The sequence below is a fragment of the Aeromicrobium erythreum genome (genome assembly GCF_001509405.1).
In the GTDB taxonomy this organism is placed as follows: domain Bacteria; phylum Actinomycetota; class Actinomycetes; order Propionibacteriales; family Nocardioidaceae; genus Aeromicrobium; species Aeromicrobium erythreum.
Genome location: NZ_CP011502.1, coordinates 224,791 through 280,473, shown reverse-complemented (window position 1 = coordinate 280,473; position 55,683 = coordinate 224,791). Strand labels below are relative to the sequence as shown.

The 55,683-nt window shown below is 72.6% G+C and carries 56 protein-coding genes (1 of these 56 only partly in view); 21 read left to right on the top strand and 35 right to left on the bottom strand.

Annotated features, from left to right (window positions below):
* Window positions 1-20: 20 nt before the first annotated feature.
* The 9 genes from Aeryth_RS01340 to Aeryth_RS17780 form a co-directional block, all read right to left on the bottom strand.
* Complete coding sequence (locus Aeryth_RS01340) at window positions 21-776, bottom strand: 2-phosphosulfolactate phosphatase (protein WP_067853645.1); 756 nt, start codon at window positions 774-776, stop codon at window positions 21-23.
* Between the two features lie 34 nt (window positions 777-810).
* Window positions 811-1,455, bottom strand: a complete 645-nt coding sequence (locus Aeryth_RS01335) for a hypothetical protein (protein WP_067853642.1) — start codon at window positions 1,453-1,455, stop codon at window positions 811-813.
* A 29-nt stretch (window positions 1,456-1,484) separates the two neighbouring features.
* Window positions 1,485-2,291 (bottom strand): ECF transporter S component, encoded by an 807-nt coding sequence (locus Aeryth_RS01330; protein ID WP_067853639.1) that lies wholly within the window; start codon window positions 2,289-2,291, stop codon window positions 1,485-1,487.
* A complete protein-coding gene (locus tag Aeryth_RS01325) occupies window positions 2,288-3,883 on the bottom strand; it encodes an ABC transporter ATP-binding protein (RefSeq protein WP_067853636.1) in 1,596 nt (531 codons plus the stop codon). The genes Aeryth_RS01330 and Aeryth_RS01325 overlap by 4 nt, the downstream gene beginning before the upstream one ends.
* Window positions 3,867-5,024 carry a CbiQ family ECF transporter T component gene (locus Aeryth_RS01320; protein ID WP_083516169.1) on the bottom strand — a complete coding sequence of 386 codons (1,158 nt, stop codon included), beginning with the start codon at window positions 5,022-5,024 and terminating at the stop codon, window positions 3,867-3,869. Before Aeryth_RS01320 ends, Aeryth_RS01325 begins: the two co-directional genes overlap by 17 nt.
* On the bottom strand, window positions 5,021-5,917 hold the full coding sequence (locus tag Aeryth_RS01315) for a hypothetical protein (protein ID WP_067853633.1): 897 nt from the start codon (window positions 5,915-5,917) through the stop codon (window positions 5,021-5,023). Before Aeryth_RS01315 ends, Aeryth_RS01320 begins: the two co-directional genes overlap by 4 nt.
* Window positions 5,914-7,503, bottom strand: coding sequence for a prenyltransferase/squalene oxidase repeat-containing protein (locus Aeryth_RS01310; RefSeq protein WP_067853630.1), 1,590 nt, complete (start codon window positions 7,501-7,503; stop codon window positions 5,914-5,916). Before Aeryth_RS01310 ends, Aeryth_RS01315 begins: the two co-directional genes overlap by 4 nt.
* 296 nt (window positions 7,504-7,799) lie before the next feature.
* Window positions 7,800-8,294: a ribonuclease E activity regulator RraA gene (gene rraA / locus Aeryth_RS01305; protein ID WP_067861169.1), complete on the bottom strand. Its 495-nt coding sequence runs from the start codon at window positions 8,292-8,294 to the stop codon at window positions 7,800-7,802.
* Window positions 8,295-8,348: 54 nt separating this feature from the next.
* Window positions 8,349-8,501, bottom strand: a complete 153-nt coding sequence (locus Aeryth_RS17780) for a hypothetical protein (RefSeq protein WP_158509159.1) — start codon at window positions 8,499-8,501, stop codon at window positions 8,349-8,351.
* Between the two features lie 108 nt (window positions 8,502-8,609).
* Between Aeryth_RS17780 and Aeryth_RS01300 the strand changes: the two genes are divergently transcribed.
* The 3 genes from Aeryth_RS01300 to Aeryth_RS01290 are packed head-to-tail and all read left to right on the top strand — an operon-like array spanning window position 8,610 to window position 11,675.
* Window positions 8,610-9,278: a metal-dependent transcriptional regulator gene (locus Aeryth_RS01300; protein ID WP_067853627.1), complete on the top strand. Its 669-nt coding sequence runs from the start codon at window positions 8,610-8,612 to the stop codon at window positions 9,276-9,278.
* A 58-nt stretch (window positions 9,279-9,336) separates the two neighbouring features.
* A complete protein-coding gene (locus Aeryth_RS01295; protein WP_067853624.1) occupies window positions 9,337-11,238 on the top strand; it encodes an acyl-CoA dehydrogenase family protein in 1,902 nt (633 codons plus the stop codon).
* The gene (locus Aeryth_RS01290) at window positions 11,235-11,675 is read left to right on the top strand and encodes a hypothetical protein (protein WP_067853621.1); all 441 of its coding nucleotides are present in this window, start codon (window positions 11,235-11,237) and stop codon (window positions 11,673-11,675) included. The genes Aeryth_RS01295 and Aeryth_RS01290 overlap by 4 nt, the downstream gene beginning before the upstream one ends.
* A gap of 2 nt (window positions 11,676-11,677) precedes the next feature.
* On the opposite strand, the gene Aeryth_RS01285 is transcribed toward Aeryth_RS01290, so the two are convergent.
* Window positions 11,678-13,048, bottom strand: a complete 1,371-nt coding sequence (locus tag Aeryth_RS01285; protein ID WP_067853618.1) for a GntP family permease — start codon at window positions 13,046-13,048, stop codon at window positions 11,678-11,680.
* Between the two features lie 1,004 nt (window positions 13,049-14,052).
* Between Aeryth_RS01285 and Aeryth_RS01280 the strand changes: the two genes are divergently transcribed.
* Window positions 14,053-15,360, top strand: coding sequence for an HNH endonuclease signature motif containing protein (locus Aeryth_RS01280; protein ID WP_067853615.1), 1,308 nt, complete (start codon window positions 14,053-14,055; stop codon window positions 15,358-15,360).
* Window positions 15,361-15,375: 15 nt separating this feature from the next.
* Here Aeryth_RS01280 and Aeryth_RS17775 read toward each other — a convergent pair whose 3' ends face one another.
* On the bottom strand, window positions 15,376-15,534 hold the full coding sequence (locus tag Aeryth_RS17775; RefSeq protein WP_158509158.1) for a hypothetical protein: 159 nt from the start codon (window positions 15,532-15,534) through the stop codon (window positions 15,376-15,378).
* A 221-nt stretch (window positions 15,535-15,755) separates the two neighbouring features.
* Window positions 15,756-16,256 (bottom strand): MarR family winged helix-turn-helix transcriptional regulator, encoded by a 501-nt coding sequence (locus Aeryth_RS01270; protein ID WP_067853609.1) that lies wholly within the window; start codon window positions 16,254-16,256, stop codon window positions 15,756-15,758.
* A gap of 111 nt (window positions 16,257-16,367) precedes the next feature.
* Here Aeryth_RS01270 and icmF point away from each other — a divergent pair, with 111 nt between their 5' ends.
* The 6 genes from icmF (at window position 16,368) to Aeryth_RS01245 (ending at window position 22,463) form a co-directional block, all read left to right on the top strand.
* Complete coding sequence (gene icmF / locus Aeryth_RS01265; protein WP_067853606.1) at window positions 16,368-19,610, top strand: fused isobutyryl-CoA mutase/GTPase IcmF; 3,243 nt, start codon at window positions 16,368-16,370, stop codon at window positions 19,608-19,610.
* Between the two features lie 119 nt (window positions 19,611-19,729).
* Window positions 19,730-20,395 carry a hypothetical protein gene (locus tag Aeryth_RS01260; RefSeq protein WP_067853603.1) on the top strand — a complete coding sequence of 222 codons (666 nt, stop codon included), beginning with the start codon at window positions 19,730-19,732 and terminating at the stop codon, window positions 20,393-20,395.
* A gap of 165 nt (window positions 20,396-20,560) precedes the next feature.
* Window positions 20,561-20,971: a hypothetical protein gene (locus Aeryth_RS01255; RefSeq protein WP_067853600.1), complete on the top strand. Its 411-nt coding sequence runs from the start codon at window positions 20,561-20,563 to the stop codon at window positions 20,969-20,971.
* A gap of 9 nt (window positions 20,972-20,980) precedes the next feature.
* On the top strand, window positions 20,981-21,481 hold the full coding sequence (locus Aeryth_RS01250) for an acyl-CoA thioesterase (protein ID WP_067853597.1): 501 nt from the start codon (window positions 20,981-20,983) through the stop codon (window positions 21,479-21,481).
* Window positions 21,482-21,543: 62 nt separating this feature from the next.
* Window positions 21,544-21,711: a hypothetical protein gene (locus Aeryth_RS17770; RefSeq protein WP_158509157.1), complete on the top strand. Its 168-nt coding sequence runs from the start codon at window positions 21,544-21,546 to the stop codon at window positions 21,709-21,711.
* Window positions 21,708-22,463 (top strand): helical backbone metal receptor, encoded by a 756-nt coding sequence (locus Aeryth_RS01245; RefSeq protein WP_067853593.1) that lies wholly within the window; start codon window positions 21,708-21,710, stop codon window positions 22,461-22,463. Before Aeryth_RS17770 ends, Aeryth_RS01245 begins: the two co-directional genes overlap by 4 nt.
* 15 nt (window positions 22,464-22,478) lie before the next feature.
* Here Aeryth_RS01245 and Aeryth_RS01240 read toward each other — a convergent pair whose 3' ends face one another.
* Together Aeryth_RS01240 and Aeryth_RS01235 are read right to left on the bottom strand one after the other, a co-directional pair.
* Entirely contained in the window at window positions 22,479-23,858 is a 1,380-nt protein-coding gene (locus Aeryth_RS01240) for an NAD(P)/FAD-dependent oxidoreductase (RefSeq protein WP_067853587.1), read from the bottom strand.
* A 63-nt stretch (window positions 23,859-23,921) separates the two neighbouring features.
* Window positions 23,922-24,959, bottom strand: a complete 1,038-nt coding sequence (locus Aeryth_RS01235) for a hypothetical protein (RefSeq protein WP_067853584.1) — start codon at window positions 24,957-24,959, stop codon at window positions 23,922-23,924.
* A gap of 86 nt (window positions 24,960-25,045) precedes the next feature.
* Between Aeryth_RS01235 and Aeryth_RS01230 the strand changes: the two genes are divergently transcribed.
* A complete protein-coding gene (locus Aeryth_RS01230; RefSeq protein WP_202967695.1) occupies window positions 25,046-25,591 on the top strand; it encodes a VanZ family protein in 546 nt (181 codons plus the stop codon).
* A gap of 91 nt (window positions 25,592-25,682) precedes the next feature.
* On the opposite strand, the gene clpB is transcribed toward Aeryth_RS01230, so the two are convergent.
* The 8 genes from clpB to Aeryth_RS01190 form a co-directional block, all read right to left on the bottom strand.
* A complete protein-coding gene (gene clpB, locus Aeryth_RS01225; RefSeq protein ID WP_067853579.1) occupies window positions 25,683-28,298 on the bottom strand; it encodes an ATP-dependent chaperone ClpB in 2,616 nt (871 codons plus the stop codon).
* 241 nt (window positions 28,299-28,539) lie between these two features.
* A complete protein-coding gene (locus Aeryth_RS01220; protein WP_083516168.1) occupies window positions 28,540-30,144 on the bottom strand; it encodes an FAD-dependent oxidoreductase in 1,605 nt (534 codons plus the stop codon).
* A complete protein-coding gene (locus Aeryth_RS18240; protein ID WP_236749791.1) occupies window positions 30,141-31,043 on the bottom strand; it encodes an FAD:protein FMN transferase in 903 nt (300 codons plus the stop codon). The genes Aeryth_RS01220 and Aeryth_RS18240 overlap by 4 nt, the downstream gene beginning before the upstream one ends.
* A complete protein-coding gene (locus Aeryth_RS18235) occupies window positions 31,040-32,275 on the bottom strand; it encodes a hypothetical protein (RefSeq protein WP_067853573.1) in 1,236 nt (411 codons plus the stop codon). Before Aeryth_RS18235 ends, Aeryth_RS18240 begins: the two co-directional genes overlap by 4 nt.
* Window positions 32,272-32,574: a hypothetical protein gene (locus Aeryth_RS01205; RefSeq protein ID WP_067853570.1), complete on the bottom strand. Its 303-nt coding sequence runs from the start codon at window positions 32,572-32,574 to the stop codon at window positions 32,272-32,274. Before Aeryth_RS01205 ends, Aeryth_RS18235 begins: the two co-directional genes overlap by 4 nt.
* Window positions 32,571-32,876: an SAV_915 family protein gene (locus Aeryth_RS01200; protein WP_067853567.1), complete on the bottom strand. Its 306-nt coding sequence runs from the start codon at window positions 32,874-32,876 to the stop codon at window positions 32,571-32,573. Before Aeryth_RS01200 ends, Aeryth_RS01205 begins: the two co-directional genes overlap by 4 nt.
* A 25-nt stretch (window positions 32,877-32,901) precedes the next feature.
* Window positions 32,902-33,636: a hypothetical protein gene (locus tag Aeryth_RS01195; protein ID WP_144433626.1), complete on the bottom strand. Its 735-nt coding sequence runs from the start codon at window positions 33,634-33,636 to the stop codon at window positions 32,902-32,904.
* Between the two features lie 20 nt (window positions 33,637-33,656).
* Entirely contained in the window at window positions 33,657-34,130 is a 474-nt protein-coding gene (locus Aeryth_RS01190) for an FMN-binding protein (protein WP_067853561.1), read from the bottom strand.
* A gap of 166 nt (window positions 34,131-34,296) precedes the next feature.
* Between Aeryth_RS01190 and Aeryth_RS01185 the strand changes: the two genes are divergently transcribed.
* From Aeryth_RS01185 to Aeryth_RS01175, 3 genes are all read left to right on the top strand, one after another.
* A complete protein-coding gene (locus tag Aeryth_RS01185; protein WP_067853558.1) occupies window positions 34,297-34,920 on the top strand; it encodes a hypothetical protein in 624 nt (207 codons plus the stop codon).
* Window positions 34,917-35,213 carry a transcriptional regulator gene (locus Aeryth_RS01180; RefSeq protein WP_067853555.1) on the top strand — a complete coding sequence of 99 codons (297 nt, stop codon included), beginning with the start codon at window positions 34,917-34,919 and terminating at the stop codon, window positions 35,211-35,213. Before Aeryth_RS01185 ends, Aeryth_RS01180 begins: the two co-directional genes overlap by 4 nt.
* Before the next feature lie 132 nt (window positions 35,214-35,345).
* Window positions 35,346-36,719 carry an FAD-dependent oxidoreductase gene (locus Aeryth_RS01175; RefSeq protein ID WP_067853552.1) on the top strand — a complete coding sequence of 458 codons (1,374 nt, stop codon included), beginning with the start codon at window positions 35,346-35,348 and terminating at the stop codon, window positions 36,717-36,719.
* A gap of 60 nt (window positions 36,720-36,779) precedes the next feature.
* Here Aeryth_RS01175 and Aeryth_RS01170 read toward each other — a convergent pair whose 3' ends face one another.
* A complete protein-coding gene (locus tag Aeryth_RS01170; protein ID WP_067853549.1) occupies window positions 36,780-37,193 on the bottom strand; it encodes a hypothetical protein in 414 nt (137 codons plus the stop codon).
* A 154-nt stretch (window positions 37,194-37,347) separates the two neighbouring features.
* Here Aeryth_RS01170 and Aeryth_RS01165 point away from each other — a divergent pair, with 154 nt between their 5' ends.
* From Aeryth_RS01165 to Aeryth_RS01150, 4 genes are all read left to right on the top strand, one after another.
* Window positions 37,348-38,208 carry a 3-hydroxybutyryl-CoA dehydrogenase gene (locus tag Aeryth_RS01165; protein ID WP_067853546.1) on the top strand — a complete coding sequence of 287 codons (861 nt, stop codon included), beginning with the start codon at window positions 37,348-37,350 and terminating at the stop codon, window positions 38,206-38,208.
* A complete protein-coding gene (locus tag Aeryth_RS01160) occupies window positions 38,209-38,805 on the top strand; it encodes a GNAT family N-acetyltransferase (protein ID WP_067853543.1) in 597 nt (198 codons plus the stop codon).
* Window positions 38,806-38,895: 90 nt separating this feature from the next.
* Window positions 38,896-40,455 (top strand): AMP-binding protein, encoded by a 1,560-nt coding sequence (locus Aeryth_RS01155; protein WP_067853540.1) that lies wholly within the window; start codon window positions 38,896-38,898, stop codon window positions 40,453-40,455.
* A 97-nt stretch (window positions 40,456-40,552) separates the two neighbouring features.
* Window positions 40,553-41,353, top strand: a complete 801-nt coding sequence (locus Aeryth_RS01150) for a hypothetical protein (RefSeq protein WP_067853537.1) — start codon at window positions 40,553-40,555, stop codon at window positions 41,351-41,353.
* A 34-nt stretch (window positions 41,354-41,387) separates the two neighbouring features.
* On the opposite strand, the gene Aeryth_RS01145 is transcribed toward Aeryth_RS01150, so the two are convergent.
* From Aeryth_RS01145 to Aeryth_RS18575, 12 genes are all read right to left on the bottom strand, one after another.
* Window positions 41,388-42,278, bottom strand: coding sequence for an NAD(+)/NADH kinase (locus Aeryth_RS01145; protein WP_067853534.1), 891 nt, complete (start codon window positions 42,276-42,278; stop codon window positions 41,388-41,390).
* Window positions 42,275-43,306, bottom strand: coding sequence for an SPFH domain-containing protein (locus Aeryth_RS01140; RefSeq protein ID WP_067853532.1), 1,032 nt, complete (start codon window positions 43,304-43,306; stop codon window positions 42,275-42,277). The genes Aeryth_RS01145 and Aeryth_RS01140 overlap by 4 nt, the downstream gene beginning before the upstream one ends.
* Window positions 43,307-43,542: 236 nt before the next feature.
* On the bottom strand, window positions 43,543-44,049 hold the full coding sequence (locus Aeryth_RS01135) for a hypothetical protein (RefSeq protein WP_144433625.1): 507 nt from the start codon (window positions 44,047-44,049) through the stop codon (window positions 43,543-43,545).
* Entirely contained in the window at window positions 44,046-44,672 is a 627-nt protein-coding gene (locus Aeryth_RS01130) for a nuclear transport factor 2 family protein (RefSeq protein ID WP_144433624.1), read from the bottom strand. Before Aeryth_RS01130 ends, Aeryth_RS01135 begins: the two co-directional genes overlap by 4 nt.
* Window positions 44,669-45,862, bottom strand: coding sequence for an MlaD family protein (locus Aeryth_RS01125; protein WP_067853526.1), 1,194 nt, complete (start codon window positions 45,860-45,862; stop codon window positions 44,669-44,671). Before Aeryth_RS01125 ends, Aeryth_RS01130 begins: the two co-directional genes overlap by 4 nt.
* Entirely contained in the window at window positions 45,862-47,193 is a 1,332-nt protein-coding gene (locus Aeryth_RS01120) for an MCE family protein (RefSeq protein WP_083516166.1), read from the bottom strand. The genes Aeryth_RS01125 and Aeryth_RS01120 overlap by 1 nt, the downstream gene beginning before the upstream one ends.
* Complete coding sequence (locus tag Aeryth_RS01115; protein WP_158509156.1) at window positions 47,190-48,191, bottom strand: MCE family protein; 1,002 nt, start codon at window positions 48,189-48,191, stop codon at window positions 47,190-47,192. The genes Aeryth_RS01120 and Aeryth_RS01115 overlap by 4 nt, the downstream gene beginning before the upstream one ends.
* Entirely contained in the window at window positions 48,188-49,225 is a 1,038-nt protein-coding gene (locus Aeryth_RS01110; protein ID WP_067853521.1) for an MCE family protein, read from the bottom strand. Before Aeryth_RS01110 ends, Aeryth_RS01115 begins: the two co-directional genes overlap by 4 nt.
* Window positions 49,222-50,235: an MCE family protein gene (locus Aeryth_RS01105; protein ID WP_067853518.1), complete on the bottom strand. Its 1,014-nt coding sequence runs from the start codon at window positions 50,233-50,235 to the stop codon at window positions 49,222-49,224. Before Aeryth_RS01105 ends, Aeryth_RS01110 begins: the two co-directional genes overlap by 4 nt.
* Entirely contained in the window at window positions 50,232-51,533 is a 1,302-nt protein-coding gene (locus Aeryth_RS01100) for an MCE family protein (RefSeq protein ID WP_067853514.1), read from the bottom strand. The genes Aeryth_RS01105 and Aeryth_RS01100 overlap by 4 nt, the downstream gene beginning before the upstream one ends.
* Entirely contained in the window at window positions 51,530-52,432 is a 903-nt protein-coding gene (locus tag Aeryth_RS01095) for an MlaE family ABC transporter permease (protein ID WP_083516164.1), read from the bottom strand. Before Aeryth_RS01095 ends, Aeryth_RS01100 begins: the two co-directional genes overlap by 4 nt.
* A 1-nt stretch (window position 52,433) precedes the next feature.
* The gene (locus Aeryth_RS18575; RefSeq protein ID WP_067853511.1) at window positions 52,434-54,194 is read right to left on the bottom strand and encodes an ABC transporter permease; all 1,761 of its coding nucleotides are present in this window, start codon (window positions 54,192-54,194) and stop codon (window positions 52,434-52,436) included.
* 309 nt (window positions 54,195-54,503) lie between these two features.
* Between Aeryth_RS18575 and Aeryth_RS01085 the strand changes: the two genes are divergently transcribed.
* From Aeryth_RS01085 to Aeryth_RS01075, 3 genes are all read left to right on the top strand, one after another.
* The gene (locus Aeryth_RS01085) at window positions 54,504-54,854 is read left to right on the top strand and encodes a DUF6907 domain-containing protein (protein WP_144433623.1); all 351 of its coding nucleotides are present in this window, start codon (window positions 54,504-54,506) and stop codon (window positions 54,852-54,854) included.
* A 71-nt stretch (window positions 54,855-54,925) separates the two neighbouring features.
* A complete protein-coding gene (locus tag Aeryth_RS01080) occupies window positions 54,926-55,138 on the top strand; it encodes a helix-turn-helix domain-containing protein (protein ID WP_067853505.1) in 213 nt (70 codons plus the stop codon).
* A 172-nt stretch (window positions 55,139-55,310) separates the two neighbouring features.
* Window positions 55,311-55,683, top strand: partial view of a PucR-like N-terminal domain-containing protein gene (locus Aeryth_RS01075; RefSeq protein ID WP_144433622.1) — the start only. It continues 875 nt past the right edge of the window; 373 of the gene's 1,248 nt are visible here — the first part of the coding sequence; its start codon is at window positions 55,311-55,313; its stop codon lies off the right edge, out of view.

Sequence of the window (55,683 nt, the reverse complement as noted above, 5' to 3'; positions counted from 1 at the left end):
GTCCAGAACCTTTTTCGACTTTATGGCGCTGGGACGAATCCGCGGTCGCTGAGCACCGGGACGACACTGCTCGACCCCACCTGGGCGGCGACGGCGACGTCGGCCTCCCAGCCCGCCGCCACGAGCTCGAGACCACTCGCGCACGCGTGCAGGTGGGACGACTCGCGCTCCCGCACGAGCCGGTAGGCGTCGGCGGCCAGGGCGGCCTCGGGCGACAGGCCGGGCCAGTCGAAGTCCTCGAGCGCGGCGAGCACAGCGCCGGCACCCCAGAGGTCCTCGACGGCAGGCCGCAACGTCCCGTCGGGCCACCGCTCGCCGGCGGCGACCACCGCCACGACTGTGTCGTCGGCGTCGTGCTCCCGCGCGATCCAGGAGGCGACGGCCGCGGCGTTGCGCAGGCTCGCCCCGACCACGGTCGTCGCCGCCGACGCCAGGGCGTGCGCGACCGCCGACCCGTTCGGCGACGGCAGCACGAGCCGGGGCGGCAGGTCGACCTCCAGCAGACGCGCGGGCGACAGCGTGGGCTCGTCGGGCGCAGCGCTCGAGCGCCCACCGGCCAGCACGGCGCCGGTCTGGGCGGCCACCGCGGCGGCGTCCGGTCGACCTGCCGGGTACGGCACCACCACGGCGCCGCGCTCGACGGCCACCCCGAGGGCGGTGGTGAAGGACAGGACGTCGACGACGACCGCGACGTCGGCGCCCTCGCCCACGGCGAGCCCGCCGGTGGGTCCCCAGTCGAACCGGACCGTGTGGTCGCCCTGGCGCGTCGCCGTCATGGCACCAGTGTGCCGACCCGACGGTGGCGCCCGGTCACGGACGGCGCCGCCGGGCGACGACGACGATGCCGACCACGACAGCGAGGAGGACGAGGGCCAGCGCGACCGTCACCGCGGTCTCGGCGCCCGAGGGACGCAGCGCGTCGTGCTCCTCGACCTCCGACGCGCGCGGCGTCCGCTCCCGCGTCTCGACGGTCGGCCGGGTCTGCACCGGCACGTCCTCGCCGTCGGCCAGCAGCTGGAAGCGCAGGGCGACGAACTGCCCCGGCTCCACCCGCTGCTCACGCAGCCCGGTCTGCGCGAACGTCCAGTCGCCTCCCTCGTCGGCGAGCAGGAAGGCCCAGTAGCCCGACCCGGACAGCGACGCACCGCACCGCTCCTCGTCGGGCCCGGGCCGGCCGTCGACCCGGCACACGAAGGGCGTCGACCCGCTGGTCTCCACCAGGTCGTGCCCGGCCGCGACCAGCGCGTCCTGCGCGACGGCGTCCGCGGCGAGGCCGGTCGCGCAGCGCACGTCGGGCTCACCGCCGAGCGAGGCCGGCTCGACGACGACCACGACGTCCTCGGCGGTGCAGGCCGCGGTCGAGTCGGAGTCGGCAGCGGAGGCGGGAGCACCGGAGGCGAGGAGGCCGCCCAGCAGCACGGCGAGCACCAGGACGGGGCGGGACGACGGACGCATGCCCCCCATCCTCGCCGACCCACGCACCCTCACCGGCCGGCGACCTCGACGGCCGGCTGTCCGTATCGGGCGCGGCGTGCCGCGCGGCGCAGCGTCGTCAGCACGGGCGGGCCGAGGATCCCCACGAGCAGCGCGTTGGTGATCGCCCGTCCGGTATCCCAGCCCCAGGTCGACGTGAGCAGGTTGTAGAGCAGGAAGCGGTGCAGGTTCTCCCCCACCGGGTCGCCGGGCACGAGCTGCAGCGTCCGGTCGGACCCGGGCACGGCGATGCCCAGCTGGAACGGCCACGACGACAGGTTCATCAGCATGCCGAACGCGTAGGCGACCACCACCGCGTAGGCGACGAGCATCGCGATCTCCGCGCGGCCCGTCACGCGTCGCGGGAGCAGCCCCGCGCCCAGACCGATCCAGGCCGCGCACATCATCTGGAAGGGCAGCCAGGGCCCCACGCCCGACGTCAGCAGCGCCGACGCGAACAGCGACGTGCACCCGAGGACGTACCCGAACCCGGGGCCGAAGACCCGGCCGGCGAGGACGAGCACGAAGAAGACGGTCTCGATGCCGGCGGTGCCGGCTCCGAGCGGGCGCAGTGCCGCGTTGACGGCGGTCAGCACGCCCAGCATCGCCAGCGCCTTGGCGTCCATGCCGCCCTCGGTCAGCTCGGCGACGACGACCAGCACGACGATCGGCAGCAGCGCCATGAAGATGAACGGCTGGTCGACGCGGGTCGCCCCTGCTTCCGGCTGCACGAACAGCGGCCACAGGAACATGACGAGCCCCGCGAGCGACGCGACCCCGAGCACGAACGCCGAGCGGGGCGTGAGCCGCGACGTCACGAGGTCGCTCCCGCCACGTCGGCGACCGTGAGCCAGCCGGGGCCGAGCACCTTGGCCGTCTGCGGTGCGAACGCCGGGGACTCCGCCAGCACCTTGCCGACGTCGCCGGCCGACACGACCTCGCCCTCGGCCATCACCACGACGGCGTCGGCGACGAGCGCCACGAACTCCACGTCGTGGGTCGACACCACCACGCCTCGGCCCTCGGCCGCCTGCGCGTGCAGGATGTCGGCGAGCTGGGTCTTGGCCGAGTAGTCGAGTCCGCGGGTCGGCTCGTCGAGCAGCAGCAGCCGCGGAGCCGCGGTGAGCACGATCGCCAGGACGAGCGACAGCCGCTGGCCCTCGCTCAGGTCGCGCGGGTGCTGGTCGCCGTCGATCCCGGGGGCCAGCCGGTCGAGCAGCGCGCGGCACCGCCCGTCGGCCCCGTCGGTGTGCGCGTCGGCCGCGGCGCACTCCTCGTCGACGCTCTCCAGGTAGAGCAGGTCCGACGCGGTCTGCGGCACGAGACCGACCTGCGCCCGGGCCGCTGCCGGGGCGAGCCCGGCGGGGTCGAGCGCCTCCGCCCCCACCGCGACCCGCCCGGCGGACCGCTTGACCCCGCCCTGCAGCGCCCACAGCAGCGACGACTTGCCCGAGCCGTTGCGTCCCATGAGCGCCACGACCTCGCCGGCCCTCACGGTCAGGTCGACGGCGTCGACCGCGCGGTGGCGGCGGTAGTCGACGCACACGCCGTCGGCCCGCAGCACCGGTGCCCCCACGGGACGTCGTGGGCCCCGCACGGGTGCGGGACCGATCCGCTCGCGCAGCGGGGCGGACCGCCGCCGCGCGTCGCGCACCGTGAGCGGCAGCGGGTCCCAGCCGGCGAGGCGGCCGAGCTCCACCAGGGGCGGGGCGACCGGGCTGTCGCGCAGCACGTCGGCCGGCTCGCCCGAGCGGACGTGGCCGTGCTCGACCACGACGAGCCGGTCCGCGAACGGCACCACGCGCTCCATCCGGTGCTCCGCGACCACCACGCCGAGCCCGACGTCGGCCACGAGTCGAGCCACCGTCGCCAGGACGTCCTCGGCCGCGGTCGGGTCGAGCGCCGACGTCGGCTCGTCGAGCACGAGCATCCGCGGGTGCATCGTGAGGACCGCGCCGATCGCGACCCGCTGCTGCTGGCCGCCCGACAGCGTCCGCAACGACCGGCGGCGCAGGTCGGCGATGCCGAGCAGGTCGAGCGTCTCCTCGACGCGCCGACGCATGGTCTGCGGGTCGAGGCCGAGCTGCTCCATGCCGTACGCCAGCTCGTCCTCGACGACGTTGCTGACGAAGCCCGCCGCCGGGTCCTGCGGCACGTACCCCACGAGGTGGGCGAGCTCGCGGGGCGGCGTGCCGATGATCGAGGCGCCGTCGACGAGCACGTCGCCCTCGAGCAGACCACCGCTGAAGTGCGGGACCAGCCCGTTGAACAGACCGAGCAGCGTCGACTTGCCCGACCCGGTGCGACCGCACACCAGGTGCAGCTCGCCGTCGGGCAGCAGGAGGTCGACGTCCTTGAGCGTCGGCCCTGCGTCGTCGTAGGAGAAGGTCACGTCACGCAGCTCGAGCACGGGGCACCTCCCCCTCGTCGTGGTCGCTCGGGTCGTCGTCGGTCGGGTCGTGGCTGGACGGGCCCGCGACGTCGGTCGCGGGCGGTGGCGTCAGGAAGGCGGGCAGCACGCCCACGAGCACGACGAGCAGCACCGGCAGGCTGACCGTGGGCCATGATTCCAGGTCGGGCACGACGACGTACGGGTCGAGGTCGAAGGCGCGGTCGACGCCCACCGCGACGACGACGCCGCACAGCGCGGTCAGCACCTCCGCCGGACGCCAGCGGTCGGGGCGGTAGCGAGTGCGGCGCACGCGACGACCGGCCGAGCGCAGCGCCGCGGCGGCGAGCAACAGCCCCACGACGAGGACCGGTCCGGCGAGCACACGGGGTGCGGTCCCGTCGAGGTAGGCGTAGGCGCCGACGCAGAGGGCGCCGAGCCCGCCGAGCATGAGCCCGCCCGTGACGAGCCGCTGCGCCCGTGTCGCACCGCCCGTGCGGCCGTAGCCGCGTGCGTCCATGCCGGCGGCGAGCGTCATGGACCGTTCCAGGGCGTCCTCCAGCACGGGCACGACCACGCGCCGCAGCGACCGGACGCCCCGGCTCGCGTCGCCCCGCAGCCGGCGCGCCCGACGCACGCGCTGCACGCTCTCCGCGAGCTGCGGGAACACCGACAGCGAGACCACCACAGCGGTACCGACCTCGTAGAACGCGGGCGGCACCGCGGCGAGCAGCCGTCGGGGGTTGGCCAGGGAGTTGGCGGCACCGACGCACAGGATGATCGCGCCGAGCCGCATGCCGTCGTAGAGGGCGCCGAGCAGCGACACCGCCGTCACGTCGCCGAGCAGCTGGATGCCGCGCGCGACGTCGGGGAGCGGGATCTCGGGCAGGTGGAGCACGACGGCCTCGCCCTCGACGGCGCCACCGCCCAGCACGATCCGGTAGAGCACCCGCAGCACGACGACGAACAGCGCGAAGTAGACGTAGAACCGGTACGACAGCGCCCAGGGCGCGTCACCGCGACGCGCCACGACGACCACCGACACGACCGCGCCGACGACCGCCAGCACGAACGGGTTGAGCGTGAACGAGGCCGCCGCGGCAAGACCGAGCGCCCAGAGCCACCAGGCTCCGGGGTGCAGGTCGCGCGCCGGGGAGGTCAGGAGCGGTCGTCCCTCCGCCGCCGGGCGACGACGCCGGCCGCGCCCAGCAGGGCGAGGACGACGCCGACGGCCACGAGCGTCCCGACGGGTGCACCCGAGCCGGCGTGGGCCGACGTGGCTCGGGTCTCGTCGCCGCTCCCTGCGCTCGCAGCGTCACTCGACGACGGCGTCGCCGAGGGGGCCGTCCGTCGCGCGCGCTCGTCATTGCGCGCACGCTTCTCGTCCTCGTCGTCGCCAGCGTCCTTGGCGCCGTCGCGGGACTTCTGCTCCGCGTCCTTCGACGAGCCCGTCGCACGACCGGACGACGGGGTCCCGGCCGTGGCGCCACCGTCGCCCGACGCGCCGGAGCCGCCCCGGCCCTCGGAGCTGCTCGGACCACGCGACCCGCCGGTGCTGCCGGTCGGTCGCGCCGACGGCTGGACGGCCGCCGCGCCGACCGGGGAGACGCCGGGTTGCGCGCGGCTCGCCTGGCCCTGCCAGCTCCACGCGACCCAGCCGCCCCGCGGGACGTCGAGTCCGTCGACCCCGATCTGCGCGTAGCTCCACGACCCGTTGCCGGTGGACACCCAGAGCGACCAGTACGCGTCGGCGGGCGACGCCTGCACGCAGCCGGCGTCGACGGGCAGCGCGTTGACCCGGCAGACGAAGCCCCGCTCGCGAGCGGCTCGCTGCATCGAGACACCGGCCGCGGTGAAGGCGGCGGACGCCTTGCTGCCCGAGCCTGGGACGCAGGTGGTGCTCACGCCGCCGCCGAGCTGGTGGGGGTCGACCACGACGGTCACCCCGTCGCCCTGCGCGCAGGCCGCAGCCTGCGCCGGCGCCTGCACGACGACCGCGCCGGTCGCCACCCCGAGCAGGGTGGCGACCAGCGCGGCCAGGAGCCGTCGGGTCATCGGCCCACCGTGAGCGTGGCCGTGCCCTGGCGCGTGTCGGTGAGACCACGGACGAACACGGTCTTGCGTCCGGTCGCGGGCCCCACGCCGATGACGGTCGTGAACCGTCCCGTGCTCGACGCCGTGCCGGTCGCCACGTAGCGGCTGCGGTAGTAGACGCGCACCGGCTCGCCGGCCGCGAGGCCGCGGGCGTTCACCCGGACCTTGCCGTTGACCTTCACCGACGTCGCGCCGACGCTCGCCGGGAAGCGGGCCGACGCGGCGAGCACGCGCACCGACGTCGAGCCGACCCGGTTGCTGCGCGAGCCGGTGACCGTCGCGCGCACGGTCCCCGTCCGCGCCGAGGCCTTCACCGAGGCCGTCGCCAGGCCGTCGGCGTTCGCGAAGACGCTGACGGCGCCTCCGCCCGCCAGGACCACCCGAGCCTTCTCGCCGGAGGCGAGGCCCGTGGCCCGCACGGCCACGGTGCTTCCGCCCGCCACGTAGCCCGCGGGGGCGGTCACCGTGAACGTCGCGGGCGGCAGCTGGGCGTCGACACCGACGGCGGCCTGTGCCGTCGCGCGGATCCACTGGTCACGCGCCTCGACCGGGATGCCCTTCTCGAGCCCGGTCTGCAGGGCTGCGTCGTCGTAGGCGATCGCGCCGATCTCGTTGCCCAGCGCGGTGTCCTCGGCCTTGGCGTCGGTGACCTGCTTGCTCACGATCCACGACGCGGCGGCGCCGGCGCGACCGACCTGGCCGACCGCGCGCAGCGTCGCGGCCGCCAGGCCCGTGCTGTTCGTGTTGGCGGTCCCGCCGTCGCTGAAGGAGCCGTCGGCGGCCTGCGTCCGCAGGAGCCAGTCGGTGGCCTCGGCGACGTCGTCGTCGAGACCGCTGATCCCGTGCTCGCGCGCGACCTCCAGGGCCTGGAGGGCGAAGGCGGTGGCGTCGACGGTCGGGCCCTGCTCGGCACCAGGCGTCCCGCACTGCTCGTCGGCCATGCTCACCCGGAACCCACCGTTGGCGCACTGCTGCTTCAGGAGGTACTCGACCGTCGACGCCGCGCGGCTCGACGAGGCCGTCGACAGCGCCCGCACGACCCAGGCCTGGCCGATCGTGTTCGAGAAGTCCCCGTACTCCGACAGGTCGGAGGCGCGGCCCGCCGACGTCCCCTCGGTGACCACGCGCTCCTCGGCGCGCTGGACCAGGTTCACCCCGCCGAAGCTCGTCGCGTCCTGGCCCGCCTCCTGGACCGCGCTGGCGAGCTTGCCCGTGGCGCCGGCGTAGCGATCGTCGGGGGCGAACGAGCCGCCGGTCGTGTACTCGTCGACCTTCGACGCCAGCGCCTCGACGATGCGCTGCTGCGTGGCGGTCCGGGTCTCGAGGTCGTGCAGCGCGAGGAAGACGTCGATGGTCAGGCCGAGGTCGTCGAAGTCGTACTGCTCGTTGTGCACGACGCCGTCGGTCAGCTGGTCGTCCAGCCACCGCGCCGCGGAGTAGGCGTAGGAGTTCGGGGCGGCCTGGGCGGCCGGGGCGGCGCCCAGGAGGCCGGCGCCGAGGGCGACGACGGCGGTCGCGACGATGCCGCGACGGAGGGTGTGCTTCATGGGGGTCCTCACCCGCTGCAAAAGAGCAGGGGCGCCCCTCGGGGGGAGACCCGCTGCGACCACGACAGCGTGATTCGGTCGGGTGCCCGGTGCGGTGTTCCGGCTCCCCCCGACGCCGGGCGGCAGGGGCTACGGTTGCGGGTCAGCGCCGGACTTCGACCGGCTTCCCCGCAGGCAGGCACGTGGAGTGATGGTGTCGACTGACAGGCGGACGGTACCACCCGCTCCCGTCGCGGAGCGAGGGCTGAGACCGGGATCTCAGGCGAAGGTCCCCCCTCGGGCGACCAGCACCGCGCTCACACCGCGTCGAGGCGGCCCTCGGCCACGAGCACGCCGGTGGCGTCGGCGTAGACCCACTGGCCGGGCCGCACCGTGACGCCCCCGAAGGTCACCTCGACGCCGACGTCGCCGAGGCCGCGCCGTTCGGTGCGCACGGGCGTGGGGGCGAGGGCCTGGACACCGAGGTCAAGGTCGCGCAGGACCTCCGCGTCGCGCACGGCGCCGTGGATGACGAGGCCGGCCCAGCCGTTCTCGACGTAGCGGGCGGCGATGAGGTCGCCGAGCAGGGCCCGGCGCAGCGAGCCGCCACCGTCGACGACGAGGACCCGCCCCTCACCGGGCTGCACGACCAGCTCCTTGACGCGCGAGTTGTCCTCGAAGCAGGAGACGGTCTCGACGGGGCCGGCGAAGGCCTCCCGTCCACCGAAGCCGCGCAGCAGCCCGGGCTGCACGACCGACACGCGGTCGGGAAAGTGGTCGTCGCAGAGGTCGGGCGTGGTCCATCCGGTCATGGGGTCCTCCGGGTCGGGGTGCACCACGACCCTATGCGCACCGGCAGGGGCCGATCAGCCGACCTGGCCGCCCACCGCGACGACGGCGACGAAGCCGCCGACGAACAGGACGGTGCGCACCAGGCCGGAGCGCAGGAGCCGCAGCTGCACGGCGTCGAGCCGAGGAGCGGCCGGCCGCGAGGACCCGGGGTGCGCGATGTTCGCCATGCAGGACACGCTACCAGTCAGGACGGAACACACAAGTTCGGCGAACCGAACTCGCGGCAGATGTCGTGAGTCCGGCGACGCGCGTCCGCCCTCCCCTACCCTGGACCGGTGCCCGCCTCCGCCCTGTCGTCCTCGATGCAGGACTACCTGAAGGTCATCTGGACCACCCAGGAGTGGGACGACTCGCCCGTCACGTCGCGGGCGCTCGCCGAGCGCTTCGGCGTCTCCCCGTCCACCGTGTCCGAGGCGCTCAAGAAGCTCGCCGCCGCCGGGCTCGTCGACCACGAGCGCTACGGCACCGCCAGCCTCACCGACGCCGGCCGCGCCGCTGCGCTCGCGATGGTCCGACGCCACCGCCTCGTCGAGACCTTCCTCGTCGACTACCTGGGCTACGCCTGGGACGAGGTGCACGACGAGGCCGAGGTGCTCGAGCACGCCGTGAGCGACGACTTCGTCGAGCGTCTGTCGGCCCGGCTCGGGCACCCCGAGTTCGACCCGCACGGCGACCCCATCCCGACCGCCGACGGCCGCCTGCCCGCCCTCGACGCCCGCCCGCTCGTCGACGTCGAGGCGCCCGCGCGGCTGCGGGTCGTGCGGGTCTCCGACGAGGACCCCGCCCTCCTGCGCCACCTCGTCGACCTCGGCATGACGCTCGGCGTCACGCTGCGGCTCGTCGAGCGCCACGACTTCGCGGGCACCCTGGCCGTCGAGCTCGACGGCACCCAGCGCGACCTGGGGCACGTCGCCGCAGCCGCGATCTTCGTCGCCCCGGCCTGACCGCGGCGCCTCGCTCGCAGCACTGCGGGGACCCCCGAGCGCGAGTAGCGTTCGGCCCATGACGCTGTCCGACGAAGTCCGCATCGCCCTCGACGGCAAGTGGCGGCACGTGCGCGAGCAGTCGCGCACGGAGCTCGCGGCGATGGAGCTGGCCTACGACCTCGACCTCGACATCGACGCCGCGCGCGAGCGCACCCTGCGCCAGCTGCACGGCCTCGTGCCGACCGGCGTGCCCGCGGCCGGCTTCCGCACCGAGCACGGAGGCGGCGGCGACCCCGGCATGGCGGTCACCGGCATCGAGATGCTCGCCCAGTTCGACCTGTCCCTCATGGTCAAGGCCGGCGTGCAGTGGGGACTCTTCGGCGGCGCGGTCGAGAACCTCGGCACCGAGCGGCACCGCGACCTCATCCCGCGACTCATCGAGCTCGACCTCGTCGGCTGCTACGCGATGACCGAGATCGGGCACGGCAGCAACGTCCAGCACCTCGAGACGACCGCCACCTACGACGCCGAGACGCAGGAGTTCGTCGTCGACTCCCCCACGCCGTCGGCGACGAAGGACTACATCGGCAACGCCGCCGCGCACGCCACGGTGGCTGCGGTGTACGCGCAGCTCGTCACCCGCGGCGAGAACCACGGCGTGCACTGCTTCCTCGTGCCGATCCGCGACGACCAGGGCCAGGTGCTCGAGGGCGTCGAGGTCGGCGACGACCGCCACAAGGGCGGCCTGGGCGGTGTCGACAACGGACGCCTGGCGTTCCACCAGGTGCGCATCCCCCGCGTCAACCTGCTCAACAAGTACGGCGACGTCGCCGAGGACGGCACCTACTCCTCGCCCATCGACGACGTGAACCGACGCTTCTTCAGCATGCTCGGCACGCTCGTGCGCGGACGGATCAGCGTCGGCGGGTCGGCGCTCGCCGCGGCGGAGGTCGCGCTCAGCATCGCCGGCCGCTACGCGCTGCAGCGTCGCCAGTTCGGCCAGGAGGGCGAGCCGGAGGTGCTGCTCGCCGACTACCGCCTGCACCAGCGTCGCCTGCTGCCGCTGCTCGCCCGCTCCTACGCGTACCGGTTCGCGCAGAACCAGCAGGTCTCGCGCATGGACCGTCTGCAGCGTGCCACCGAGCCCGACGCGCAGCAGCAGCGTGAGCTGGAGGGCCGCGCCGCCGGGCTGAAGGCGATCATGACCTGGCACGCCTCCCGCGCGATCAACGAGTCGCGCGAGATGTGCGGTGGCGCGGGCTACCTCGCCGAGAACCGGCTCACGGTCCTGCGCGGCGACATCGACGTGTTCACGACCTTCGAGGGCGACAACCACGTCATGCTGCAGCTGCTCAGCAAGGAGCTGCTCACCTCCTACGCCAAGGAGGTCGGCGGGCTCGACCCGTTCGGCATGGTCCGGTTCGTCGCCGAGACGGTCGCCGACACGGTGCGCGAGCGGACGGCCGCCAGCCAGCTCATCCAGCGCCTCATCGACGCGGCACCCGCCGGCGGCGACGCGCACGACCTGCTCGACCGCGGCACGCAGCTGAGCCTGTTCGAGGACCGCGAGCAGCACCTCATCGAGACCGCCGCCCGACGGCTCCAGCGGGCCGCGAAGGCCAAGGGCGAGGAGGCGTTCCGCATCTTCAACGACGCGCAGGACCACCTCATCCGCTGCGGCCGCGCGCACGTCGACCGCGTCGTGCTCGAGGCGTTCACCGCCGGCATCGCCCGCTGCGAGGACGAGGAGGCCGCAGACCTCCTGCGCCAGGTGTGCACCGTGTACGCGCTGAGCGTCATCGAGGACGACCTCGCGTGGTTCATGGCCCACAACCGCATCTCCGACCAGCGCGCCAAGGCCGTCACGCAGCTGCTCAACGAGCAGCTCGCCGAGCTCCGCCCGCACCTCCTCACGCTCGTCGAGGGACTCGGCGTGCCCGAGGAGACCCTCGGCGCCGCGATGCTCCTCAAGCAGTGACGCCCCGACGCCTCGGCACGACCGTGGCCGCGCTCGCCCTGCTGACGGCGGGGTGCGCGCAGTCCGTCGACGTCGACGGTGCCACACGGTGGCGCGACCGCGCGGACGAGGCGGCCAGATCGGCGCTGCTCGCCGTCGGCGACCGGGTGACGCTGGCCCCCGACGACACCCTGGCGGGCCGCGCCGACACCCAGCGCTGCCCGGGTCGGGGCAGCGACGCGGTCGTGCACCGCGTCGACGCCACCCTCGATCTCGCGTCGGCGCCGCCGTCGGGCCTGGCCGACGCGGTGCGCGCCGCGGTGCCGTCGGGGTACGACGTCGAGGTCGACGTGCAGCCCGACCGGGTCGTGCTCGGCGTCGTCAGCCGGTGCCTCGACCTGCCGCGGATCCAGACCATCGAGATGGCGCTCGAGGGTCGCTACCGCGTCGAGCCCTGACGTCAGGCCAGGAACGCGACGACGAGCACCATCGGCAACGACACCAGCGAGGCCATGCTGGTGACCAGCGTCATCGTCTTCAGCGCGCCCTTCGTGGTCAGGCCGAGCAGCGACTTGAACATCCAGAAGAAGTTCGAGTTCACGGTGAGCGCGAACATCGACCCCGACGCGACGGCCAGGCCGATCGCGAGCGGTGCGACGTCGATGGAGCCGAGCACCGGGCTGATGATGCCGGCCGCCGCGATCGCCGCCACGGACACCGAGCCGATCGCGAGGTGCAGCACCGCGGCGATGAACCAGGCCAGCAGGATGCTGGTGACCACGGCAGCACCCTCGCTGGCCGAGAACAGCGACGCGAGGGTCTGGTCGAGGCCCGTCGCCTCGATGACCGCGCCGAGCGAGCCGCCGATGCCGGTGATGAGGAGGATCTCGCCCGTCGTGTGGAAGCCGGTCTTGAGCGCCTTGTCGGTGCGCTCGACGCCGGTGGCCGCGCGCGCGAGCAAGTAGGCGCCGACCAGGCCCACGAACAGGGCGACGTTCGGGTTGCCGAGGAACGCGACGAACCCGTTCGTGACGTCGGCGAGGTCGGCGAACGCGCCCCCGGCGATCATCAGCAGGGGCACGAGGATCGGCAGGAGGGCCACCGGCAGCGGCACGTCGACGTCGCTGCGGCTCGCGCCCTCGCCAGGACCGGTGCCGGCGGTGTTCTGCTCCACGCCGTCGCCGTCGAGCGGCTCGTCCTGCGCCTCGTCGGTCTCGGGCTTCCACCAGCCGAGGCGGAGCAGGCGGCCGAACAGGAAGGTCGTGAGCAGCGCGGTGACGGGCCCGAGGACGATGCCCGCGATCATGTACGTGCCGAGCGGGATCTCGAGGATCCCCGCGATCGTGACGGCGGCCAGGCCGGGCACGACGAACACGTAGCCCGCGAAGATGCCCGTGCCGATCGCGCCGGCCAGGTGCGCGAGCCCGCGGGGCCCGACGTGGCGCGCCGACGACCGGGCGATCGGCGCGGCGAGCACCACCTGCACGTCGACGTAGATGGACGGGAACACCGTCGACATGGCGCCGGTGAGCGCGTAGGGCAGCCGCTTCGCCCCCACCACCGACAGCAGCGCCCGCACGAGCTTGCGGAACGTGCCCAACGAGTGCAGGAGGGCGCCGATGAGCACGCCGAACCCGATGAGGAGCCCGACCTTCGTCATGATCTCGCCGAACCCGCCGGTGATGGCGGTGACCGTGCCCTCGAACCCCACGCCCGCGGCGAGCCCCAGGTAGAGGCAGGCGATCACGAGCGAGATCACCGGGTCGACCTTCGCCCAGATGATCAGCCCGACCACGAGCACGATGGCGATGGCGGTGTGGACGACTTCCACGGTCTTCCCCCTCGATCGACAGTGCGCCTCACCCTAGGCCACCCCACCGTGCGCGGCCCCCACGCGAGGTCCCGCTGGTCGAAGCGAGTCCCGCTCGTCGAGGCGGGTCCCGCTGGTCGAAGCGAGTCCCGCTGGCCGAGGCGGTCCCGCTGGTCGAGTAGGCGCCGCGCGTGAGGAACGAACGCCGAGGCGCCGTATCGAGACCACCCGGCAACGGCTCAGCGTGGGCCGACCCCCAACGGCAGCGTGGAATGGTCTCCATACGCCCGGAGCACGCTCGTCCCTCGCGGCTCCGCGCTACTCGACCAGCGATTGTCTCGCTGGTCGAGTAGCAGGGACGAGCTTGCGAGGTCCCTGCGTATCGAGACCACCCGGCAACGGCCCAGCGCGGGCCGGCCCCCAGCGTCTGCGTGGAGTGGTCTCGATACGTCCGACCGTGCTCCTTCGTCGCCGGTCGGCCTACTCGACCACCGGAGGGTTCCGCTGGTCGAGTAGTCCGAGCGAGCTTGCGAGGCTCGGACGTATCGAGACCACCCGGCAACGGCCCAGCGCGGGCCAACCCCCAGCGCCTGCGTGGAATGGTCTCGATACGCCCGGAGCACGCTCGTGCCTCGCGGCTCCGCGCTACTCGACCAGCGATTGTCTCGCTGGTCGAGTAGCCGTCACGGCGAGCGCCAGCGAGCGCGTGACGGCGTATCGAGACCACCCGGCAACGGCCCAGCGCAGACCAACCCCCCGGCGACGGCTTGGAGTGGTCTCGATAAACCTCCCCTCGCTGGCGCTCGTGGAGGCACTCGACCAGCGACATGTTCCGCTGGTCGAGTAGCGGCGACGGCGAGCGCCAGCGAGCACGTCGCTGCGATGGAGCCGTCGCAATGAGGGCGTAGCCGCGACGGAGCGAGACCACCCGGCAACGGCCCCGCGCGAACCAGACGAAATCCCCGTATCCACAGTGGTCCTCCGGGCTGAAGGGGGGTGTCGGAGGGGGTCTCTAGGTTGGAGACATGAACCCCACCGACACCCTCCTGGCCGACGCGGCAGCCGCGTCGGCGCGGGTGTGGGCTGGTGAGGCGGAGCAGGCTCGGGCGGTGCTGCGGTTCGTGGAGACCCGCCGCACCGACGCCCTCGCCCAAGGGTTGAGCGCTCGTCAGGTCGAGGACGCCCGGCAGGTCGCGATCCTGGAGGTCGCGGTCGAGCTCCACGTGGCGCAGGGGTTCGTGGCCAACCTGGTCTCGGCCACCCGCACCCTCGTGATGGACCTGCCCGTCGTGTGGGCTGCTCATGTGCGGGGTGAGGTCGACCGGGCCAAGGCCCGCGAGATCGCCTCGACCGCCTGGAAGCTCCACCAACCCGAGAACATCACCCGGCTGGACGAGACCGTCCTCGCCTACGCCACCACCCACACCCTCGGCCAGCTGAAGGGGTGGCTGCGCCGGTTCCTCGTCCGGGTCGAGCCGGACCACGCGATCGAGCGCCGCAAGGCCGCCCAGCAGGACCGCACCGTGACCATCACCGCCCTGGATGACGGGATGAGCCTGCTGCAGGCCCTCATCCCCACGGCTGACGCCCTCCTGATCGAGCGTGACCTGAGCCTGGCCGCGAAAGCCTCCCGCCATGCCACCACTGACGGCGACCGGACGTTGGCGCAGGCCCGCGCCGACGCCCTCGTCGACACCCTGCTGCACAAGGGCGAGACCGACACCGCTGACCACGCGCCGGTGAGCACCTCGGGCCGTGGCCGGTTCCACGTCGGCGTCACTGTCTCCCTGGCCACCCTGCTGGGGGTCTCGAGCGAGCCGGGCGTCTCCGCCGACGGGCAGCACGTCCTCGACCCCGCCCTGATCGCCGAGCTCGCCAGTCAAGAGGGAACCCTGTTCTCGCGGTTGTTGACCGACGAGAACGGCGGCATCCTCGACGTCACCGAGCTCGGCCGCTTCCCCACCCAACCCCTCCGCAGGGCACTCAACCTGATCGACGGCACGTGCGACGTCCCGGGTTGCACCCGACCCGCCCTCGCCTGCGACGTCGACCACCAGATCCCCTACGACCTCGACCCGCCACCCGGCCAGCAGCGTGGACCCACCGAAGCCGCGAACCTGCACCACCGCTGCCCACCCCACCACGGACTCAAGACCCGAGGAGCACTCACCGTCAGCCAAGACGAGGACGGCAACGCCCACTGGCACCTGCCCACCCGCACCCTGCCCGCCGAGACCGCATTCACCCGCGCCTGGACCCGCCGAGACCGGACCATCCAGTTCGTCGAGATTCACCACACCCGCCTCGACCACATCCAGTACCGGCCGCGATGAACCAGGCGTCTGCGCTCACGGTGCGGGCGGGCGGGAGGAGGCCCACACGACCAGCAGGACGATCGGCGCGACCACACCCACCACCACCAGTTCCGGCCAGCTCACCGCGAGCTCGGGCGTCGAGAAGCGGACCCACGCGTCGAGCGCCAGCAGAAGGGAGGCCAGGAGGACCACCGTGGCGGCGCGACCGGCCCACCGGACCGCCCGTGATCCTTACAACGAGGCGCGGCGCATGATCGTGAGGACGAGGACCCCACCCACGAGCAGCGACGCCAGGCGCAGCGGGTCGTGCTCCGCGCGCTCGGGAACCACGGCTCGGAGGAAGTTCACCACGACAGACACTGCGAACCAGAGCTCCGGCGCGACTAACCTCGGCTCCCGCGTCCCTCCCTCGCTCACGCGCCGAAGTCAACCTGGCGGAGCCCCCGCAGCAACGCGTACGCGGCCTGCTGGTCGTCGGCGTCGAGCTGGGCGACGCCGAACTGCACGTCCATGAGGGCGGCGGTCGCGTCCTCGACCACCCGCTCCCCGTCAGGCGTCAGCGACGCGAAGGTCCGGCGCCGGTCGGTCGGGTCGGGCTCGCGGACCACCAGGCCCTGCGCCTCCAGCCGGTCGATCGCGTTCGTCACCGACGTCGGGTGCACCATCAGCCGCTCACCGATCTTGCTCAACGGCAACCGACCTGCGCGGCTGAAGGAGATGAGGCGCAGCACCTCGAAGCGCGCGAACGTGATCCCGTGCGGCTTCAGTGCCGCGTCGAGACGACTGATCACGAGCTGGTGCACCCGCATGATCGACGTCGCGAGCCGCATGGCCGTGGCGTCGCCGATGCGCTCCTCCCACAGCTCTCCCGCCCGCTCGAGCGGGTCGAACGCGAGTCGGGGCTCCTGCGGCATGGGCTGATCATAGGCGCAGCGGCGGGCACCCGGCCGACGTCGGCGTCGGGGGTGGTGCGCAGCACGTCCCATTAGTAGGATGTCCGAGCATCTGACTTCCTAGGAGTTCGCATGACCGCGCTGCACGTGCCCACGCACCCCGTCCGACTCGTCACCGCGTCGGCACTCTTCGACGGGCACGACGCGTCGATCAACATCATGCGGAGGATCTTCCAGAGCCAGGGCGCGGAGGTGATCCACCTCGGCCACAACCGCTCGGTCCAGGAGGTCGTCGACGCGGCGATCGAGGAGGACGTGCAGGGCGTGGCCGTCTCGTCCTACCAGGGCGGGCACGTCGAGTACTTCGAGTACCTCGTGGAGTCGCTGCGCGAGCAGGGCGCCGGGCACGTGCAGGTCGTCGGCGGCGGGGGCGGCGTCATCGTCCCCGAGGAGATCGCCCGCCTGCGCGCGTCCGGCGTCACGATCTTCTCGCCCGAGGACGGCCAGCGCATGGGCCTCGCAGGCATGATCAGCTCGGTCGTCGAGGCCTGCGACATCGACCTCACCTCGCTCGGCGCCCTCGACGTCGACGCCGTCCTCGCCGGCGAGCGCGCCGCCGTCGCCCGCGCGATCACGTTCGCCGAGACGGGCCGCCTCACCGGGGCCGACCTCGAGCGGGTGCGCGCGGCGGCCGCCGGTCACTCCTCCCCCGTGCTCGGCATCACCGGCACCGGCGGCTCGGGCAAGTCGTCGCTCACCGACGAGCTGGTGCGCCGGTTCCGCGTCGACCAGCAGGACAAGCTGCGGGTCGCGGTGGTCGCCGTCGACCCGACCCGGCGTCGCGGGGGCGGTGCGCTGCTCGGCGACCGCATCCGCATGAACTCCCTCGGCGGCGCGATGAGCGGAGGGGAGCGCACGTACTTCCGCTCGCTCGCCACCCGCGGCTCCCACGAGCTGCCCGACTGCCTCGACGACGTCGTCGCCGTGCTGAAGGCGGCCGGGTTCGACCTCGTGGTCGTCGAGACCCCCGGCATCGGCCAGGGCGACGCTGCGATCGTCCCGCACGTCGACACCGCCATATACGTCATGACGCCGGAGTTCGGCGCCGCCTCGCAGCTGGAGAAGATCGACATGCTCGACTTCGCCGACGTCGTCGCGATCAACAAGTTCGAGCGACGCGGGGCGAAGGACGCCTACCGCGACGTCGGCCGCCAGCTGGTGCGCAACCGCGAGGCGTTCGGCAAGAAGCCGGAGGACATGCCGATCTTCGGCACGTCGGCCGCCACGTTCAACGACGACGGCGTCACGGCGCTCTACCAGCACCTGCGCGACCACCTCGCCGAGCGCGGCCTGCCGGTCGCCGAGGGCACCCTCGCGCCGGTCGCCGTGCGCTGCTCGTCGGGCATCCAGGCCGTCGTGCCCGCCGACCGTGCCCGCTACCTGTCCGAGATCACCGAGACGGTCCGCGGGTACCACGCCGAGACCGAACGGCTCGCCGACGCCGCCGACCGCGCGCAGCGCCTCCAGACCACCGCCGCCGAGCTCGACGACGCCGGCCTCGACGCCGACGCCGTCACGACCTTGCTCGAGTCCGCCCGACGGCAGGTGCCCCACGACGTCGCCGACCAGATCGCCGGCTGGCCCGCCGTCGTGGAGTCCTACTCCGGCGACGAGCAGGTGGTGCGGGTCCGCGACCGCGAGATCGTCACGCAGCTGACCCGCGAGTCCCTGTCGGGGAACAAGATCCCGCGCGTCTCCCTCCCCCGGTTCACCGGCCACGGCGACCTGGTGCGCTTCTGGCGCCGAGAGAACCTCCCCGGGTTCTTCCCGTACACGGCTGGCGTCTTCCCGTTCAAGCGGGACGGGGAGGACCCCGCCCGCATGTTCGCCGGCGAGGGCGACCCGTTCCGCACCAACCGGCGCTTCAAGCTGCTCAGCGAGGACGGGGAGGCCACCCGCCTCTCCACCGCCTTCGACTCCGTGACGCTCTACGGCCGCGACCCCGACCCGCGCCCCGACGTGTACGGCAAGGTCGGCACCTCGGGGGTCTCGGTCGCGACGCTGGACGACATGAAGGCGCTCTACGACGGCTTCGACCTCGTCTCGCCGAGCACGTCGGTCTCGATGACCATCAACGGTCCGGCCCCCACGGTGCTCGCCTTCTTCCTCAACACCGTCATCGACCAGCAGGTCGACGCCTTCCGCGAGCGCGAGGGACGCGAGCCCGACGAGACCGAGCACGCCGAGCTGCGCTCGTACGCGCTGAAGAACGTGCGCGGCACCGTGCAGGCCGACATCCTCAAGGAGGACCAGGGCCAGAACACGTGCCTGTTCTCCACGGAGTTCAGCCTGCGCATGATGGGCGACATCCAGCAGTACTTCATCGACGAGGGCGTGCGGAACTTCTACTCCGTCTCGATCTCGGGCTACCACATCGCCGAGGCCGGGGCGAACCCCATCAGCCAGCTCGCGTTCACCCTCGCGAACGGCTTCACCTACGTCGAGTCCTACCTCGCGCGCGGCATGGACGTCGACGACTTCGCACCGAACCTGTCGTTCTTCTTCTCCAACGGCATGGACCCCGAGTACTCGGTGCTCGGCCGCGTCGCACGCCGCATCTGGGCGGTGGCGATGAAGGAGAAGTACGGCGCGAACGAGCGCAGCCAGAAGCTGAAGTACCACGTGCAGACCTCGGGTCGCTCCCTCCACGCGCAGGAGATGGACTTCAACGACATCCGCACGACCCTGCAGGCGCTCATCGCGATCTACGACAACGCCAACAGCCTGCACACCAACGCCTACGACGAGGCGGTCACGACGCCGACGACCGAGTCGGTGCGCCGGGCGCTCGCCATCCAGCTGATCATCAACCGTGAGTGGGGCCTCGCGATGAACGAGAACCCGCTGCAGGGCTCGTACGTCATCGACGAGCTCACCGACCTCGTCGAGGCTGCTGTGCTGGCCGAGTTCGACGCGATCAACGAGCGCGGCGGCGTGCTGGGCGCGATGGAGACCGGCTACCAGCGCGGCCGGATCCAGGACGAGTCGATGCTCTACGAGCACCGCAAGCACGACGGCTCGCTGCCGATCATCGGTGTCAACACCTTCCGCCGACCCGACGCCGAGGGCGAGGAGCACGTCGTCGAGCTGGCCCGTGCGACGGAGTCGGAGAAGCAGTCGCAGCTCGACCGGGTGCACGCGTTCCAGCAGGCGCACCGGTCGAGCGCGGAGGAGGCAATCACCCGGCTGAAGGACGCGGCCACGTCGGGCGAGAACGTGTTCGCGGTCCTCATGGAGGCCGCGCGCGTGTGCTCGCTCCAGCAGGTGACCGAGGCGTTCTTCGAGGTCGGGGGGCAGTACCGGCGCAACGTCTGAGCGCGAGCCCGGTGGGGGCGCCGGCACCTCGTTCGAGTCGCCGGTATCACGATCACGTCCTACCGTGAAAGTCAAGACCCGATCGCCGATCGATCGAGCTCAGCGACAGGAGCCCCACCATGACCACCCACGACCCCCGCCCCGAGGCCACCCCGGCCCACCGCGACGCCGCGCCCGCCCACCGCGAGCCGGTGGCCGGCCGCACCGACCCGACGCTCGACCGTCGCGACGTCGTCGACCGCGAGAAGGAGCGGTTCGGTGGCATCAAGATCGTCTGCGCCTTCTTCGGCTGGATCACCGCGACCGGCATGACCGTGCTGCTGACGGCGCTCGTCGCCGCGGCCGGCGCCGGCGTCGGTCTCGTGTCCGACACCTCCGACCTCACGGACGCAGCCCAGAACCAGGGCATCTCCGCCGACGAGATCGGCTGGGCCGGCGTCATCCTGCTCCTCGTCGTCGTGTTCGTGTCCTACTACAGCGGCGGCTACGTCGCCGGTCGCATGGCCCGCTTCGACGGCATCCGCCAGGGCATCGCGGTGTTCGGCTGGGCCGTCGTCGCTGCGATCGTCATCGCGATCCTCGGCGCCGTCGCCGGTTCGCAGTACAACGTGTTCGACAACCTGAACGCGTTCCCGCGCATCCCGGACAGCCTGTCCGGCCTGAGCCTGCAGGGCGTCGTCGCGCTCGTCGGCGTCGTCGCCACGGCCCTCGTGGGCGCTGCGCTCGGCGGCCTCGCCGGCATGCACTTCCACCGCAAGGTCGACAAGGCCGGCCTCGGTCGCTGACCAGCACCGACCGACCCCACCCCGCACCCCACGGCCCCCGCGACCGTGGGGTGCGGTGCGTCCGGACGAGGGTGGACCGCACGAGCGGGCGTCTGCGGGGTACGGAGGAGGACGAGGTCCGCGGCACGAAGCGCCGCCGGCGCACCGCGGCCCGAAGGAGAGCTCATGGACACCTGGGTCTGGATCGTCATCGCCGTCGTCGTCGCGCTGGTCGTGCTCGCCGCCGTCATCGTCGCGGCCCGCAGGTCCGGCGAGGCACGCCGGATCCGCGACCGCGACCGGGCGGTGACCCTGCGCGAGGAGGCTGCCGAGGCACAGGTCGCCGCAGGACGCACCGAGGCCGGGGCGGCCGTCGCCCGCGCCGACGCGGACGAGGCGCGGCTCGAGGCCGACCGGCTCGAGCGGCACGCCGTCGACCTGGAGAACGAGGCCGCCGAGGCGCAGGGTCGCGCCGACGACCGCCTGGCCGAGGCGGACCGGCTCGACCCCGACGTCGCCGACTCCGGGCGGCCTGCGGGCGGCCCGGTCGAGGGTGAGGGCGAGCACAGTGCCGACCCCACCGAGCCGCGGCGGTAGCGTCGGGGCGTGACGACGATCCCCGCGTACGAGCAGGTCGCGAGCCTGCCCACCGTCCACGAGCACGTGGTCGGCCCGGAGCACCTCGACGAGAACCGGCACATGAACATCGCGCACTACTTCACGTTCGGCGGCTCGGCGATCTGGGCACGCCACCAGCGCGACCTGGCCATGGCCGACACCTACATCACCGAGCGGGGGCTGACGACGTTCACCGCCGAGCAGCACCTGCGCTACCTCGGCGAGTCGGTCGAGGGCGACCGCCTCGGCGTGAGCGTCGTGGTCGTCGACCGCGCCGACAAGGTGCTGCACGTGGCCGCCTTGATCACCAACCACACGCGGCGCGAGCTGTCGTGCGTGATGGAGGCGGTCACCGTGCACGTCGACTTCGGCACGCGCCGCCCGGTGCCGTTCCCCGACGACGTCGCCGCCGTGCTGGACGCGGCGATCGCGGGAGACAGGCCCGCGTGGGAGCTGCCGCTCAGCGGGGGGCTGGGCGTCCGCCGCTGACCCGCTCGGGAGGCGCCGGCCGCGCTCGTCGGGTACGAAGGAGGCAGACGAGAGGAGTGCCGGTGCTGGCGTGGGGTTTCATCATGGTGGCCGTCGTGGTCGTGCTGGTCGTGGCCGGCCTCGGGATCGCGGCCGCGTCGGGGCGTGACGGCGCGGAGCGACGCAGTGCGATGGCGGAGGCGCGCCAGCGGGCGCAGGCCCGCCGGGAGGCGCGGTCGGACGGGGCGTGACCCTCGACGACCTCGGCCACGACGTCGCCGTGCCGACCGAGGCGCGACGTGTGGTCAGCCTGGTCCCCTCGATCACCGAGGGACTGGCCGCCGCACGGCCTGCCGCTGTCGTCGGGGCGACCGACTGGTGCACGCACCCGCCCGACCTCGACGTCGTCCGCGTGCGCGGCACCAAGAACCCCGACCGCGCGGCCGTCGAGGCGGCCCGCCCCGACCTCGTGGTCGCGAACCAGGAGGAGAACCGCGAGCTCGACGTGCAGCGCCTGCGCGACGCGGGCGTCCCCGTGTGGGTGACGCGGATCGAGACCGTCGACGACGCCTTCGCCTCCCTCGGACGGCTCTTCACCGACGCGCTCGGCTGGGGCGAGCCCACCTGGCTCGCGGATGCCCGGCAGCTCTGGTCGGCGCCCGCCCCAGCTCCCCGCGGACGGGTGGCCGTGCCGATCTGGCGTGACCCGTGGATGGTCGTCGGACCCCGCACCTTCACCGCCGACCTGCTGCGCCGACTCGGGTGGGAGGTCACCACGGGCCCGGAGGGCGACGCGCACGAGCGCTACCCCCACGTCGACGTCGCGGACCTCGACACGTCCGGCGTCGACCTCGTGCTCCTGCCCGACGAGCCCTACGTCTTCGGCCCCGACGACGGGCCGGAGGCGTTCACGTCGGTACCGACACGGCTCGTGTCGGGCCGGCTGCTCACCTGGTACGGACCGTCGCTCGTCGAGGCCCGCGAGGTGCTGGGCGCGCTGTGAGCCGACCCGTCCTGGTCAGGACTGGTGCTCGCGCTCCTGCTCGTGCGCGGCGGCCTTGCGCTCGAGGACACGGCGCTCGGCCTTCTGCTTCTCCAGCGGCGTGATCTCGAGCTTGTGCTTGGACACGACGTACGGCGTCTCGCCCACGATCGCGTTGTGGCTGCCGGAGAACAGGTACTTGCTCGACAGGTTGATGAGCGTCGCGAACCGGTTGCGGTTGCCGAGCAGCGTCGCGATGTGCAGCGCCACCCAGATGATCCAGGCGAGGAAGCCGGTCAGCTTCGGCGCGTGGGTGATCTCCGCGACCGCCGACGACTTGCCGATCGTGGCCATCGTGCCCTTGTCGGAGTACTTGAACGGCTTGACCCGGTCGGCCTTGCCCTTCGTGGTGGCCTTGATGAACTTGGCCACGTGCTTGCCGCCCTGGATGGCGGGCTGGGCGAGCTGCGGGAGCGGGTCGGGGCCGATGGCGATGTCGCCGATCGCGAACACGTCGGGGCGGTCCTTCACCCGCAGGTGGTCGTCGACCTCGATGCGTCCGCCGCGCCCCTGGGGCACGTCCCAGTCGAGGACGGTCGGGTGGGCGGTGACGCCGGTGGCCCACACGACGATGCCCGCCTTGAGGAACTCGGTGCGGCCCTCGGCCTCGACGAGCACGCCGTCCTCGCGGACCTCCTTGACGGCCGTGTTCAGCCGCAGGTCGACGTCGCGCTTGAGCAGCGACCGCTTGGCGTAGTCGCGCAGCTTCTCGTCGAACGGGCCGAGAACGTGCGGCGCCATCTCCAGCAGCGTCACGTGGATGCGGGCGCGGTCGAGCTCGGGGTAGGTCGTCGGCATGTCGTTGTTGCGGAACTCGGCGAACGCGCCGGCCGTCTCGACACCCGTCGCGCCACCGCCGACGACGATGATGCGCAGGTCCTCGTCCTGGCCGTTGATCGCGAACTCCTCGAGGTTCGCGAACAGCCGGTCGCGCACCTGCAGCGCCTGCGAACGCTTGTAGAGGGGCAGCGAGTACTCCTCCGCGCCCGGGGTGCCGAAGAAGTTCGTCGTCACGCCGTTGGCGAGCACCAGGTAGTCGTAGGAGACGGACACCTCGCCGTGCAGGCTCAGCACCTTCGCCTGGTGGTCGATGCTCGTGACGATGCCCTTGAGGAAGCGGACGTTCTTCTGACCGGCGCGCACCGCGCGCAGGAACCAGGTGATGTCGCCGGGGTTCAGCGAGGCCGTCGCGACCTGGTAGAGCAGGGGCTGGAAGGTGTTGTAGGTGTGCCGGTCGATGAGCGTGATGTCGACGTCGGCACGCTTGAGCTTGCGGACGAGGGAGAGCCCTCCGAAGCCACCTCCGACCACGACGACGTGGGGGCGCTTGGAGCCGGGAACGACGCTGTTGCTCATGGCTCCAACCCTACTCGCGCCGGGCGTCGGGCCGCCTCTCGGCGAGGGGGTCGGTGACCTGGGTCACTCCTCCGAGAGCCAGGCGCGGGACTCCGGGCGACGCAGCTGGACGATCACGACGATCGCCGCGGCGCCGGTCACGACGCCCAGCGGGAGGAAGAAGACCGACAGGCCGATGGTCACCGCCGCGACGACGACCAGGGCCGTCCCACCCGACGGCACGCGGCGGACGACGGCGAGGGCTGCCACGACGCCGGCGACGCAGGCCACCAGCCAGACGATCGCGGAGACCCGCAGCAGCTCGATCATCTCGTCGGCGCTGACGCCCGACGAGCGCACCAGGTCGCGCGCGAGGCCGGGCTCGGTGAGCGCGGTGCGGTAGGCGTCGGCGCCGACCGTCGTCACGAGCAGGAGCAGGAGGCCGAGCAGCGCCACGACGCCGCTCGCGACGAACGTCGTCACGACCGCCACCGTGACGGACCGCGGCCGGGCCACGGGGCCGACCGGCGCGGGCTGGGCCGACGGGTGCGTCGGGGTGGTCGTCGCGACGGGTCCGCCCGCCGCGGGCGGCGGGTCGAGCGGACGACCGACGGGGCCGGCCGAGCGCGACGCGAACGGATCGGCGCCCTTCGTGGCCGACGTCGGGACGTCGGCCACCGCTCGACCGCCGACCTGGTCGAACCAGCGGCGCGCGTCGGGCGTCCACAGCGACCAGCCGCACAGTCCGGCGAAGGCCGCCGGGAGCAGGCCCGGCAGCCCCAGGGTGGCGAGCACCACGAAGGCGATGCCGCACAGGATGGTCAGCATCACCCGCGACGTGCGGTGGCCGCGCGCGGCGTAGACCGCGAACACGGCGCCCGAGGCCGTCAGCACGATCCCGACGTAGACGGCGTAGCGCAGGTAGTCGAGCGCCTGGTCCATGCTCAGGCCCAGCTCCTTGACGGGCTCCTGCGCGAGCGCGTCGCGGACGGCGTCCTGCAGCTCGATCGACCCCCACGACGAGAGTGCCGACACGAGGTTCACGAGCAGCAGCCCGCACCCGACCCCGACGAAGATGCAGGTCAGGGTGAGCGCCGGTGGCCTCGGGGGGCGGTCTGCCATACGCACACCCTAACGAGCACGGCCTGGCTCCCGACCGGCCCGCAGGCCAGCCCGCCCGCACGGCCGGGCAGGATGAGGACCGACTCGTGGGAGGGAGACCCGTGTTCCGTCAGGTTCCCGTGCTGCCGGTCGTCGTGCTCTCGGCCGCCGCGGTCCTCGCCGTCCTGCTGTGGCACCTGCGTCGCCGCGCCCTGCTGACCGCCCCGCGGGCCGCGGTCGCGCTCGCCCTCTGCGTGTACGCGGCCGGCGTGGTCGCCAACACCGTCTTCCCGATCTACCTCGATCCGGTCGCCCGCAGCACGCGCTGGTCGGTGCAGCCCGTGCCGTTCGCCGACTACGAGTGGGCCGACGCGGCGATGAACGTCGCCGTCTTCGTGCCGCTCGGCATCCTGCTGGCGCTCGCTCTCGGCACACCGCCCTGGTGGCGGGTGCTCGTGGCCGTGGCTGCGAGCAGCCTCGCGATCGAGCTGACCCAGCTCGTCACGGGCGCGTTCCTCGGGGGCGGTCACGTGGCCGACGTCGACGACCTCCTCTCCAACGTCACCGGCGGGATGCTCGGGCTCGCGCTCCTGGTCGGGCTGAACCGCGTGCCAGCGGGGGCACGTCTCGTGGAGCGGTCCCGCTGGTCCTGAACCCGTCCGCGCTCAGCACAGCAGCGCCCCGCCGCCCATGGGTGGCGGCGGGGCGCTGCGGCCCGACCAGGTCGCGGACGACGAGGGCAGGTCAGGCGGCGGTCACCGTGAGGGAGTCGGTCGGGACGCCGTCCGGGCCCACCTCCCGGTCGACCCGCACCGTGTCGCCGTCGCGCACCTCACCCGCCAGCAGCGCCTTGGCGAGACGGTCGCCGATCGCCTGCTGCACCAGCCGTCGCAGCGGTCGCGCACCGTAGGCGGGGTCCCAGCCCGTGAGGGCCAGCCACTCCTTCGCCGCATCGGTCACGTCGAGCGTGATCCGACGAGCCGCCAGGCGGCGACCCAGCGACGCGAGCTGCAGGTCGACGATGTGCGTCAGCTCGGCGGTGCCGAGCGGCTCGAACGTCACGATCTCGTCGAGCCGGTTCAGGAACTCCGGCTTGAACGACGCCTTCACGACGTCCATGACCGCGTCCTTCTTCGCCTGCTCGTCCAGCGACGGGTCGGCCAGGAACACCGAGCCCAGGTTGCTGGTGAGGATGAGGATGACGTTGCGGAAGTCGACCGTGCGGCCCTGCCCGTCGGTCAGGCGACCGTCGTCGAGCACCTGCAGGAGGATGTCGAACACCTCGGGGTGCGCCTTCTCGACCTCGTCCAGCAGCACGACCGAGTACGGGCGACGACGCACGGCCTCGGTCAGCTGGCCGCCCTCGTCGTAGCCGACGTAGCCCGGAGGGGCACCGACGAGCCGCGACACCGCGTGCTTCTCGGCGTACTCGCTCATGTCGATGCGCACCATCGCGCGCTCGTCGTCGAACAGGAACTCCGCCAGCGTCTTCGCCAGCTCCGTCTTTCCCACTCCCGTGGGGCCGAGGAACAGGAACGAGCCGGTCGGGCGGTCGGGGTCCGCGATGCCGGCGCGGCTGCGACGCACCGCGTCGGACACGGCGGTCACGGCCTCGCGCTGGCCGACCAGCCGTTTGCCGAGCTCGTCCTCCATCCGCAGGAGCTTGCCCGTCTCCCCCTCGAGCAGACGGCCCGTGGGGATGCCGGTCCACGACGCGACGACCTCCGCGATCTCGTCGGCCGTCACCTCCTCGTTGACCAGCCGGTCGGTGCCGTCGCCGGCCTCGCGCGCCGACTCCGCCGCCTGCGCGGCGGCCAGCTGCGCCTCCATCGTCGGGATCTCGCTGTAGAGCAGACGCGCCGCGGTCTCGAGGTCGCCCTCGCGCTGGGCGCGCTCGGCGGCGATGCGCACCTCGTCGATGCGCTCCTTGATCTCACCGACCGCGTTCAGGCTCTGCTTCTCGCTCTCCCACCGCTGCTCGAGCGCACGCAGCGTCTCCTGGCGGTCGGCGAGCTCGCTGCGGAGCTTCTCGAGCCGCTCGCGGCTCGCGTCGTCGGTCTCGTTCTGCAGGTGCAGCTCCTCCATCCGGAGCCGGTCGACCGCGCGTCGCAGCTCGTCGATCTCGACGGGGCTGGAGTCGATCTCCATCCGCAGCCGCGAGCCCGCCTCGTCGACCAGGTCGATCGCCTTGTCGGGCAGCTGACGTCCGGGGATGTAGCGGTCGGACAGCGTGGCCGCCGCGACGAGCGCGGCGTCGGCGATGGCGACCTTGTGGTGCGCCTCGTAGCGCTCCTTCAGGCCGCGCAGGATCGCGATCGTGTCCTCGACCGACGGCTCGCCGACCAGCACCTGCTGGAACCGGCGCTCCAGCGCGGGGTCCTTCTCGACGTTCTCGCGGTACTCGTCGAGGGTCGTCGCGCCGATCATGCGCAGCTCGCCGCGCGCCAGCATCGGCTTGAGCATGTTGCCGGCGTCCATGGCGGAGTCGCCCGTGGCGCCCGCCCCGACGACCGTGTGCAGCTCGTCGATGAAGGTGATGACCTGACCGTCCGACGCCTTGATCTCCTCGAGCACGGCCTTGAGCCGCTCCTCGAACTCGCCGCGGTACTTCGCGCCGGCGACCATCGCGCCGAGGTCGAGGCTGATCAGCCGGCGACCACGCAGCGACTCGGGCACGTCGCCGTCGACGATGCGCTGCGCCAGCCCCTCGACGACGGCGGTCTTGCCGACGCCCGGCTCGCCGATGAGGACGGGGTTGTTCTTCGTGCGGCGGCTGAGCACCTGCACGACGCGACGGATCTCGGCGTCGCGGCCGATGACCGGGTCGAGCTTGCCCTCGCGGGCGACGGCGGTCAGGTCGACGCCGTACTTCTCGAGCGCCTGGTAGGTGTCCTCCGCGTCGGCGCTGGTGACCCGCGCACCACCGCGCACGGTCTCGAACGCGGCGCGCAGGGCGTCGGGCGTGGCGCCGCGGGACGTCAGCACGTCCTTCGCGGGCGAGTCGACGGTCGCGACGCCGACGACGAGGTGCTCGGTGGAGATGAACTCGTCGCCGAGCTCGCCGGCGAGGTCGGCGGCACGCTGGAGCACCTCGTGGGTGCTGCGCGACAGGCCGGGGTTCTGCACGCTGCTGCCCGCCGCCGACGGGAGCGCGCCGATCACGCCCTGCAGCTCGGTCCTCACCGCGCCGGCGTCGACGCCGGTGGCCTGCAGCAGCGGGACGGCCGTGCCGCCGTCCTGCGCGAGGAGCGCGGTGAGCACGTGGGCGGGCTCGATCGCCGGGTTGCCGGCCGCAGCCGCCTGCTGCATCGCGGCAGCCAGCGCCTGCTGGCTGCGGGTGGTGAGGTTCGAGAGATCCATGGGCTGCTCCTGATGCGTCCTTCCGTCGGCGCGGTTCGCCGTACACCCAGGACAACATCATGAGAGTTGAGTCCATTCCACTCAACTCTGGGTGTCTGCCGACCTTCGCCGGTCGGCCTGTTTGCGTGGGGCCCCACGCAAACGGGCTCGCCCCACCGCAAACATGCGGCCGATGTGCACGTTCACGTGGGGCCCCACGCAAACGCGCTCAGGACGGAGGGGTGGTGGGGTGGGGAGGGGGTCAGTAGCCGGAGAAGTAGTCGGTCCGGACCTTGGCGCAGCGACGGCGCAGGTCGCCGCGGACGGCGGAGACCATGACCGGGGGGCCGGAGACGTAGGCCACGCGCTCGGCGGCGTCGGGCACCGCCTCCGCCACCACGTCGCCCGAGACCACCGGCGCCGCTACGTGCACCCAGTCGGCCGGGAGGTCGGCGGGGGGCTCGGGAGAGACCAGCACCACCCGGACGCCGGTCGCGACGAGCTCGTCGCGGTAGGGCACGACGTCGCCGTCGGGCACGCCGTAGACGAGCACGACGTCACGCGCCTCGCCCGCACGGAGCTGGCTGAGGAAGGGCGTCACGCCGATGCCGCCTGCGACGAGCAGCAGCGGGCGACCGCCGCGAGGCCAGACGAAGTCGCCGTGCACGCCGGTCGCGTGCACGCGCTCGCCCTCGCGCAGCCCGACGAGCGCCTGCTTGAACGACGACGACGGCTCCGGCACGCGCACGGCGACGCTCAGGTCGTCGGCCTGCGGCGGCGAGCTGATGCTGAACACCCGCCGGACACCGCGTCCGTCCACGCCACGGTGCGGCAGGTGCAGCTCGAGGTACTGGCCCGGGACGAACCGCACCGGACGGGTCGGGCGGAACGTGACCTCCCAGGTGTCCCCGGCGAGCCGACGCGAGCCCGTGGTCCTCAGCACCACCCCGGTCCGCCGGGAGAGCGCGAAGGCGACCAGGTTGCCGACGACGATCGCCAGCTCGGGCGTCATGGTCAACGGACCCCACGTCGGCGCCTGCACGCCGAGCACGTCGGCGAACGTCGGGAAGCCGAGCAGCACCGCCATGACCGCGGCGACGAGCCACTGCTGCACCCGCCGGGGCGGCAGGGTGAGCGGCTCGGTGACCATGAAGCCCGCCATGAAGACGATCGGGTAGGAGTACAGCGCGGTCTGCCACGCCTGCGACAGCGGCGTGCCGAAGCCGACCGTCAGGCCCACCAGCACGAGGGTGGCCGCGACGACGACGAACACGAGCCCCACGTCGAGGCGACGGGTCCGCCACAGCACGAGGAGCGCGCCGACCGCGACGAACGGCAGCAGCGCCTGGGTGGCCGCCGTCTGCCAGAGCGCGTTGATCGACGACTCCCGTCCGACCGCCCACTGCGCGACGACGACGAGCAGCGCGCCGGCGGCCGCCGGGTTGAGCACGTGCCGGCCCCGCCACGCGAGCAGGTACTTCGACGCGCTGGCGAGCACGGCTGCCGCCGCGAGCCAGAGCAGGTTGGCGGCCCCGACGCCCGAGCCCGACCCGCTGGCGGCCTCGGGCAACGGCACGAACAGGAAGAACAGCAGCAGCGCGGTGATCACGGCCGACTCGTCGTGGGGGACGCGACGCCACACCAGACCGAGCAACCGGTTCGAGGCGACCGACGCCACCAGCAGCACCGCCAGGGCGGCGAGGTTGCCGAGCGTCGAGAGCCCGTCGATGACGCCTGTGGACGTGAAGAGCAGGTAGACCGCGACGATCGCCGACAGCACGATCGTCGTGAGGCGGTACATGCTCACCCGACCGAGGATCGCGTCGACCGAGGGCCTCGGTCCCGTGCTCGTGCGACTCGTGCTCATGTGAACAGCTCCCCAGGGAGGTCGGGCGACCGCAGCACGCGGCCGTCGGCGTGGATCCGGACGAAGTGGTGCGGGTGCAGGTCGAGCAGCGTCTGCGGGTCGGCGAAGAAGTGCGCGGTGGCCAGGCCGTCGGCGACCATGCAGGAACCGTCGACGAGGGCCCACGTGGCGACGACGTCGCGGGTCGGGCGGCCGGTGCGGCCGTCGACGACGTGGTGGAGCCCTTCGCCCCACACGCGTCGGTTGACGGCTGACGCGCAGAGCGCCCACCCGTCGGCGACCTCGACGACGCCGACGGCGCGCGAGGCGTCGCCCGGGTGCTCGAGGGCGACGCGGATCGGAACGCCACCGACGTGCCGCAGGTCGCCGCTGCCGTCGACCGTCGCCTCGTCGACGCCGTGGTCGGCGAGCACGTCGACCACGAGGTCGACCAGGAAACCCTTCCCCGCGGCGCCGACGTCGAGCAGCAGCGGCCGAGCGGTGGCGAGCGTCTCGTGGTCCACGACGAGCGAGCCGTCGCTGCGGACCTGCGCCCAGCTCTCGGGCGGCACCGCGCGACCGTTCGGCTGCAGCGAGTACCGCGCGTCGTACCCGAGGTCCTCCAGCGACCGCCCCACCAGCGGCGTCACCGCCCCGTCCGTGGCCACGTGCAGGTCGTCGTAGAGCCTCAGCAGGGCGCCGGCGCCCTGGAGCTGCCAGCTGCCGGCCTCGCGGGCCATGGCGGTCACGGTCGAGTCCGCGCGGAAGCGCGACCACGCGTGGTCGAACCGCTCGACGACGTCGCGCACGGCCTGCCGGACGTCGGGGTCGAGCGGCTGCGCGGTCTCGACCTCCCACGACGTCCCGATCGCCTCGAAGCCCCACGCCACCGTCGCGGCGCGCGGGCCGACCCCGGTCAATCGAACCAGCCGCCCACGGCACTGACGGCGCCGCCGATGCCGTCGCCGATCGCCGAGGCGGTGTCGCCGAGTGCCTCGACACCCTCGGACAACGCCTCGCCGACGTCGGGGCCGTTCTCGAAGAAGGAGTCGATCATGCCGTCGGAGAAGATCGCCACGCCCGCGCCGATGATCGTCCCCGCGACGGCGCCGACGGCCGTGCCCGCGACCGGCACGACCGAGCCGATCGCCGCTCCGGCTGCGGCTCCCGTGCCCATGCCGGCGAGGAAGGACACGCCCTGCGACGTCGCGATCTGGGGCGCCGTCTCGCCCTCGGCGTAGTCGTTGTAGACGCCGAGCCCGAGCCCGATCACGCCGAGCGCCTTGCCGACCCGGCCGAGGTTGGCCGGCAGACGCGACTCGCCGGCAGCGTTGGCCCGGGCGAGCAGGTCCTGCGCCTCGTCCAGCTTGCCGGCGATCGCCAGGCGGTCGGCCTCGAGCCGCGCAGTGTCGACCCGCTCGAAGAAGAACCAGCGACGCTGGACGTACCGGTCGGGGTTGGCCTGGAGGTCGGCGATGGCGCGGGACGCCTCGTCGAGCAGACCCTGCGCCTGGGTGCGCAGCGCGTTGGCCCGCTGGCTGGCGACACCAGCGGCGGCACCCTCGCCGACCGCCTCGGCGAGGCTCAGCAGCCAGCTGGCGTGCTGACCGGGGGTGTACTGGTCCTGCAGGGACCGGCAGGCGGTCTCGTAGACACGGTCGACCCGCGAGGCCTCGGTCTGCGCGGCCGCGTAGGCGGTGAGCTTGTCCTGGTGCGCGTTGTACTCGGCGACCCGCTGGTCGCGCGCGGCCACCTCGGCCTCCGTGCCCTCGAAGTGCTCGGGAGGTCGTGCGGGACCGTCGCCGGGGTGCGGCACGACGAACCCGGCGACGGTCAGCCCCGCCTCCCGTGCGGTGCTGCGGACGTCGGCCATGTCGCTCTGGCACGTCGTCAGCGACGTCGCGAACTCGTCGAGGTCGCCCGCCATGTCCCGTGCCGCTCCGGCCAGGTCGTCCCCGCCCGTGCGGAGCCGGCGCGCGACGTCGAGGAACTCGTCCCCGGCCTCCCCGTCCCAGGAGCCGAGCGCGGACGTCCGAGCCGTGCTCGCGGCCTCGGCGGCGTCGTCGAGGGCCGTCGCAAGCGTCTGGCGGAGCCAGGTCGCGACACCCTTGACGCTGCTCGGCGAACCCTCGATCTCGGTGTCGATGCTCACCGTCCGCCCTCCTCCTGCATGGTGGACCGGATGTCCTCCAGGGACACCTCCGCATCGGCGTCCGCACGCTGGTAGTAGTCGCGGCTGAGGCCGACGAGGGCGCCCGTGCCGCTCAGCCCGTCGGCGACGTTCGCGGCGCTGTCGATCACCTGCGCCACCATCGAGGCGATGACCGCGGTCATCGGTCCGGCGTCGACGCCCGACGACCCGGCGGTGTCGATGCCGCTCAGGGTGGTCCCCGCGTCGGTCAGGTCGGTGGCGATGGTGCCGAGCACCGCCAGGTCGACGTCGATGCTCATCGTCGGGCCTGCTCACCGTCGCGCAGGCCGGGGTCGAGGTCGAGGAACAGGAGGTCGTACGGGGTCTCGTCGTGCACGCGCTGCAGGGTGGCGACGTCGCACAGCAACCACGGCACGTCGGGGCGGTAGAGGTCGTGCAGCCGGTCGATCGCGGAGTACACGAACAAGGCCGTCCGGCCGTCCTCGAGGGTGTGCATCTGCACCTCCCGCAGGCTCGGGTCGTCGGCCGCGCTCGTCGGCACGTACACGACGGGCGGCAGGGCGGGCCGGCCTGTTCCGGCCTGCACGAAGGGCTGGGTCATCAGGTCTCCTGCTGGTCGGGTCGGGTCAGCGGCGGGGCCGCGCGTCGTCGTCGAGCTGCTCGCGCAACCATGCGGCGAGGTCGTGTGGACCGACTCCCATGAGCGACGTGTCGACACGCAGCTCGCCGGGTCGGGCGCGCGCCCCTGCTCGGAAGCCGAGCGGTGGACCCGAGCGGCCGGTGGGGCCGTCGACGAACAGGCCGCCGCTCCAGGGCCGCACCGACTCGACGTCCGTGCGGGGGATCCGGGCGCGACCGGCCGCACTGTCGTGGACCACGTGCTGGTCGGTCAGCCAGAGCGCGTCGACCCGACGGCGGCCGACCAGGACGAGCACCACGCGCACCGCGAACCAGGCCGTGGCCACCAGGGCCGGGACCCACAGGGCCGCCCAGGCCGAGCCCGACGCGACGCCGATCGAGCTCACCACCGCACCGAGTGCGACGAGCCCGACGTCGAGCGACACGCTGTGCACGAACGGGCCGGACCACGCGCGCACCCCCCGGGCCGGTCTGCCGTCGACGGTGGCCTCACGCAGCCCTGGGAACGTGCGGGTGCGCAGCCGTGCGACCGCGAGGACGCCCGCGCCCAGCGCCGCGAACAGCGCGTAGACGGCCAGCGCCTGCATCGCCACCACGTCGGCGGGCACCTGGGTCAGGATCACGGCCGCGCCGGCCAGGCCGAACACGAGGGTCGCGAGGTCGGCGCCGAGGTCGGCGCGCCTCGCCCGACGGTCGTAGGAGGTCGTCTCGGCGTCGCCCATGACGGACATGGTAGGTCCGGTCAGCCCCGCGCCTCGGACTTGATCTCGTCGATCGCCTGGTTGAAGCCGCCCGCCGTCAGCGAGGAGCCGGCCACCTTCGAGACGTCGAGGTCGTCGATGTTCTTGCCGACGACCTCGTCGGCGATGCCACCGGCGAACTTCTCCTGGTACTGCTTCGAGGTGCCCGAGGCCTTCGGCGTCACGGTGACGTCGTCGATGGTGCCGCCGTCGCCGAGCGTCACCTCGACGTCGACCGTCGAGGTCCCGCCCGGGTTGGAGTAGCTGCCGGACGCCTCGTAGGTGCCGGGGGCGTAGTCGCCGGACGACTCCGAGGAGCCGGTGTCGGTCGAGGCCGACTCACTCGTGGCGGCGCTGCTCGGCGTGCTGCCGGCGGCGTCGTCGGAGGTGGACGCCTGGCCGCACGCGGCGGCGAGCAGCAGGGTCGGGACGGCCGTCGCGGCGAGGACGGCCTTCTGGTGGCGGCGCAGGGTCATGGGTCTTCTCCAGTCAGTCGGGCTGGGACGCGGATGGTGGTTGCGTCGTCAACTTCTCCAACGGCCGCGTCCTGCACGACGTTCCCGGATCGACCGCCCGACCTTGACGTCCAGCGCGACGTCGTGCAAACTACTTTGTATTGCAAACCTATCTTCAGGAGAGACCATGGACGACGAGCAGACCCGCGACCGCACCCCCGACCTGGCCGAGAGCTGGGCCATCATCGAGGCCGAGCGCGACCGCGCTCGCCGCTCCGTGCGGGTCGACGAACGGATCGTCTACGGCGTGTGGGCCGTCGCATGGGGCATGGGCTACCTCGCGCTGTGGACGTGGTCCGGCCCGCAGGGAGAGCCGGGACTCCCGGGGCCGATCGTCTTCGGCGTCCTCATCGCCGCCGCGATCGTGGCGACGGTCGTGCACATCGAGGGCCGCACCCGCGGCATCGGCGGGCCCGACGCCGAGGCCAACGCGTGGCTCGGCTGGGCCTGGGGGCTGGGCTTCGCCGGAGCCTGCCTCGTCGCCGGTGCGCTCGGCCGGGTCGGCCTGGAGGGCGAGGCCGCCGCGATCGTCTACAACGCCGTCCCGTGCCTCGTCGTCGCCGTCCTCTACATGGGGTCCGCCGTCGCGTTCCACGACCGGCGCCAGCTCGTGCTGGGCGCCTGGATCGCGCTGCTCGTGGGTGGCGCGTCGTTCGCCGGGGCACCCGCCCTCTACCTGCTCATGGCGCTGCTCGGTGGCGGCGGCTTCGCCGTCGCGGCGCTCCACGCGCACCGCGAGGGGCGCCGATGACCGACCTCGACCCCGTCATCCACGCCCAGGCGCGCCTGCGGGTCACCGCCTTCCTCGCCGCGCTCGCACCCGGGGAGACGCTCACCTTCCCGCGTCTGCAGAAGGAGCTGGGCATGACCGCCGGCAACCTCTCCACCCACCTGCGCAAGCTCGAGGACGCCGGCTACGTCCACCAGACCAAGACCATCGACGGTCGGACGCCCGCCACGCACGTCAGCCTCACGGACGCCGGCCGCACCGCCTTCGAGACGTACACCCGCACGCTGCGCCAGCTGCTCCAGGGCGACGCCTGACGACCGCGTGCAGGAGTGGTCGATCTCGCACCCCGGACGACTTCGCGGCGTCGGGCCGGAGAACTTAGGATGGACTTACGCACATCGACTGATCCTGGCGGTGTGCCCGTGTTCCCCCCAGGAGTCCCACTGATGAGCAGGAAGCTCAGGGTCGCGATCGTCGGCGCCGGCCCGGCCGGCGTCTACGCGGCCGACATCCTCACCAAGTCCGAGGTCCCCGCACCCTTCGAGGGTGCGAGCGTCGACCTCATCGAGCGCGACCCCACGCCGTTCGGCCTGATCCGCTACGGAGTGGCCCCCGACCACCCGCGCATCAAGGAGATCGTCAAGGCGCTCAAGCGGGTCATGGCGAACAAGGACATCCGCTTCTTCGGCAACGTCTCGTTCGGCGACGACCTCAAGCTCGACGACCTCCGTCAGTTCTACGACGCCGTCGTCTTCGCCACGGGCGCCCGCCGCGACCGCGACCTCGACCTCCCCGGCATCGACCTCGACGGCTCGCACGGCGCGGCCGACTTCGTCTACTGGTACGACGGCCACCCCGACGTCGAGCGCGACTGGCCGTTCCAGCCGCACCAGGAGTCCGTCGCCGTGCTCGGCGTGGGCAACGTCGGACTCGACGTCTCGCGCATCCTCGCCAAGACGGCCGACGAGCTGCTCGTCACCGAGATCCCCGACAACGTCTACGAGGGCCTGAAGAAGAACGTCGCGAAGGACGTGCACGTGTTCGCGCGTCGCGGTCCGGCGCAGGTCAAGTTCACGCCCATGGAGCTGCGCGAGCTGAGCCACTCCCCCACGATCGACGTCATCGTGCACCCCGAGGGCTTCGAGCTCGACGAGGGCTCGCTCGAGGCGATCCGTGCCGCGAAGAGCCAGAAGCTCGTGGTCGACGTGCTGCAGAACTACCTCGCGAAGGAGCCCACGGGCGCCCCGCACCGCATCCACATCCACTTCTGCCAGAACCCCGTCGAGATCCTCGGCGAGGACGGCAAGGTCGTGGGTCTGCGCACCGAGGTGACCGAGCTCGACGGCACCGGCAACGTCCGCGGCACCGGCGAGTTCCAGGACTGGCCCGTCCAGGCCGTGTACCGCGCCATCGGCTACTACTCCGACAACCTGCCCGGCCTGCCGTTCGACGTCACCGCCGGCGTCGTGCCCAACGACGGTGGCCGCGTCATCGAGATCGACGGATCGGCACTGCCGGGCGTCTACGTGACCGGCTGGATCAAGCGTGGCCCGGTCGGCCTCATCGGTCACACGAAGTCCGACGCCGCCCAGACCATCTCGATGCTGATCGACGACGCGCCCGGTCTCGCGCCGGCCGCCCAGCCCGACCCCGAGTCCGTCGACGCCTACCTCGAGTCGCGCGGCCTGGAGTACACGACGTGGGAGGGCTGGGAGAAGCTCGACGCCCACGAGCTCGGCCTCGGCGAGGCCCACGAGCACGAGCGCGAGCGCGTCAAGGTCGTGCCCCGTGAGGACATGGTCCGCATCGCGCGCTCCTGACCCGCACCGCCGCGACGCCCGCACCCCGCTGGGGTGCGGGCTTCGTCGCGTCCGGGGCCGTCAGGAGGGCGGCAGCACCAGCAGCTGCAGGTGGCACGGACCGTCGGGGGACGACGTCGGGATGTCGGTGAGGAGGAACGGCTGCTCCGCGCCGGCCGCGACGTCGTCGAGCCGCCGGGTCGCGGCGGGGCTCGTGCCGTCGGCCGGTCCGACCTGGGCGCTCACCTGGTAGCTCGCCTTGTTCTTCGTCGGGTTGGAGACCAGGCCCGTCGCCGACCAGGTGCCGTCGCCGTCACGGCTGCATTCGACCGCCGACAACAGCTCCGGGGCGGAGCGACCGGTCGGCAGTCCCTCGGCGGTCGGCGAGGCCGACGGCGTGGGCCGGGTGGCCGGGTCGGGCCCACCGCTGCAGCCCGTCGCGCCGAACGCGAGCACCGGCAGGAGCACCGCGGAGGCCAGGTGTCGTGCGCGCATGGGTCCATCCCACCACGTCAGAGCCGTCGTCCCGGGCTCACCACGCGCGGTCGCCACCCGGCGCCTTTCCTCCCGCAGGGTGCCCTCGGGTTCGTGCCCGCGTGGCGTAGGCTGAAAGTGCTAGGACGTCCGAGCATCAGGGAGGGAGAGGGCCATGACGATCGCACGTCTGGGCGTGGTCGGCGGAGGACTCATGGGGTCGGGCATCACCGAGGTCGGAGCGCGGGCCGGCCTGTCCGTCGTGACCGTCGAGGTCGACGACGACGCCGCGAAGCGCGCCGCCGAGCGGGTCGAGGCCTCGCTGCGCAAGGCCGAGCAGCGCGGCAAGCTGACCGCCGACGACGTCGCCGCGACGCTCGAGCGCGTCACGTTCACGGCCGACCTCGAGGCGCTCGCCGACCGCGACCTCGTCGTCGAGGCCGCCAGCGAGGACGAGCGGACCAAGCTCGACCTGTTCCGGACCCTCGGCTCGATCCTGGAGTCCGACGACGCCGTGCTCGCGTCGAACACGTCCTCGATCCCGATCGTGAAGCTCGGCGCCGTGTCGGGGCGAGCCGACCGGGTCATGGGCGTGCACTTCTTCAACCCCGCGCCGGTCATGAGGCTGGTCGAGCTCATCCCCTCGCTCACCACGTCGCCCGAGACGCTGCAGCGCATGCAGACCTTCGTCTCCGAGACCCTCGGCAAGGAGCCCATCGAGGCCACCGACCGCGCCGGCTTCGTCGTCAACAGCCTGCTCGTGCCGTACCTGCTCTCGGCCATCCGCATGTACGAGGCGGGCTACGCCTCGGCCGCCGACATCGACTCCGGCATGGTGCTGGGCTGCGGGCACCCGATGGGTCCGCTCGCCCTGGCCGACCTCATCGGCCTCGACACCGTCCGCGCCATCGGCGTCTCCATGTACGAGGAGTTCAAGGAGCCGCTGTACTCACCGCCTCCGGTGCTCGACCGCATGGTCGAGGCAGGCCTGCTGGGCAAGAAGTCCGGCCACGGCTTCTACCCCTACGATCGATGAGTGCCCGACCTCGACCCTCGACGACCGCGGCTCGCGGACCTGACGTGGCCGCGCCACACGGCCCGGACCACGCTGCGGCCGCTCACGCTCGACGACGTCGACGCCGTGCTCGCCTACCGCGGCGACCCCGACGTCAACCGGTGGCTGGGCCGGCCTGCGCGGACCCGTGAGGAGCTCGTCGCCTCGCACTTCGGTGCCGACGACCTCCTCGACGCGCTCGCCGTCGAGGTCGACGGACGGGTCGTCGGCGACACGATGGTCACCGTCGGGGACGCCTGGGGGCAGAAGGACGTCCGGGAGCAGGCGCGCCGCACGGTCGCCGTGCTGGCCTGGGTGCTCGCACCCAGCCACCACGGCCGCGGCCTCATGACCGAGGCCGTCGAGGAGCTGCTGCGGATCAGCGTCGAGGAGCTGGGCGTGCGCCGCGTCGTCGCCGAGTGCTTCGCCGCCAACAAGCCGTCGTGGCGCCTCATGGAGCGCGTCGGGATGCGCCGCGAGGCCCACACGCGTCAGGACGCGCTGCACCGCGACCTCGGCTGGGTCGACGGCCTCGCCTACGCGATCCTCGCCGACGAGTGGCGCTCCCGGCACGCCTGACCACGCGGCGTCGGAGTCACCTGCGACGGCGGTGCAACGGGGGGCGATGCATGATGGGGTGACCCGCGTCATACCCGACTGGAGGCCCTCGTGATCGTCCCGTTCAGCATCCGCGACTTCCTCGACCGCGCCGTCACCGTCTACCCCGATCGGGTGGCCGTCGTCGACGAGCCCGACCAGCCGGCACCGTCGTGGGGCGAGCTCACGTACGCCGAGGTGATGCGGCTCGCGCAGGCGCAGGCCGAGCGGCTCGACCGGCTCGACGTCCCGGTCGGCGGCCGGGTCGCGATGGTCTCGCAGAACGCCGCACGGCTCTACACGTCGTTCTTCGGCGTCTCCGGCTGGGGGCGCGTGTTCGTGCCCGTCAACTTCCGGCTCGCGCCGGCGGAGGTCGAGTACATCGTGCAGCACAGCGGCGCGGAGGTCGTCGTCCTCGACCCGGGCCTGGAGCACCTGCGCGAGGCCTGCTCGGCGGCCAAGCACGTGTTCGTGGCCGGCGTCGACGACGAGGAGGTCTGGGGCTGGTCGCCCGCCTCGCAGGACCGTCCGACGCACGGCGCGCAGCCGCGGGCGTGGGAGCCCGACGAGACCGCGACGGCCACCATCAACTACACGTCGGGCACGACCGCCCGGCCCAAGGGCGTCGAGCAGACGCACCGCGCCCTCTGGACCAACGCGACGGTGTTCGGCTGGCAGGCGTCGGTCAGCGACCGCGACGTGTACCTGCACACGCTGCCGATGTTCCACTGCAACGGCTGGGGCCAGGTGTACGGCGTCACCGGCATGGGCGGCAAGCACGTCGTGCTGCGACAGGTGGACGGGGCGGAGATCCTGCGCCGCATCGAGGAGCACCAGGTGACCTTCCTCTGCTGCGCACCGGCGGTGCTGTCGGCCGTGCTCGACGCGCTGAAGGACTGGGACGGCCCGGTCGGGCGCGACCGCGTCCGCTGCGTCGTCGCGGGCGCCCCACCGCCGACCCGCACGATCGAGCGGGTCCGTGAGGAGCTCGGGTGGGAGTTCATCCAGATCTACGGGCTCACCGAGACGTCGCCGCTGCTGACCATGAGCCGCATGCGCGAGGAGTGGGACGACCTCGACCCGACCGAGCAGGCCCGCAACCTCGGCCGCGCGGGTGCGCCCGCGCTGTCGACGTCGATCCGCGTCGACGACACCGGCGAGGTGCTGGCCCGCAGCAACACCGTCCTCCAGGGCTACTGGGACAACCCCGACGCCACCGCCGAGTCGCTGGCCGGGGGATGGTTCCACACGGGCGACGGCGGCGCGTTCGAGGACGGCTACGTGACGATCGCGGACCGCAAGAAGGACGTGATCATCTCCGGCGGCGAGAACGTGTCGTCGATCGAGGTGGAGGACGCCCTCGCGTCGCACCCCGCCGTCCGGGAGGTCGCCGTCATCGGCGTCCCCGACGAGCGCTGGGGCGAGCTGGTCACGGCGCTCGTCGTCGTCGAGCCCGACTCCGGCGTCGACGAGGCGGCGCTCGTCGCGCACTGCCGCGAACGGCTGGCCGGCTACAAGTGCCCCAAGCGGGTCGAGTTCCGCGACGAGCTCGCCCGCACGGCCACCGGGAAGCTGCAGAAGTTCAAGCTGCGGGCCGAGTTCTGGGACGGTCGCGAGCGTCAGGTCAACTGACGTCCCGGTCGACGAGGCGGTCTCACGGTACGGCCACGCCCGGTCCGCCGCCTCGCCTAGGCTGGCCGGACCATCCGCCGCACGCCCGAGGTCCGTCATGTCGTCGTCCTGCACCTGCCACTGCGCCGAGGGACGTCGGCGTCGACCGTCGGCCGCCCTCGTCGTGGCCACCGTCGCGCTCTTCCTGTCGCTCGGCGGCACCTCCTACGCCGCCGTCAAGGCGGGCAGCATCGGCAACCGTCAGCTCGCCGACCGCGCCGTCAGCGCCTCGAAGATGCGCCCCGACTCGGTCGGCACGCAGGCACTGGTCGACGGCTCGGTGCGCTCGGAGGACCTGCGCAACCGGTCCGTCACCGGCGCCAAGATCGCCCTCGACGCCGTGACCACGCAGGTCATCCTCGACGGCAGCATCGGCAGCCAGGACCTCGCGAAGGGCAGCATCGGCACCCGCGAGGTCGCCGACGGCAGTCTCGGCACGCAGGACCTGACGTCGGACGTCGTCGGACGACTGCTGCGGACGCCCGGCACCGGCACTGGCGGCGCGAGCGTCGGCCAGACCCTCTCGACGAGCGTCGTCCTGGCCAGCTCCACGGAGATGCGTGGCTACTCGGTGCCCGCGGACCAGGCCGGCACGGTGCTCGTCACCGGCGCTGCGGCCGTCGGCTCGAGGTTCGGCACCGACGTGACCTGCGGCCTCGTCCGCGCCGGCGAGAGCACGCCGATCGCCAGCAGCACCGTGACCGTCCCCGCCGGGGGCAGGTCGGTCGTCCCCGTGCAGTCCGTGGTGGCCGTCGCGCAGGACCAGAACCTCTCCTTGCGCTGCTGGACCGCGCTGGGCACCGGGACGGCGACCGCCGCCGACGGCTCCACCCTCACGGTGCTGCGCGTCGGCTCCTGACGCGCCGGTCCCGGGCGGCGCGCGGCGAGGAGGGTCAGCCGACCAGCCGCAGCCGACGGGGCGCCAGCCCCACCGTGAGCCGCTGGCCGAACGACACGCTCAACGCGTCGGCCTCGATCCCGTCGCCGAAGCAGACCAGCGCGTCCGACTCCACCGTCACCACGAGCGAGCCGTCGGCACCCACGAGACCCTCCGTGACCTCGGTGCCCGTGGCCGGCGACGGCCACGCCTCGCGCACGAACCAGCACAGGCCCGGGTCGGTGGGGCCGGGCATGACCAGACCGCTGCGTCGCTCCTCCCACGCCGAGCGCAGCCAGCCCGTGGCACCCGTGCCCGTGCCGACGAGGATCCCCGACGACGAGTGCCGCTCCACCTGCTCGCCCGCGTGCAGCACGTAGCGCGCGGACTGGTGGCCAGGGTCGCCGACGAAGACCTCGTTGAGCGCCGACAGCTCCTGGCCGTCGTCGGTGCGCGCCCGCACCATCGTGCGTTCCTGCACCGGCCGGTCGGCCCGCTCGACCCCGGCCAGCACGTCGACCACCTGCTGCGGCGCGTGCGGCACGAGCACGCCCGGGTTGCGGCCCCGCTCCGGGTCGACCCCGACCACGGGCTGGCCGCTCAGGTACTTCGCGACGTTGGCGACGAGGCCGTCCTGGCCGACCGCGACGACCACGTCCTCCGGACCGAACACGAACCGGTCGAGCTCGGACCGCTCCACCTCCGCGCGCCGCCAGTGCAGCGGGATCGCCGCGGACACGACGGCCCGCGCCCGCGCGAGCGCCTCGTGACGCTGCTCGACCTCGGCGATGTCACGCTCGCGGGTGCGCAGGAAGAAGGCGGCCTGGTCGCGGGTGGCGTGCCGGGCGACCAGCTCCTCGTACTCCGACCGTCGGTGGACGACGACGGCCCGCGGCCGCAACGTCATCGCGTCGGACCGGCCTCCTGGTCGCCCGCCGCGCCGGTGTCGCCGAGCTTCTCCAGCAGCGGCGCGAGCAGGTCGGGCGTGAGGGAGAGGTGCGTGAGGGGCGGCAGGTTGGCCGCGAGCTCGCGGGCCGCGATCGCGAGGATCCGACCCTGGTCGATCTCGGCGTACGACGCGAACGCGGCCGCCTCGGCAGCAGCCTTCGCCTCGCCGACGGTGCGAGCCCGGTCGGCTTCCGCGCGCGCCAGCAGGCCCTCCCGCTCGGCACGCGCCGCTGCCGTGATGCGGTCGGCCTCGGCCTGCTCGGTCGCGCGACGCCGCTCGTTCTGGCCGCGCTGGGTCACGAGCTCCTCCTCGCGGCGCGCGAGCTCGATCTGGTTCGTCAGCTCGTTCTCGGCGATCGCACGCTCCTTCTCGACGGCGACCGCCCGCCGCTCGAAGGTCGCGCGGTCGGCCTGCTGCTGCACGGCCTCACGCGTCGGCGTCTGCAGCGCACGCTCCAGGGCGGCCTCCGCGCGGATCGCGACGACGCGGACGTCGGTGACGGCCAGCCCCCGCTCGACGAGGCGCTGGTCGCCGGCGAGCTCGTCGGCGACCCGCTGGCGCACGGGCGCGATGCCGTGGGCGAGCGCGTCGGTGAGCGACGTGCCGGCGAGGTGGTCGAGCGCCGGCTGCTGCGCAAGCTCGGTGAGCAGGCCGCCGAGCCGCTCCAGCGGTCGGGCGTTCCAGTCGCCGGTGCGCGGGTCGATGCCGAAGTCGATGCGGGTCGCGGCGACGGCGGGGTCGACGACACGGTAGGTGACGGTGGCCTGCACCGACACCACCTGGAAGTCGCTCGTGCGAGCCGTGAACTGCAGCACCTGCTCACGGTCCTCCAGCGGCACCTCGGCCAGGGCGGCCGTGCTGGGTCGGAACCAGAACGACACCCCCGCCCCGGACTTCGTGACCTGACCGTCCTTCAGCTTCAGCACGAACGACGTCGGGTCCGACCGCAGGTGGTTCAGGAACGGACGTCGGGTGATGTCGGCCATCGGTGCTCCCTCTTCTCGACCACGCTCAGTCTGCCCCACCCGCCGCTCCCCCAACGTCGAGCCCACTGAGTGTCGCGGCGTCGACAACTCGACCAGCGGAACCCTCCGCTGGTCGAGTAGGCCGAGCGAGCTTGCGAGGCTCGGACGTATCGAGACCACCCGGCAACGGCCCAGCGCGAACCGACTTCACGCTGATCCGCCCAAAGTGGTCTCGACACGTCGACCAGCGAGCGAGGTCAGAGGGGGCGCAGGCCGGTGACCTGCCAGGTGCCGGCCGACGACTTCTTCGCCGTCACCGACAGCTGGGCGGCGGAGACGTTGGCCTGGTCCTCGCCGGCGCGCCGGCTGGACTGGTCCACGTACACGAGCAGCTCGGCGTGGTCGCCCTCGAGCTCGGTCACGCCCGCCGTGCTCACCTTGGCGGTCAGCACGAGCTTCTGGCCGGGCGCCTGCTTCTGCAGCGCCGCGAAGAGGGTGTCGTACTCCTGACGCGCCTTGCCGGCGAGCAGGGCGTCGGCGGACTGCTCGGTGGGCGTCGGGTCGGCGTAGTCGTAGGTCAGCACGCGCTCGAGCGCGACCGCCACCTGCGACTGCACCTGCGACGTCTCCTTCGCGTCGACGAGCGCGCGGTTGTCGGCCGCCGGACCCGACGTGAGGTCGGCGTACTGCCACCAGCCGACACCGCCGACGACGAGGGCCAGCAACGACACGACGACCACGGCCGCCCGCCTCGCGCCCCTCACGACAGCTCCACCGCGAGCTGCTGGAGGTCGCTGACCTTCCAGGTCCCGCCCGAGCGGACCAGGGTGGCCGTGAAGCGGTTGCGCTTCACGACGGGCTCGGCCTCGGCGTCCTTCGCGTCGCGCACCGTCGTCTCGACCGACGCGATCACTTCTGCGGTGTCGCCGTCGACGTCGAGGACGGCGGCGTCGACGACCTTGCCACGCGACTCCTTGCCCTGGTCGGCGAGGAGCTGACGGTCCTGCTCGTCCAGCCCCGAGAACTGGTCGTGCAGGGTGCCGGTGGTGACGGCCTTCCAGCTGTCGAGCCCGGCCTTCACGTCGGCGGAGTCGAGGCTGTTGAGCGTGGCGATGTCGCTGGTGGCGCGGATGAGCACGGCGTCGCGCGTGCGGGCCAGCTGCAGGTCGTCGCTGTGCGCGGCGCTCCACCAGGCGACCGAGCCGCTGACCGCGACGGCGAGGGACACGGCGAGCAGGACCCAGCCGAGCAACCAGCGACCTTGCCGCTGCTCGTCCGACGCCGGCGGGTCGCCACCGTCGGGTACCTCGGCGTCGCTCGTCGCCCGCTCCATGGCACCGTCTCCCCCCGTGCTGCCACGCTCTGCCAGCGCAGTCGTCCTGCTCATCGTGCACCACCCATCAGGTCGGCCAGCGAGTCGGCCATGCGGACGTCGGCCCGCACGAGCCGGCCCTCGGCGTCGCGGCCGGGTGCGGGACCCAGGCGGCTGGGGACGTTCTTCGGACCACGGACGTTGGACGCGGCGGCGCCCGAGCGGCAACCCGCGTCGCGGTTGAACGACTGGCCCGACGAGGTGTCCGTGCCGCGTCGCGGGGCGGTGCCGCCGTAGCCCGTCGTGCACGGCAGCGGCGAGAAGTAGGACTGCGAGAGGGCGAGGTTGATGCCGCGCGAGCCCGTGATGGTCCAGCCGATGCTGAACGCGCGTGGCGCGGTGACCAGCGCGTCCTGGACGCCGTTCGCGTTGATGCCGAACACCTGCGCCGGCGTGACCAGGTTGGCGAGCACGACCCCGAGGGGGCGGCCGACCTCCTGGAAGAGGGTGTCGATCTCGCGGGCCGCCGCCGGCGTGTTGTCGATGAGGGTGCGCAGGTCTCCGTCGGACGACTCGAGCGTCGAGGCGATGGTCGACAGGTCGGCGCTGAAGGAGCGGATGCTCTGCGACGACGCCTCCTGCGTGCGCAGCACGCGGTCGGAGTTCTCGATGAGCCCGCGGGTGACGACGAAGTTGCGGTCGGCGGCCTTCTGGAACCGTTGGGAGCTCTCCAGCAGCGAGCCGAAGTCGAGCGCCACGCCCTGCGTCGCGTCGTAGCCCTCGTCGATCACCGACGTGAGCGCCTCCTTCGGCACGGAGCCGACGAACTTCTCGCCCGAGCGGAGCAGGGTGTCGATGTCCGGCGGCTGCGACTCGGCGCCCGCGCTCAGCCGGTCGCCGTTCCGCAGGGCCGCGCCACCGGCCGTGCCGCCCTGCAGGTCGACGTACTGCTCGCCGATGGCGGAGCGGTTGACCACCTTCGGGCTGGCGTCCGCGGGGATGCGCGGTGCGCCGCCCTCGATGGACATCGTGATCCGCACGCCGTCGTCCGTGGGCTCGAGCCGGTCGATGCGACCGACGGGCACGCCACGGTAGGTGACCTGACCGTTCTCGAACGCCCCGCCGGCGGCGGGCAGCGTCGCGGTGACCGTGTAGCCGGTCGAGAACGGGTCGAGCCCCACGTACTTGAGGCCGAGGTAGGAGGTGGCGAGCAGCCCGAGGACCACGAACGCCACGATCTGGGCCTTGATGCGTCCGGTCAGCATCACTGCTCACCCTCTCGCGGGCTGGTGGACGGCGTGGCCGACGACGTCGCCGAGGGCGACGGGGTGGGCGTGCGGTCCGGGGTGGGCACGGTGGCGCTCGGGACCGGCATCGACGGCCTCGGGGAGCCCGGGGCCGGCGACGACGTCGGCGGCAGCAGGCTCGGCGGCGCCTCGTCGGACTCCGCGCCGTCGCCGTCGCCACCCTCGGCGGCGTCGCGCTGACGCTGGAGGAGCTGCTGCGGGTCGAGGGCCTTCCCCTGGCCGCTGACGGAGCCGCCCTTCGGGTAGTTCGGGTCCTCGACCTGCGGCCATGCGCAGCCGGCGGCCTGGCAGCCGGCCGGGAGCGTGCGGAAGTTGGTCTCGACGAACACGTTCAGGTAGTCGCCCTTGATGGCCCCGAGCACCGAGTCGGGGAACGGGTAGGTCAGCAGGATCTCGAGCGACTCGGGCAGGTCGCGACCGGAGCGGGCGAGCTGGTCGAGGATCGGGTCGAGCGCCTTGAGGTCGGCGACGATGTCGTCCTGGCTCTTGTCGAGCACGTCGACGGTGACGGTCGAGAGCCGGTCCAGCGACGACAGCATGGCCACCAGCTCCTTGCGCTGGTCGACGAGCACCTGCATGCCGGGCGACAGCCCGTCGAGGGCGTTCGCGATCTTGTCCTGGTCGGCCTGCAGGTTCTTCGACAGCCGGTTGAGCCCGTCGAGCGCCGCGGTGATCGACTCCTTGCGGTCGTCGAGCGTCGTGACGAACTGGTCCATCTGCTGCAGGAACGCCTTGATCTCCTCGGGCCGGCCGGTCGAGACCTGCTGCAGCTCGCGGGAGATCTCCTGGAACTGGCCGATGCCGCCGCCGTTCAGGACCATCGACAGCGAGCCCAGCACCTGCTCGACCTCCGCCGCCTGCGACGTGTCGGCGAGACCGAGCCGCGTGCCGTCGCCGACGGGTCGGCCGGCCTGCGGTGTCGAGGGTCGCACGAGGGCGACGTACTTCTCGCCCAGCAGCGACGTCTGCTCGAGCCGGGCGACGGTGCCGGCCGGCAGCTGGGCGTCGCGGTTGACCAGCAGGGTCACCCGCGCACTGCGGCCGTCGGGGTTGAGCCGGATGCGGTCGACCCGTCCCACGGCGACGTCGTCGACCTTGACGCTCGACTGCGGCACGAGGTCGAGGACGTCGTCGAAGTCGGCGGTGATGTGCATCGGACGCGAGCCGACGTCGGCGCCGCCCGGCAGGGGCGTGTCGTAGACGCCTCCGCTGAGCATCCCGCAGCCGGACAGCGTGGCGAGCCCCGCGGCGGCGACGGCGACGGCGAGACGTCGGGTGAGGCGGCTCATCGGTTCGTCCCCGGCAGGAGGGTGGGCGCGTCGCCGCCGGGCGCCCAGATCGACGCCTCGTTGAGGTTGCCGCGGCCCGTCAGGGCCTTGCGCTGGGGGTCGTACGCCCGCAGGAAGTTCTGCAGGACGAGCGGCACGAGCCGCACCGTCTCCTCCAGCGCCTGGCGCTGGTTGACGAGCACCCGCGTCGGGCCCTGCAGGTTCTCGACGCTGGTACGCAGCGCGCCGCGGTTGTCGCGGATGAAGTCGTCGACGATCGCGAGCGCCTGGCCCAGGTTGTCGATCGCGGCGGCGAGGTCGCCGCTGCTGTCGGCGAGGTAGTCGTTGACCTCGGCGAACTGGCGATTGACGTCGGCGACCGACGTGTCGTTCTCCACCAGCATGTCGTTGAACTCCTTGACGTTCCCGATCGTCGCGAAGAGGTCGTCGCTGGAGTCGGCCAGCGTCCCCGACGCGTCGCCGAAGTCGCTGATGAGCTGGTTGATCTTGGTGCCCTGGCCGCGCAGGTTGCGGTCGGCGACGTCGAGGAAGCGCGACAGGGCGCCGTCGCGGTTGGCGCCGTCGGGGCCGAGCTTCTCGCTGACGTCGGTGAGGCTGGCATAGAGGTCGTCGATCTCGACGGGCACGGCGGTGCGGTCGATCGGCAGCACGGCGCCGTCACGCAGCTCGGGGCCGGAGACGTACGGCTTGGTCAGCTGCACGAACCGGTCGGAGACCAGCGTGGGCGCGACGATGACCGCGGCGGTGTCGGCAGCGGCCGCCTCGCCGTGGTCGAGACGCATCGTCACGGTGACGCCGGCGGGACCGGGGTCGACGCCTGTGACCTTGCCGACCGGGACGCCCAGCATCTGCACGTCGGAGCCGACGTACAGACCGACGCTGGACTCGAAGACGGCCTTGACGGTGGTGCGGTCGCGGTCGGCGGTGGCCCGCCAGCCGACGGTGGCCACGACGGCGAGCGCCACGACGACGGCGAGCACGAGGCTACGGCGTCTCACTGGCCCCCTCCCTTCCTCGGCTTGCAGTCCCGGACGACGTCGTTGCGCAGCTCGGGGCTGCCGGAGGAGTCGAACAGGCCGCAGATGTAGGAGTCGATCCACGGACCGTTGCCGGTGGCCGACGCGAGCGTGCGGTAGTAGGGAGCCAGACGCCGCAGCGACGCCTCCAGCTGGCCCTGGTTGGCCTGCAGGATCCGCGCGACCTGGTCGAGCTTGGCCAGGGCGGGACGCAGCTGGGCCTCGTTGTCGCGGACCAGACCGACGAGCTGGGTGCCGAGGCGCTTGGTGCCGTCGAGCAGGGCCTGCACGGTCTGGCGGCGGGCGGCGAGCTCGTCGAGGAGCGCGCTGCCGTCCTGCAGCAGCTTCGCGAACTCGGCGTTGCGGTCCTTGAGCGTGCCGCTGACCTCTCGGGTCGACTTCAGCAGCCGGGCGAGCTCGTCGTCGCGCTTGGCGATGACGCGTGACAGGTCGGTCAGGCCGGAGACCGACTCGCGGACGGCCTTCGGCGTGTCCTGGAAGGCGTCGGACAGGACGTCGAGGCTGGTCTCGAGCTGGTCGGTGTCGATGGCGCCGATCGTGTCCGACAGGTCGGAGAAGGCGGCGTTGACGTCGTAGGGGGTGCTCGTGCGCTGCAGCGGGATGGGACCGTCGAGCTCTCCCGCTCCGAGCGGGTCGACCGCCAGGAACTTCTGGCCGAGCGTCGTCTTGACCTTGATCGCGGCGCGCGACTGCGGGCCGATCCGCACCCCCTTGGCGCGGAACGTGACGAGCACCGACGCGCCGTCGAGGTCGAGGCCGGTGACCTCGCCGACCTTGACGCCGGCCACGCGCACCTCGTTGCCGGGCTTGAGGCCGCCCGCCTCAGCGAAGCGCGCCTGGTGGGTGGCGCCACCGCCGACGACGGGGAGCGCCTGCGCGTTGAACGCCAGGAGGAACACGACGGCCATGACGGTGAGCCCGACGACCGCGATCCACACGCGGTTGCGCTCCCCGAACGCGGTCGGGAAGGAGCGGGCCTTGCGGGACGGGCTCATGCGGTGCACCTCTTCGCGACCGGCTTGGCGCCGAGGTCGCCGAAGTAGCCCTCGGGTCGCGGGATGACGCCGGTGATCTCGCACTCGTAGAAGTTGATCCAGGACCCGTACGACGCGGTGCGGCCGATCCGGTCGAGCTTGACGGGCAGCCGCGCGAAGAACGTGTTGAGCGTGTCCTCCGCGTCGGCCAGCTGCGCCGACAGGTCGCCGAGGGACCCGATCGACGCCTTAAGGGGCCGGCGGCCCTCCTCCAGCAGGTTCGAGACGCTGGTCGTGAGCCGGCCCATGCCGTCGAGGGTGTCGCCGATCGTCTTGCGGTCCTCGGCCAGCCCCGAGACGAGCTGCTGGAGGGTGACGATCGTGCGGTCGAGCTCGTCGGTGCGCCCGTTCACGGTGTCGAGCACCTGCGTGAGGTTGTCGATCAGCTCGCCGATGACCCGGTCCTTCTGCGCGAGCGTCGACGTGAGGCTCGCGGTGCTCGACAGCAGACCCTCGACGGTAGCGCCCTCCCCCTGGAAGACGGCGATGATCTGACCGCTCAGCGCGTTGACGTCCTTCGGGTCGAGGAACTGCATGAGCGGCTGGAAGCCGTTGAACAGCATGGTCAGGTCGAGCGCGGGACGTGTCTCGCGCAGCCCGAACGTGTGACCGGCGGGCAGCGAGCCGCCCGTGCTGGTCTCCGGCGGCTCGAGGGAGATGTAGCGCTGGCCGACGAGGTTGCGGAACCTCAGCTGCGCGATCGTGCCGCGTGGCAGCCGGACCGCGTCCTGCACGGTGAACTCGACGCCGGCGACCCGGTTGTCGTGCACGCGCACGTCGGTGACGGTGCCGACCTTGACGCCGGCCATGCGGATGTCGTCGCCGCGGTTCAGGCTGGTGGCGTCGGAGAACAGCGCCGTGTAGCGGCTCGTGGAGCCGGGCGTGGAGTTGCGGATGGTGCCCGCGAGCATGACGGTGGCGAGCACCGTGACGACGGTGAACACCACGCTCTTGACGATCGTCGCCCTCATCGCAGCTCCACCTCCGTGCCGCGCAGCGTCGGGCCGACGAGCAGGCTGGCCCAGCGCGGGTAGTCGTCGGGGCTCATGCCCTGGCTCGGCCCCATGAGCTCGGCGATGAGCTGGTTCTCGGCCGGGGAGTTCGCGTCGTCCAGGCCCGGCGACGCGACCGCGGACGCGCGGGTGTCGTAGGCCGGCGGCGCGATCGCGGCGGGCTGGGCCGACGACCCTGCCGGACGGGACCCGGCACCGGTGGGCACGTACGGGCACGACGGCGTGCCGCCGCCACCGAAGCGGGGGGTGTCGCGGCCCGGCTGGTAGCCGCTGCGCGGCGGGCTGACGTTCAGCACGACCTTCAGGCCGGGCTTGCTCGTGCCCTTGCCGAGCGCCTTGTCCATGCGGGGGATGAACTGGCGCGCCGAGCGCAGCAGGCAAGGGAAGGTGCGGGCGTAGGGCGCGGCGGCCTCGAGCGCCTTGCGGCTCTCTCCGGAGAGGATCTCGATGGTGTTGGCGTTGGACGCCACCCAGCCGCGGCTCTCGTCGGCCGACGCGATGACCCGCTGGTACACCTCGGTGAGCGCCGAGCCCTTGTCGACGAGGGTGCTGGACGTGGTGGTGAGGTCGTCGAGCGCGGTCAAGAGGTCGGGCGCGGCGTCGGCGTAGGTGTCGGCGACGGTGGCGAGCCGGCCGAGGTCCTCGGTGAGCAGGGGGACGCTCGGCTGCAGCCGCTGCACGTACTCGCCCCAGGCCTGGAGGGTGTCGCCGAGCTCGCCGCCGCGGCCGCGCAGCATCGTGGCCAGCTCGTTGAGCGTGGCCTGCAGCTTCTCGGGCTGGATGGACTTCAGCAGCGGCAGCAGCTCGTCGAGCACCTTCTGCAGCTCGACCGCGTCGGTCGAGGCGTCCTGGTGGATCGTGGCACCGGCCTGGAGGTGGTCGGCGGCCGACGCCGACGTCGACTGCAGGTCGACGTACCGCTCGCCGAAGAGCGTCTTGGGCAGCAGCCGGGCCGTGGTGTCGGGCGAGAGCCGCTTCAGCACGTCGGGCTTGAGGGCGAGCGTGAGCACGGCGCCGTCGGGCGCGGTGCTGATCTTGGCGACCTCGCCGACCGGCACGCCGTGCAGCTTCACGTCCGAGCCCTTCTGCAGGGCGTTGCCGACCGAGTCGGTGCGCAGCTCGACGTCCGAGCGCGGCACGAACGCCCGGTTGTAGGCCAGCACCGCCCCACCGACCAGGGCGACGACGACGAGCCCGTAGGTGAGCCCGAGCAGCACGTCGACCCAGCGCGGCGCCTCGCGACGGCGCGCGCTCATCCGGCGATCCTCACGGTCGTGGTGGTGCCCCAGAGCGCCATCGACAGGACCAGGTCGAGCACGGCCACGGTGACGATGCTGCGACGCACGGCCGTGCCCACGGCGATGCCGACGCCGGCGGGGCCGCCGTGCGCGGTGAACCCGAGCCGGCAGTGGATGAGGATGATCAGCACCGCGAACACGAGCACCTTCGCGAACGACAGCAGGATGTCGATCGGCGGCAGGAACAGCGAGAAGTAGTGGTCGTAGGTGCCGGCCGACTGCCCGTGCAGGTACACCGTGACCATGCGCGCACCGAAGTAGGACGTGAGCAGGCCGATGACGTAGAGCGGGATGATCGCGATGAAGCCGGCTACCACGCGGGTCGTGACGAGGTAGGGCACGCTGGGCACCGCCATGACGGTGAGCGCGTCGACCTCCTCGTTGATGCGCATGGCGCCAAGCTGCGCGGTGAACCCCGAGCCGACCGTGGCCGACAGGGCGAGCGCCGCGACGAGCGGGGCGATCTCGCGGGTGTTGAAGTAGGCCGAGATGAAGCCGTTGAGCGCCGACGTGCCGATCTGGTCGAGGGCCGCGTAGCCCTGCATGCCGACCACGCTGCCCACGAACAGGGTCATGCCGAGCATCACGCCGATGGTGCCGCCGATGACGGCGAGGGCGCCGGAGCCGAAGCTGACCTCCGAGAGCAGGCGGAGCACGTCGCGCGGGTAGCGCTTGACCGTGGCCGGGATCCAGGCCAGCACGCGACCGTAGAAGCGCAGCTCGGCGCCGGCCGACGCGATCGCGTCGAGCGGACGGTCCCACCAGCGCGGCGGCCGGTCGTCGACGCCGAGCTCGGCGAGCGTCGGCTCGGGACGCGGTGCGCGGGCACCGGGACCCTGGGCGGGCGTGAGGGTCATGTCAGGCTCCCTTGCCCGGGACGAGCTGCAGGTAGAGCGTCGTGACGACGAAGTTCACGAAGAACAGCAGCAGGAACGTGATGACGACCGACTGGTTCACCGCGTCGCCGACGCCCTTCGGCCCGGGCGCCGTGTTGAGGCCGCGGTGGCAGGCGACGATGCCGGCGATGAAGCCGAAGATCACGGCCTTGAGCTCGCCGACCCACAGGTCGGAGATCTGGGCGAGGGCGGTGAAGCTGGCGAGGTAGGCACCGGGCGTGCCGCCCTGGACCATGACGTTGAAGACGTAGCCGCCGACCACGCCGACCACCGAGACCAGGCCGTTGAGCAGCACGGCGGCCCCGATGCAGGCGAGCACCCGCGGCACGACCAGTCGCTGCACGGGGTCGACGCCGATGACCCGCATCGCGTCGATCTCGTCACGGATGCGCCGCGAGCCGAGGTCGGCGCAGATCGCCGCGCCGCCGGCACCGGCGATCACCAGGCTCGTGACGATGGGTGCAGCCTGCTGGACGACGGCGAGCACGCTGGCCGCGCCGGTGAAGGACTGCGCGCCGACCTGGACGGTCAGGGTGCCGAGCTGGAGCGCGATGACGGCGCCGAACGGGATGGCCACGAGGATCGCGGGGATCCAGGAGACGCTCACGACGAACCAGAACTGCTCGAGCGTCTCGCGCGCCGCGAACGGACGCCGGAAGGTCGCGCGGGTGGCGTCGAGCGCGAGGGCGAAGACGTCGCCGGTCGCGGTCAGGGAGCGGGTGACCGCCCCCGACGTCGGATTCGCCTCCGCTCGGTGGGTGTCGTCGTCGTCGGCCACGTAGAGGGGCGCGTTGCCGGCGCTGACCCGCTCGCGGTGCCGGACCGAGCTGGGTCGTGCCACGCCGGAGCGCGGCTCGAGCTGGCGCGGCAGCACCTCGATGGCCCGGGCGCCGCCACCGCGGATCGGCCCGCCCGGCCCGTAGTCGACGGGCTCGTCGAAGAGGTCGATGGTGCGGTGGTCGTTCTCCTCGCTCATGCCGATCGGACCCTCGGGGTCGCCGCTCATGAACTGGCTGACGACGGGGTGGTCGGTGAGGAGGAACTCCTCGCGCGGCCCGAACATCACGAGCTCGCGACGGTAGAGCATGCCCAGGTTGTCGGGCAGGGTGCGCGCGAGCTCGATGTTGTGCGTGACGACCAGCATCGTCGCGTCCGTGGCGGTGTTCACGTCGACGAGCAGCTGCGCGAGGTTGGAGGTGCGGACAGGGTCGAGGCCGGAGTCGGGCTCGTCGATGAGGATGATCTCAGGGTCGGTGACGAGCGCGCGGGCGAGACCGGCGCGCTTCTTCATGCCGCCGGAGATCTCCCCGGGCACCTTGTGCTCCGTGCCGAGCAGGCCGACCATGTCGAGCCGGTCGAGCACGACCTGGCGGATCTCGTCCTCGCTCATCCGCGTGTGCTCGCGCAGCGGGAAGGCGACGTTGTCGTAGACGTTCATCGAGCCGAACAGGGCGCCGTCCTGGAAGAGCACGCCGAACTTCTTGCGCAGCTCGAGGCGGTGGGCCTCCTTCACCGAGACCATGTCGACCCCGTCGATGAGCACCTCGCCCCGCTCGGGGTCGACGATCCCCATGAGCGACTTGAGGAAAACCGACTTGCCCGTGCCCGACGGGCCCAGCAGCGCGGTGATCTCCCCCGGCGGCAGCGTGAGGGTGACGTCGTGCCAGATGTTCTGGCGGCCGAAGGTCTTGGTCAGCCCCCGTACCTCGACGCTTCCGCCCATGGTGTCCTCGTCCCTCCGTCGACCGTCCGCGGGACGCGTGCACGATGCGTCCAACCGTGGCGACCGTAGGTGTGTCGCGCGCCACCCCGCCAGGGCCGCACCCCGCCGGAGGCAAACTTCATCTTTTCGTAACCTTTGCTTGTCAGGTGCATGACAACTTTCGATCGCCGCCGCCTGCGCGGTCGTCGACCGCGCAGGTTCCGCTACCCATGAGTCGCAGGATGGGCACGTCGCGGACCCGGGTCCGGTGTCCGCAGCGACGCCTAGCGTTCCTCGTGTCCCCACCGCGCGACCGACGAAGGGAGCGGCATGCACGGCCACCGGCCCGAGCACCCCTACTGGCTCAGGGAGCCATGCCCCTCCTGGTGCGCGGTCGTGCACGCCGACGACGACCACCCCGACGACCGGCACCACGACAGTGCCCCGGTCCCTGTCCCCGTCGTGCTCCTCCGTCGCGGCGCCGACGACCCCGCGTCGCGCCCCGCGCCAGGCGAGGTCTCCGTGGTCCGCACGCGTCGCTGCCACGACCCGGAGGACTGGGTCGTGCTCGAGGAGTCCGGCACCGCGCACCTCGTCCTCGACCCTGCCGGCGCCCGGCGCCTGGCCGCCGCCCTCCTCACAGCGACCCGCCCAGAGTCGCTCCCGCGGGAGCGCGGCTGAGCCGCGACCGGACGGACTGCGCTACTCATCCGTCTGTCGACCGATGAGTCGCACTAGGACACGCTGCCTGCGTGAGCGAGTCACTGCAGCACGTCGTCGGGCAGCGCCTGCGCGCGCACCGCCAGCGGCTGGGCCTCAGCCAGGAGAAGCTGGCCGACCAGCTCGGGTACCACCGCACGTACCTCGGATCGGTCGAGCGCGGCGAGCGCAACCTGACGCTCGTCAGCCTCGAGCAGCTGGCCGAGCGGCTCGGCGTCGACCCGCTCGACCTGCTCCGACCCTGACGCCTCCCGTCGGCCTCTCAGGAAGTTGTAACCCGCGTCACAACTTCCTGATCGATTCGTTCCCTCCCCCTCCTCGACCCTGGACTCGTCCCGGCACGGTCCGTTGACTGACGCTCGAGGGAACGTCCGAGCGCCCCCGCACTGCGCCCGGACACGAGCGAGGGGGAGACACATGACCGCATTGACCCACCACGGCTCCGACAGGGAAGCCACCCGTACGTCCACCCGCACCAGCCTGCGCGAGGCGCTCGGGCTGCCGCTGCTGCCCGCCGACGTCGTCGCCGCCTACCGGCCGCGCTCGGTGGAGCTGACCCGGCGCATCGTCGAGCGCATCCGCGCCGAGGTGGCCGGCTTCGCCGCGCAGGGCGACCCGAAGATCCACCTCGGCATCGACGAGGCGATCCGTCGGGCCGTCGAGCTGTTCGTCGACACGATCGCCGGAGCGCCGACCCAGGGCACGGAGGTGTTCACCTTCTACCAGTGGGTGGGCAGCTACCAGTCGACGGCGGGACTCAACCTCGACGCGATGCGCGCGGCCCACCAGA

Coding starts and splice junctions, on each gene's coding strand:
- Aeryth_RS01270 (WP_067853609.1), bottom strand. CDS start 16,256: ATGCCGCAGGAGCCCCGACTCGCGTTCGACCCGCTCGAGCGGGCGGGA.
- clpB (WP_067853579.1), bottom strand. CDS start 28,298: ATGGATCTCTCGAACCTCACCACCCGCAGCCAGCAGGCGCTGGCTGCC.
- Aeryth_RS01105 (WP_067853518.1), bottom strand. CDS start 50,235: ATGAGGGCGACGATCGTCAAGAGCGTGGTGTTCACCGTCGTCACGGTG.
- Aeryth_RS01280 (WP_067853615.1), top strand. CDS start 14,053: ATGAACCCCACCGACACCCTCCTGGCCGACGCGGCAGCCGCGTCGGCG.
- Aeryth_RS01200 (WP_067853567.1), bottom strand. CDS start 32,876: ATGACCCAGCCCTTCGTGCAGGCCGGAACAGGCCGGCCCGCCCTGCCG.
- Aeryth_RS01310 (WP_067853630.1), bottom strand. CDS start 7,503: ATGAAGCACACCCTCCGTCGCGGCATCGTCGCGACCGCCGTCGTCGCC.
- Aeryth_RS01145 (WP_067853534.1), bottom strand. CDS start 42,278: ATGACGTTGCGGCCGCGGGCCGTCGTCGTCCACCGACGGTCGGAGTAC.
- Aeryth_RS01095 (WP_083516164.1), bottom strand. CDS start 52,432: ATGACCCTCACGCCCGCCCAGGGTCCCGGTGCCCGCGCACCGCGTCCC.
- Aeryth_RS01170 (WP_067853549.1), bottom strand. CDS start 37,193: ATGCGCGCACGACACCTGGCCTCCGCGGTGCTCCTGCCGGTGCTCGCG.
- icmF (WP_067853606.1), top strand. CDS start 16,368: ATGACCGCGCTGCACGTGCCCACGCACCCCGTCCGACTCGTCACCGCG.
- Aeryth_RS01220 (WP_083516168.1), bottom strand. CDS start 30,144: ATGAGCACGAGTCGCACGAGCACGGGACCGAGGCCCTCGGTCGACGCG.
- Aeryth_RS17780 (WP_158509159.1), bottom strand. CDS start 8,501: ATGGCGAACATCGCGCACCCCGGGTCCTCGCGGCCGGCCGCTCCTCGG.
- Aeryth_RS01205 (WP_067853570.1), bottom strand. CDS start 32,574: ATGAGCATCGACGTCGACCTGGCGGTGCTCGGCACCATCGCCACCGAC.
- Aeryth_RS01235 (WP_067853584.1), bottom strand. CDS start 24,959: ATGGCAGACCGCCCCCCGAGGCCACCGGCGCTCACCCTGACCTGCATC.
- Aeryth_RS01295 (WP_067853624.1), top strand. CDS start 9,337: ATGACGCTGTCCGACGAAGTCCGCATCGCCCTCGACGGCAAGTGGCGG.
- Aeryth_RS01240 (WP_067853587.1), bottom strand. CDS start 23,858: ATGAGCAACAGCGTCGTTCCCGGCTCCAAGCGCCCCCACGTCGTCGTG.
- Aeryth_RS18575 (WP_067853511.1), bottom strand. CDS start 54,194: ATGGGCGGAAGCGTCGAGGTACGGGGGCTGACCAAGACCTTCGGCCGC.
- Aeryth_RS01195 (WP_144433626.1), bottom strand. CDS start 33,636: ATGGGCGACGCCGAGACGACCTCCTACGACCGTCGGGCGAGGCGCGCC.
- Aeryth_RS01140 (WP_067853532.1), bottom strand. CDS start 43,306: ATGGCCGACATCACCCGACGTCCGTTCCTGAACCACCTGCGGTCGGAC.
- Aeryth_RS01315 (WP_067853633.1), bottom strand. CDS start 5,917: ATGACCCGACGGCTCCTGGCCGCGCTGGTCGCCACCCTGCTCGGGGTG.
- Aeryth_RS01335 (WP_067853642.1), bottom strand. CDS start 1,455: ATGCGTCCGTCGTCCCGCCCCGTCCTGGTGCTCGCCGTGCTGCTGGGC.
- Aeryth_RS01110 (WP_067853521.1), bottom strand. CDS start 49,225: ATGAGCCCGTCCCGCAAGGCCCGCTCCTTCCCGACCGCGTTCGGGGAG.
- Aeryth_RS01100 (WP_067853514.1), bottom strand. CDS start 51,533: ATGAGCGCGCGCCGTCGCGAGGCGCCGCGCTGGGTCGACGTGCTGCTC.
- Aeryth_RS01180 (WP_067853555.1), top strand. CDS start 34,917: ATGACCGACCTCGACCCCGTCATCCACGCCCAGGCGCGCCTGCGGGTC.
- Aeryth_RS01260 (WP_067853603.1), top strand. CDS start 19,730: ATGACCACCCACGACCCCCGCCCCGAGGCCACCCCGGCCCACCGCGAC.
- Aeryth_RS01340 (WP_067853645.1), bottom strand. CDS start 776: ATGACGGCGACGCGCCAGGGCGACCACACGGTCCGGTTCGACTGGGGA.
- Aeryth_RS01255 (WP_067853600.1), top strand. CDS start 20,561: ATGGACACCTGGGTCTGGATCGTCATCGCCGTCGTCGTCGCGCTGGTC.
- Aeryth_RS01120 (WP_083516166.1), bottom strand. CDS start 47,193: ATGAGCCGCCTCACCCGACGTCTCGCCGTCGCCGTCGCCGCCGCGGGG.
- Aeryth_RS01125 (WP_067853526.1), bottom strand. CDS start 45,862: ATGCTGACCGGACGCATCAAGGCCCAGATCGTGGCGTTCGTGGTCCTC.
- Aeryth_RS01190 (WP_067853561.1), bottom strand. CDS start 34,130: ATGACCCTGCGCCGCCACCAGAAGGCCGTCCTCGCCGCGACGGCCGTC.
- Aeryth_RS01185 (WP_067853558.1), top strand. CDS start 34,297: ATGGACGACGAGCAGACCCGCGACCGCACCCCCGACCTGGCCGAGAGC.
- Aeryth_RS01175 (WP_067853552.1), top strand. CDS start 35,346: ATGAGCAGGAAGCTCAGGGTCGCGATCGTCGGCGCCGGCCCGGCCGGC.
- Aeryth_RS01165 (WP_067853546.1), top strand. CDS start 37,348: ATGACGATCGCACGTCTGGGCGTGGTCGGCGGAGGACTCATGGGGTCG.
- Aeryth_RS01130 (WP_144433624.1), bottom strand. CDS start 44,672: ATGAGCAGGACGACTGCGCTGGCAGAGCGTGGCAGCACGGGGGGAGAC.
- Aeryth_RS01085 (WP_144433623.1), top strand. CDS start 54,504: ATGCACGGCCACCGGCCCGAGCACCCCTACTGGCTCAGGGAGCCATGC.
- Aeryth_RS01150 (WP_067853537.1), top strand. CDS start 40,553: ATGTCGTCGTCCTGCACCTGCCACTGCGCCGAGGGACGTCGGCGTCGA.
- rraA (WP_067861169.1), bottom strand. CDS start 8,294: ATGACCGGATGGACCACGCCCGACCTCTGCGACGACCACTTTCCCGAC.